General features: G+C 70.9%; 54 protein-coding genes (2 of these 54 only partly in view). 35 read left to right on the plus strand and 19 right to left on the minus strand.

What is annotated here, in order from left to right:
* From NOD94_RS02590 to NOD94_RS02600, 3 genes are all read right to left on the minus strand, one after another.
* Positions 1 to 562 carry the 5' portion of a hypothetical protein gene (locus tag NOD94_RS02590; protein WP_281204036.1) on the minus strand. It extends 65 nt beyond the left edge of the window, so 562 of the gene's 627 nt are visible here — the first part of the coding sequence; it begins with the start codon at positions 560 to 562; its stop codon lies off the left edge, out of view.
* Complete coding sequence (locus NOD94_RS02595; protein ID WP_281204037.1) at positions 555 to 1,028, minus strand: hypothetical protein; 474 nt, start codon at positions 1,026 to 1,028, stop codon at positions 555 to 557. Before NOD94_RS02595 ends, NOD94_RS02590 begins: the two co-directional genes overlap by 8 nt.
* Before the next feature lie 387 nt (positions 1,029 to 1,415).
* Positions 1,416 to 2,567 (minus strand): magnesium and cobalt transport protein CorA, encoded by a 1,152-nt coding sequence (locus NOD94_RS02600; protein ID WP_281204038.1) that lies wholly within the window; start codon positions 2,565 to 2,567, stop codon positions 1,416 to 1,418.
* A 150-nt stretch (positions 2,568 to 2,717) separates the two neighbouring features.
* Between NOD94_RS02600 and NOD94_RS02605 the strand changes: the two genes are divergently transcribed.
* Together NOD94_RS02605 and NOD94_RS02610 are read left to right on the plus strand one after the other, a co-directional pair.
* Entirely contained in the window at positions 2,718 to 3,869 is a 1,152-nt protein-coding gene (locus NOD94_RS02605) for a winged helix DNA-binding domain-containing protein (protein ID WP_281204039.1), read from the plus strand.
* Positions 3,870 to 3,914: 45 nt separating this feature from the next.
* A complete protein-coding gene (locus NOD94_RS02610) occupies positions 3,915 to 5,594 on the plus strand; it encodes an AMP-binding protein (protein WP_281204040.1) in 1,680 nt (559 codons plus the stop codon).
* 24 nt (positions 5,595 to 5,618) lie between these two features.
* Here NOD94_RS02610 and NOD94_RS02615 read toward each other — a convergent pair whose 3' ends face one another.
* On the minus strand, positions 5,619 to 6,107 hold the full coding sequence (locus tag NOD94_RS02615) for a glutathione peroxidase (protein WP_281204041.1): 489 nt from the start codon (positions 6,105 to 6,107) through the stop codon (positions 5,619 to 5,621).
* Positions 6,108 to 6,186: 79 nt separating this feature from the next.
* Positions 6,187 to 6,831 (minus strand): hypothetical protein, encoded by a 645-nt coding sequence (locus NOD94_RS02620; RefSeq protein WP_281204102.1) that lies wholly within the window; start codon positions 6,829 to 6,831, stop codon positions 6,187 to 6,189.
* Here NOD94_RS02620 and NOD94_RS02625 point away from each other — a divergent pair.
* From NOD94_RS02625 to NOD94_RS02635, 3 genes are all read left to right on the plus strand, one after another.
* Positions 6,743 to 6,940, plus strand: coding sequence for a hypothetical protein (locus NOD94_RS02625; RefSeq protein ID WP_281204107.1), 198 nt, complete (start codon positions 6,743 to 6,745; stop codon positions 6,938 to 6,940). The genes NOD94_RS02620 and NOD94_RS02625 overlap by 89 nt on opposite strands.
* A 316-nt stretch (positions 6,941 to 7,256) precedes the next feature.
* Positions 7,257 to 9,044, plus strand: a complete 1,788-nt coding sequence (gene gcl / locus NOD94_RS02630) for a glyoxylate carboligase (protein WP_281204042.1) — start codon at positions 7,257 to 7,259, stop codon at positions 9,042 to 9,044.
* Positions 9,045 to 9,268: 224 nt separating this feature from the next.
* A complete protein-coding gene (locus NOD94_RS02635; protein ID WP_281204043.1) occupies positions 9,269 to 10,750 on the plus strand; it encodes an APC family permease in 1,482 nt (493 codons plus the stop codon).
* Positions 10,751 to 11,197: 447 nt separating this feature from the next.
* Here the strand turns inward: NOD94_RS02635 and NOD94_RS02640 are convergent, their stop codons facing one another.
* From NOD94_RS02640 to NOD94_RS02650, 3 genes are all read right to left on the minus strand, one after another.
* Positions 11,198 to 12,655, minus strand: a complete 1,458-nt coding sequence (locus NOD94_RS02640; RefSeq protein WP_281204103.1) for a catalase — start codon at positions 12,653 to 12,655, stop codon at positions 11,198 to 11,200.
* Positions 12,656 to 12,888: 233 nt separating this feature from the next.
* Positions 12,889 to 13,779 carry a 2-hydroxy-3-oxopropionate reductase gene (locus NOD94_RS02645; RefSeq protein ID WP_281204044.1) on the minus strand — a complete coding sequence of 297 codons (891 nt, stop codon included), beginning with the start codon at positions 13,777 to 13,779 and terminating at the stop codon, positions 12,889 to 12,891.
* Between the two features lie 75 nt (positions 13,780 to 13,854).
* Positions 13,855 to 14,688, minus strand: a complete 834-nt coding sequence (locus NOD94_RS02650; protein WP_281204045.1) for a TIM barrel protein — start codon at positions 14,686 to 14,688, stop codon at positions 13,855 to 13,857.
* A 126-nt stretch (positions 14,689 to 14,814) separates the two neighbouring features.
* Between NOD94_RS02650 and NOD94_RS02655 the strand changes: the two genes are divergently transcribed.
* The 9 genes from NOD94_RS02655 (at position 14,815) to NOD94_RS02695 (ending at position 23,018) form a co-directional block, all read left to right on the plus strand.
* Entirely contained in the window at positions 14,815 to 15,066 is a 252-nt protein-coding gene (locus tag NOD94_RS02655; RefSeq protein ID WP_281204046.1) for a thiamine-binding protein, read from the plus strand.
* On the plus strand, positions 15,063 to 15,458 hold the full coding sequence (locus NOD94_RS02660) for a helix-turn-helix domain-containing protein (RefSeq protein ID WP_281204047.1): 396 nt from the start codon (positions 15,063 to 15,065) through the stop codon (positions 15,456 to 15,458). Before NOD94_RS02655 ends, NOD94_RS02660 begins: the two co-directional genes overlap by 4 nt.
* 154 nt (positions 15,459 to 15,612) lie before the next feature.
* Positions 15,613 to 16,119, plus strand: coding sequence for a 2-oxo-4-hydroxy-4-carboxy-5-ureidoimidazoline decarboxylase (gene uraD, locus NOD94_RS02665; protein WP_281204048.1), 507 nt, complete (start codon positions 15,613 to 15,615; stop codon positions 16,117 to 16,119).
* Positions 16,120 to 16,121: 2 nt separating this feature from the next.
* Complete coding sequence (gene uraH, locus NOD94_RS02670; RefSeq protein WP_281204049.1) at positions 16,122 to 16,511, plus strand: hydroxyisourate hydrolase; 390 nt, start codon at positions 16,122 to 16,124, stop codon at positions 16,509 to 16,511.
* Between the two features lies 1 nt (position 16,512).
* Entirely contained in the window at positions 16,513 to 17,436 is a 924-nt protein-coding gene (gene pucL, locus NOD94_RS02675; RefSeq protein WP_281204050.1) for a factor-independent urate hydroxylase, read from the plus strand.
* Positions 17,437 to 17,628: 192 nt separating this feature from the next.
* Positions 17,629 to 19,032, plus strand: coding sequence for an 8-oxoguanine deaminase (locus NOD94_RS02680; protein ID WP_281204051.1), 1,404 nt, complete (start codon positions 17,629 to 17,631; stop codon positions 19,030 to 19,032).
* Between the two features lie 353 nt (positions 19,033 to 19,385).
* Positions 19,386 to 20,777 carry a nucleobase:cation symporter-2 family protein gene (locus NOD94_RS02685; RefSeq protein ID WP_281204052.1) on the plus strand — a complete coding sequence of 464 codons (1,392 nt, stop codon included), beginning with the start codon at positions 19,386 to 19,388 and terminating at the stop codon, positions 20,775 to 20,777.
* A 391-nt stretch (positions 20,778 to 21,168) separates the two neighbouring features.
* Positions 21,169 to 22,263 carry a saccharopine dehydrogenase gene (locus NOD94_RS02690; protein WP_281204053.1) on the plus strand — a complete coding sequence of 365 codons (1,095 nt, stop codon included), beginning with the start codon at positions 21,169 to 21,171 and terminating at the stop codon, positions 22,261 to 22,263.
* A gap of 266 nt (positions 22,264 to 22,529) precedes the next feature.
* The gene (locus NOD94_RS02695) at positions 22,530 to 23,018 is read left to right on the plus strand and encodes a CAP domain-containing protein (RefSeq protein ID WP_281204054.1); all 489 of its coding nucleotides are present in this window, start codon (positions 22,530 to 22,532) and stop codon (positions 23,016 to 23,018) included.
* 111 nt (positions 23,019 to 23,129) lie between these two features.
* On the opposite strand, the gene NOD94_RS02700 is transcribed toward NOD94_RS02695, so the two are convergent.
* From NOD94_RS02700 to NOD94_RS02710, 3 genes are all read right to left on the minus strand, one after another.
* Positions 23,130 to 24,233: a GDSL-type esterase/lipase family protein gene (locus NOD94_RS02700; RefSeq protein WP_281204104.1), complete on the minus strand. Its 1,104-nt coding sequence runs from the start codon at positions 24,231 to 24,233 to the stop codon at positions 23,130 to 23,132.
* A 414-nt stretch (positions 24,234 to 24,647) separates the two neighbouring features.
* On the minus strand, positions 24,648 to 26,267 hold the full coding sequence (gene aceB / locus NOD94_RS02705) for a malate synthase A (protein WP_281204055.1): 1,620 nt from the start codon (positions 26,265 to 26,267) through the stop codon (positions 24,648 to 24,650).
* 241 nt (positions 26,268 to 26,508) lie between these two features.
* On the minus strand, positions 26,509 to 27,216 hold the full coding sequence (locus NOD94_RS02710; RefSeq protein ID WP_281204056.1) for a nucleotidyltransferase family protein: 708 nt from the start codon (positions 27,214 to 27,216) through the stop codon (positions 26,509 to 26,511).
* 249 nt (positions 27,217 to 27,465) lie between these two features.
* On the opposite strand from NOD94_RS02710, the gene NOD94_RS02715 reads away from it, so the two are divergent.
* Positions 27,466 to 28,956 (plus strand): PLP-dependent aminotransferase family protein, encoded by a 1,491-nt coding sequence (locus tag NOD94_RS02715; protein ID WP_281204057.1) that lies wholly within the window; start codon positions 27,466 to 27,468, stop codon positions 28,954 to 28,956.
* Between the two features lie 9 nt (positions 28,957 to 28,965).
* Here the strand turns inward: NOD94_RS02715 and NOD94_RS02720 are convergent, their stop codons facing one another.
* The 3 genes from NOD94_RS02720 to NOD94_RS02730 all read right to left on the minus strand — a co-directional run bounded on the left by NOD94_RS02720 (position 28,966) and on the right by NOD94_RS02730 (position 31,415).
* The gene (locus NOD94_RS02720; RefSeq protein ID WP_281204058.1) at positions 28,966 to 29,472 is read right to left on the minus strand and encodes a hypothetical protein; all 507 of its coding nucleotides are present in this window, start codon (positions 29,470 to 29,472) and stop codon (positions 28,966 to 28,968) included.
* 117 nt (positions 29,473 to 29,589) lie between these two features.
* Positions 29,590 to 30,222 (minus strand): response regulator transcription factor, encoded by a 633-nt coding sequence (locus NOD94_RS02725; RefSeq protein WP_281204059.1) that lies wholly within the window; start codon positions 30,220 to 30,222, stop codon positions 29,590 to 29,592.
* Positions 30,222 to 31,415: a sensor histidine kinase gene (locus NOD94_RS02730; protein ID WP_281204060.1), complete on the minus strand. Its 1,194-nt coding sequence runs from the start codon at positions 31,413 to 31,415 to the stop codon at positions 30,222 to 30,224. The genes NOD94_RS02725 and NOD94_RS02730 overlap by 1 nt, the downstream gene beginning before the upstream one ends.
* A 133-nt stretch (positions 31,416 to 31,548) precedes the next feature.
* On the opposite strand from NOD94_RS02730, the gene NOD94_RS02735 reads away from it, so the two are divergent.
* Both NOD94_RS02735 and NOD94_RS02740 read left to right on the plus strand, forming a co-directional pair.
* The gene (locus tag NOD94_RS02735) at positions 31,549 to 32,637 is read left to right on the plus strand and encodes an ABC transporter permease (RefSeq protein ID WP_281204061.1); all 1,089 of its coding nucleotides are present in this window, start codon (positions 31,549 to 31,551) and stop codon (positions 32,635 to 32,637) included.
* Complete coding sequence (locus NOD94_RS02740; protein ID WP_281204062.1) at positions 32,634 to 33,326, plus strand: ABC transporter ATP-binding protein; 693 nt, start codon at positions 32,634 to 32,636, stop codon at positions 33,324 to 33,326. Before NOD94_RS02735 ends, NOD94_RS02740 begins: the two co-directional genes overlap by 4 nt.
* 90 nt (positions 33,327 to 33,416) lie before the next feature.
* Here the strand turns inward: NOD94_RS02740 and NOD94_RS02745 are convergent, their stop codons facing one another.
* Positions 33,417 to 34,220 carry an IclR family transcriptional regulator gene (locus tag NOD94_RS02745; RefSeq protein WP_281204063.1) on the minus strand — a complete coding sequence of 268 codons (804 nt, stop codon included), beginning with the start codon at positions 34,218 to 34,220 and terminating at the stop codon, positions 33,417 to 33,419.
* A 327-nt stretch (positions 34,221 to 34,547) separates the two neighbouring features.
* On the opposite strand from NOD94_RS02745, the gene allB reads away from it, so the two are divergent.
* Together allB and alc are read left to right on the plus strand one after the other, a co-directional pair.
* Positions 34,548 to 35,891, plus strand: a complete 1,344-nt coding sequence (gene allB / locus NOD94_RS02750) for an allantoinase AllB (protein WP_281204064.1) — start codon at positions 34,548 to 34,550, stop codon at positions 35,889 to 35,891.
* Between the two features lie 2 nt (positions 35,892 to 35,893).
* Positions 35,894 to 37,012: an allantoicase gene (gene alc / locus NOD94_RS02755; RefSeq protein ID WP_281204065.1), complete on the plus strand. Its 1,119-nt coding sequence runs from the start codon at positions 35,894 to 35,896 to the stop codon at positions 37,010 to 37,012.
* 138 nt (positions 37,013 to 37,150) lie between these two features.
* Here alc and NOD94_RS02760 read toward each other — a convergent pair whose 3' ends face one another.
* Complete coding sequence (locus NOD94_RS02760) at positions 37,151 to 37,888, minus strand: SDR family oxidoreductase (RefSeq protein ID WP_281204066.1); 738 nt, start codon at positions 37,886 to 37,888, stop codon at positions 37,151 to 37,153.
* A 195-nt stretch (positions 37,889 to 38,083) separates the two neighbouring features.
* On the opposite strand from NOD94_RS02760, the gene NOD94_RS02765 reads away from it, so the two are divergent.
* The 3 genes from NOD94_RS02765 to NOD94_RS02775 all read left to right on the plus strand — a co-directional run bounded on the left by NOD94_RS02765 (position 38,084) and on the right by NOD94_RS02775 (position 41,086).
* Positions 38,084 to 38,701 (plus strand): dihydrofolate reductase family protein, encoded by a 618-nt coding sequence (locus tag NOD94_RS02765; RefSeq protein ID WP_281204067.1) that lies wholly within the window; start codon positions 38,084 to 38,086, stop codon positions 38,699 to 38,701.
* A 229-nt stretch (positions 38,702 to 38,930) separates the two neighbouring features.
* The gene (locus tag NOD94_RS02770; protein ID WP_281204068.1) at positions 38,931 to 39,845 is read left to right on the plus strand and encodes a DMT family transporter; all 915 of its coding nucleotides are present in this window, start codon (positions 38,931 to 38,933) and stop codon (positions 39,843 to 39,845) included.
* Between the two features lie 56 nt (positions 39,846 to 39,901).
* On the plus strand, positions 39,902 to 41,086 hold the full coding sequence (locus NOD94_RS02775) for a cytochrome P450 (protein ID WP_281204069.1): 1,185 nt from the start codon (positions 39,902 to 39,904) through the stop codon (positions 41,084 to 41,086).
* A gap of 34 nt (positions 41,087 to 41,120) precedes the next feature.
* On the opposite strand, the gene NOD94_RS02780 is transcribed toward NOD94_RS02775, so the two are convergent.
* Positions 41,121 to 42,125, minus strand: a complete 1,005-nt coding sequence (locus NOD94_RS02780; protein ID WP_281204070.1) for a Gfo/Idh/MocA family oxidoreductase — start codon at positions 42,123 to 42,125, stop codon at positions 41,121 to 41,123.
* Between the two features lie 172 nt (positions 42,126 to 42,297).
* Here NOD94_RS02780 and NOD94_RS02785 point away from each other — a divergent pair, with 172 nt between their 5' ends.
* The 12 genes from NOD94_RS02785 to NOD94_RS02840 all read left to right on the plus strand — a co-directional run bounded on the left by NOD94_RS02785 (position 42,298) and on the right by NOD94_RS02840 (position 52,384).
* Positions 42,298 to 43,281, plus strand: a complete 984-nt coding sequence (locus NOD94_RS02785; protein WP_281204071.1) for a sugar ABC transporter substrate-binding protein — start codon at positions 42,298 to 42,300, stop codon at positions 43,279 to 43,281.
* Positions 43,278 to 44,315, plus strand: coding sequence for an ABC transporter permease (locus tag NOD94_RS02790; protein ID WP_281204072.1), 1,038 nt, complete (start codon positions 43,278 to 43,280; stop codon positions 44,313 to 44,315). Before NOD94_RS02785 ends, NOD94_RS02790 begins: the two co-directional genes overlap by 4 nt.
* Positions 44,282 to 45,172, plus strand: a complete 891-nt coding sequence (locus NOD94_RS02795; protein ID WP_281204073.1) for an ATP-binding cassette domain-containing protein — start codon at positions 44,282 to 44,284, stop codon at positions 45,170 to 45,172. Before NOD94_RS02790 ends, NOD94_RS02795 begins: the two co-directional genes overlap by 34 nt.
* Positions 45,173 to 45,188: 16 nt before the next feature.
* Complete coding sequence (locus tag NOD94_RS02800; protein ID WP_281204074.1) at positions 45,189 to 46,376, plus strand: ROK family glucokinase; 1,188 nt, start codon at positions 45,189 to 45,191, stop codon at positions 46,374 to 46,376.
* Entirely contained in the window at positions 46,373 to 46,963 is a 591-nt protein-coding gene (locus NOD94_RS02805) for a hypothetical protein (protein ID WP_281204075.1), read from the plus strand. Before NOD94_RS02800 ends, NOD94_RS02805 begins: the two co-directional genes overlap by 4 nt.
* An 84-nt stretch (positions 46,964 to 47,047) precedes the next feature.
* Positions 47,048 to 47,680 (plus strand): MBL fold metallo-hydrolase, encoded by a 633-nt coding sequence (locus NOD94_RS02810; RefSeq protein ID WP_281204076.1) that lies wholly within the window; start codon positions 47,048 to 47,050, stop codon positions 47,678 to 47,680.
* A gap of 30 nt (positions 47,681 to 47,710) precedes the next feature.
* Positions 47,711 to 48,490 (plus strand): exodeoxyribonuclease III, encoded by a 780-nt coding sequence (locus tag NOD94_RS02815; RefSeq protein ID WP_281204077.1) that lies wholly within the window; start codon positions 47,711 to 47,713, stop codon positions 48,488 to 48,490.
* Between the two features lie 82 nt (positions 48,491 to 48,572).
* A complete protein-coding gene (locus NOD94_RS02820) occupies positions 48,573 to 49,013 on the plus strand; it encodes a DUF6278 family protein (RefSeq protein WP_281204078.1) in 441 nt (146 codons plus the stop codon).
* 170 nt (positions 49,014 to 49,183) lie between these two features.
* Positions 49,184 to 49,927, plus strand: a complete 744-nt coding sequence (locus NOD94_RS02825; RefSeq protein WP_281204079.1) for an amino acid ABC transporter ATP-binding protein — start codon at positions 49,184 to 49,186, stop codon at positions 49,925 to 49,927.
* 11 nt (positions 49,928 to 49,938) lie between these two features.
* Entirely contained in the window at positions 49,939 to 50,847 is a 909-nt protein-coding gene (locus NOD94_RS02830) for a glutamate ABC transporter substrate-binding protein (protein WP_281204080.1), read from the plus strand.
* 17 nt (positions 50,848 to 50,864) lie between these two features.
* Positions 50,865 to 51,509: an amino acid ABC transporter permease gene (locus NOD94_RS02835; RefSeq protein ID WP_281204081.1), complete on the plus strand. Its 645-nt coding sequence runs from the start codon at positions 50,865 to 50,867 to the stop codon at positions 51,507 to 51,509.
* Positions 51,506 to 52,384, plus strand: a complete 879-nt coding sequence (locus tag NOD94_RS02840) for an amino acid ABC transporter permease (RefSeq protein ID WP_281204082.1) — start codon at positions 51,506 to 51,508, stop codon at positions 52,382 to 52,384. Before NOD94_RS02835 ends, NOD94_RS02840 begins: the two co-directional genes overlap by 4 nt.
* A 40-nt stretch (positions 52,385 to 52,424) precedes the next feature.
* On the opposite strand, the gene NOD94_RS02845 is transcribed toward NOD94_RS02840, so the two are convergent.
* Complete coding sequence (locus NOD94_RS02845; protein ID WP_281204083.1) at positions 52,425 to 54,014, minus strand: CocE/NonD family hydrolase; 1,590 nt, start codon at positions 54,012 to 54,014, stop codon at positions 52,425 to 52,427.
* 146 nt (positions 54,015 to 54,160) lie between these two features.
* Positions 54,161 to 55,381 carry an Ig-like domain-containing protein gene (locus NOD94_RS02850; protein ID WP_281204084.1) on the minus strand — a complete coding sequence of 407 codons (1,221 nt, stop codon included), beginning with the start codon at positions 55,379 to 55,381 and terminating at the stop codon, positions 54,161 to 54,163.
* A gap of 387 nt (positions 55,382 to 55,768) precedes the next feature.
* Between NOD94_RS02850 and murJ the strand changes: the two genes are divergently transcribed.
* Positions 55,769 to 56,116 carry the beginning of a murein biosynthesis integral membrane protein MurJ gene (gene murJ, locus NOD94_RS02855; RefSeq protein ID WP_281204105.1) on the plus strand. The gene runs 1,251 nt beyond the window's last position, so 348 of the gene's 1,599 nt are visible here — the first part of the coding sequence; its start codon is at positions 55,769 to 55,771; its stop codon lies off the right edge, out of view.

The following is a 56,116-nucleotide window of genomic DNA, read 5'->3' on the forward strand; positions in this document are numbered from 1 at the left end:
ATGCCCTCTCCTGCACACTGGCGCCGAAGCCCGCCCACCCGTAGAAGACGGCCACAAGTGCAGCCGTCGTTGCCACCCCGGAGGAAGTGGCTGCCAAGGCTCGAGCCATGCCTGCGGGTAGGCGTGCTGTCATACCGCCCCTGGTCTGGACGGTGATGTCGGCGCACCTTCCTGCCCACACTTCGAGGCCCTGCGCGGTCCTTGCGAGGAACGCTGCGGCGCAGGCGAAGAAGGCGTATGTGAACAGGATCCCAACCACGATCCGTTCTGCTATGCCGGGAGTTGGTCCTGTGCCGGAGAACGGCAAGCCGCGGATGCAATAGACGATTGCGGTTCCGGAGATGGCCGCCAGGAAGACGGCCCCGACGAGCGACTCGCTGATGTCTTCGTAGTCGTCCTGGGGTGCGTCAGTGTGGGTGGTCGATGTAGGGCGGCTCCGCCGTTGAGCGGGTACGAAGAGGTTCACGATGCTGCCGAGCACGTTGCCGGCTACGAACGTGCCCGAACCGTGGTTCGTCTGGTTTACGACCTTCTGCTCGGTCTCAGGCGGCTGGTCAGTCACGCTCGCGACCACCATGGTTGATCGTCAGACTGCCGTGGTTGTCACCGCCGATGAACAAGCCGTTGCCGGTGTTGTGCTGGTTGTAGGTGGTGGGTCCGGTCACGGTCAGCGTCTTGAACGCGGGGATCGCCTCCGGATGCGAGTCGAGGTGCGCTCGAATCAGCGGGGTCAGGCGGGCTACGAGTTCCTCCGAGGTGGCCCCTCGATCGTTGAGAACCGTGGTCAGAGCATCCCGCTCAGCAGGGGTGCCTCGATGTACAAGCTCGCGGATCTTCAGCGCAACCCAAGCCGCGCCGCCTGTGACCGCTCCGCTGACCAGCGCGACGGCCGATCCGGTCGCAACCTCTCCAACAACATCGGGCAGGCTCAAGGTCGTTGACTCCCATGAAGAGACGAAGGGAAGCCCAACGTACTGCCACGGGCGCGATCGGGAGGCATCTTTCGCGGTCGTGTCCGTCACCTGCATGGGTGCCCATTCCTGTAGTTGGGCGAAGCGGCGTGCCTCGCGGAATGAGCTGTCCGCCCATGACCTCAACGCACTTGTGGAGTGGGCAGCGAACCCGATCAGCGATGGGATGGGCGATCGCCGACGGGCCTGGTGCTGGCGGGCAAGGTTCACATGTTGGGAGGGGTGCACTCTGGGGCAGTTCCGTCCTTTCTTGCTGAGTGACGCCCGGTGGGCGGCGCGTCGCATTCTGGGTGTCGGTGCTGGGCGCCGCCCCTCGGTGGGCGGAGGAGCTGCGCCCGGTCGGCCCTCTGCCGCGCATTCTCCCCAGATTCTCCCCACGGGGCCTCTGGGGGCGTCATCCAAGATTCGCTTGCGCTAAGTCGATCAAGCCTGTGCGGCGAGTCGCTACAACCAATCCCGCTTCTTGAAGATGACGTACAGGCTCGTACACACCACTGCCATCAGCAGGATCGCAAACGGGTACCCAGCCGCCCAGTGCAGTTCCGGCATGGTCTCGAAGTTCATGCCGTAGATGGTTCCCACCAACGTGGGTGCGAAGAGGATGGCGGCCCACGAGGAGATCTTCTTGATCTCCTCGTTCTGTTCGAAGCCCGCTTCGGCCAAGGCGCGCATTTCGGCGTTCTGTTGTTGGGAGACCAGGGTGGCGTTGACCGTCAGGATTTCGGTGAGGGCCTGGCGGAAGCCGTCCACGCGTTCGCTTGTGTGGGTGACGTGGTCGGCGACGTCCCGGAGGTAGCGCTGGAGTTCCTCGTCGGTGCCGTACTTGGCGAAGCCCGCCATCAGGCCGTGGAGCATGCCGACCAGGGGGCGGGTGGCGCGCTGGAACTCGACCATTTCGCGGGAGAGTTCGTAGATGCGGCGGGAGACCGCGGGGTCGCCGCGGAAGACCTCGGTCTCGATCTCGTCGATGTCCGTCTGGACGCCCGCGACGACCGGCGCGTAGCCGTCGACCACCGCGTCGAGGATCGCGTACAGGGCGGCTTCCGGGCCGAGGGAGAGGAGCGCGGGGTTCTCCTCCATGCGGCGGCGGACGGAGGAGAGGTCGGGGGCGCCGCCGTGGCGGACGGTGATCAGGAAGTCCGGGCCGACGAAGACGTGCAGTTCGCCGAACTCGACCTCCTCCGGGGCGTCCAGGTAGCGGGCCGCGCGCAGGACGACGAACAGGGTGTCGCCGTAGCGCTCCAGCTTGGGGCGCTGGTGGGCTTCCAGGGCGTCCTCGACGGCGAGCTCGTGGAGGTTGAACTCGCCGGCGAGGGAGTGCAGTTCGGACTCGGTGGGGCGGTGGAGGCCGATCCAGGCCATGCCGTCGGGCTGCTCGCGCAGTTGTCGGAAGGTGTCGGCGAGGGTGGCGGGGGAGGCGACGCGCAGGCCGTCGCGGTAGACGGCGGAGTCGATCACGCTGCGGTGGTTCGGCGGGACCGCCGCGGCGGGCTCCTGCCCGCCGTCGGCCGGGGGAGTGGTGCCGGGGCCGGACGGGCGCAGTCGGCCCGGGCGCTTCGCGGGCGGGGTGGGGCGGCGGTCTGGTCGCTCCGACATCGCAGGTCTGCTCCCGGTCGAACGTACGTTTACGGGCCAAGGGCAGGATATCGGGAGATTAGGGAGATATGGCCCCGCCCCCCTTGCCTGCCCCGGCGACCGTGCCGATTGCGGACACAGATCGTCCGCAATCGCCGTTAGCGTGTGGTCATGGCCTCCAGGACGAAGACCTCCGAGACGAAGACCTCCGACCAGAGCCCCCTGATCGGGACCCGTGCGCTGAACCGCGCGACCCTTGCCCGGCAGCTGCTGCTGAGCCGGGCCGAGATGTCCGCGCGGGACGCCGTCGCGCACCTCCTCGGGCTGCAGGCGCAGAACGTCAAGCCCCCCTACTTCCAGCTCCACGCGCGCCTCGCCGGGTTCCGGCCCGCCGAGCTGGCCGGGCTCATGGAGTCCCGCGAGGTGGTCCGGATGGTGACGATGCGCTCCACCATCCATACCCACACCGCGCACGACGCCCTCACCCTGCGGCCCCTCGTCCAGGCCGCCCGGGACCGTGAGGTCGCCTACTTCCGCAAGGGGCTCACGGGCGTGGACCTGGACCGGCTCGCCGAGCGGGCCCGTGCCTTCGTCGACGCGGAGCCGCGGACGATGGCGGAGATCCGCGAGGAGCTCCTCGTCCACTGGCCCACGGCGGACCCGCAGTCCCTGTCGGTCGCGGCGCGCTGCCTGCTCCCGCTGGTCCAGGTCACCCCCCGCGGCGTGTGGGGTCGCAGCGGGCAGGTCCGGCTGGCCACCGTCGAACGGTGGCTCGGGGAGGAAGCCGCTCCGGCGCAGCCCGTGGACGACGTGGTGCTGCGCTACCTCGGAGCCTTCGGCCCCGCCTCCGTCAAGGACATGCAGACCTGGGCGGGGCTCACCCGGCTGCGGGAGGCCTTCGAACGACTGCGGCCGCGCCTGATCACCTTCCGGGACGAGAACGGCACCGAGCTGTTCGACCTGCCCGACGCACCCCGCCCCGACGCCGACACGCCCGCCCCACCGCGCTTCCTGCCCGAGTTCGACAACCTGCTGCTCTCCCACGCCGACCGCACCCGCGTCGTCGCCCCCGAGATCAAAGGCCGTACCTGGACGGGCAACCAGGCCCACCGCACCCTCCTCGTCGACGGCTTCCTCGCCGGGCTCTGGCGGCTGGACGACGGCGGAACGGAGGGCTCCGGCACGGGGCCCGTCCTCACCGTGGAGCTGTTCGGTACGCGGTCCCGCGCGCGGAAGGAGGAGATCGAGGCCGAGGGCCAGGTCCTGCTCACCGGGATGGCGGGCGGCCCCGGATCCGTGCGCTTCGGGTCAATCCAGGGCTGACGCCGCCCTGGTGGACGGGACGTCCGGCGCGGCACGATGCCTGTCATGACGGAGAACAGCGCCACCGACAGCTTCCTCGCCGCACGGGACTTCCTGCTCGCGCACCGCGGGGACTACGACGCCGCCCACACCGGATTCACCTGGCCCCGCCCGGAGCGGTTCAACTGGGCACTCGACTGGTTCGACCGCATCGCGGCCGGCAACGGCGCCGACGCGCTGCGCATCGTGGAGGAGGACGGCACCGGCCGGAGCGTCTCCTTCGAGGACCTGAGCGCCCGCTCGGCGGCGACCGCGAACTGGCTCCGGGCCCAGGGCGTGGAGGCCGGCGACCGGATCCTGGTCATGCTCGGCAACCAGGTCGAGCTGTGGGAGGTGATGCTCGCCGCGATGAAGCTCCGCGCCGTCGTCATCCCCGCGACCCCCCTGCTCGGCCCGGCCGACCTGCGCGACCGGGTGGAGCGCGGCGCGGTCCGCCACGTCATCGCCCGCACCGAGGACACCCCCAAGTTCGACGAGGTGCCGGGCACCTACACCCGGATCGCCGCGGGAGAGGACGTCCCCACCGGCTGGCGGCGGCTGGAGGACATGCGCCGGGCCGACCGGGAGTTCCGTCCGGACGGCGAGACCCTCGCCACCGACCCGCTGATGCTGTACTTCACCTCGGGCACCACCGACCGCCCCAAACTGGTCGAGCACACGCACGCCTCGTACCCCGTCGGGCACCTGTCGACCATGTACTGGCTCGGGCTGCGCCCCGGCGACGTGCACCTCAACATCGCCTCGCCCGGTTGGGCCAAACACGCCTGGTCCAACCTCTTCGCGCCCTGGAACGCCGGCGCCACCGTCTTCGTCCACAACTACGCCCGCTTCGACGCGGAGCGGCTGATGGCCGAGATGGACCGGGCAGGCGTCACCACCTTCTGCGCCCCGCCCACCGTCTGGCGGATGCTGATCCAGTCCGACCTCACCCGGCTGCGCAAGCCCCCGCGCGAGGCCGTCGCGGCGGGCGAACCGCTCAACCCCGAGGTCATCGAGCGGGTCCGGGAGGCCTGGGGCGTGACCATCCGCGACGGCTTCGGTCAGACGGAGACCACCCTCCAGGTGGGCAACTTCCCCGGCGCCCCCGTCAAGCCCGGCTCCATGGGCCGGCCGGCGCCCGGCTACACGATCGTGCTCCTGGACGCCGTCACCGGTGAGCCGTCGCCCGACGAGGGCGAGGTCTGCGTGGACCTGCGCACCCGACCGGCCGGGGTGATGACCGGCTACCGCGACGACCCGCAGCGGACCGCCGAGGCCATGGCGGACGGGCTCTACCGCACCGGGGACATCGCCGCGCGGGACGCGGACGGCTACCTGACCTACGTGGGGCGCGCCGACGACGTGTTCAAGGCCTCCGACTACAAGATCAGCCCGTTCGAGCTGGAGAGCGCCCTGCTGGAACACGAGGCGGTCGTCGAGGCGGCCGTCGTCCCCGCCCCGGACGCGCTGCGGCTCTCCGTCCCGAAGGCGTACATCACCCTCGCCGCGGGCTGGGAGCCGGACAAGGAGACCGCCCGGGTGCTCTTCGAGCACTCCCGGGCGGTCCTCTCCCCGTACAAGCGGATCCGCCGCATCGAGTTCGCCGAGCTCCCCAAGACCGTGTCCGGCAAGATCCGCCGGGTGGAGCTGCGGGAGCTCACCGCGGCCGGCTCCGCGGGGGAGTACGACGAAGCCGACCTGCGCTGAGCGGACGTACGGGGGCCTGCGGCCTCAGGCCGGCAGCTGCGCCTCGATCGCGGCGATGACCTCGGGGGCCTCGGGCTCGGTGCGCGGGCGGAAGCGCGCCACGACCTCGCCGGCGGGGGAGATCAGGAACTTCTCGAAGTTCCACTGGATGTCCCCCGCCTCACCGTCGGCGTCCGGGGTCTCCACCAGCTCCTGGTAGAGCGGGTGCCGGTTCTCGCCGTTGACCTCGGTCTTCTCCAGCATCGGGAAGGTCACGCCGAAGCCGGCCGCGCAGAAGGTCTGGATGTCCTCCGCGTTGCCGGGCTCCTGGCCGCCGAACTGGTTGCAGGGCACGCCGATGACGGTGAAGCCCTTCTCCTCGTACTTGAACTGGAGGCGGGCCAACCCCGAGTACTGGGGGGTGAGCCCGCACTGCGAGGCGGTGTTCACCAGCAGGATGGCCTTGCCCTTGTGGGCCGCGAGGCTCGTCGGCTCGTCGGCAAGGGTGGTCAGCGGGATGTCGTACAGGCTCATCGGGCCCTCCTCGGCGGGGCAGCAACAACAGGAACAGCAACAACAGGAACATCAACAGCGGCAATAACGATCTCCGAGCCTAGGCCCCCGTCCCGACGAGTTCGTCCGCCGGGTCGTTGACCGGTTGTGGCATGCCGGTCAGGTCCATGACGAACAGCGGTATGCCCAGGTCGTCCGCCCGGCTGCGGGCGTCCTCCGTATACCCCGCGAGGGAGAAGTAGACGCTGGTCGCGGAGGCCGTCAGACCGTTCAGCCACACGCACTCCACCGCCCGGAGCCCGGCCGGCGTCGTCGTCGGGTCCACCTGCGCGACCACTCCGGGTGCCCGCAGATCCACCGCGGCCGAGGGGATGGGCAGCCCGTCCGGCCGGCGGACGTCCTGGAACCCGAGCCACCGCAGGTACAGCGCGGCCGTCGCCACCGCGTCCCGGGCCGTACGGATGGTCACCGGCCGGAACGCCGGTCGCGGTACCGGGGTCCTCCCCGCCGCACCCGCACCCGCAGCCGCGCCGGCACCCGTGCGCGCGCCGGGCCGCCCCGGTGTCGCAGGCGCGGCGGAAGGCGGCGTCGTGGCCCCGCCCGGGTCGGCGCCGTCCGCGGGTCCTGCCCGCTGCTCCTCGGGTGGATGGACCGGAATGAGCACCACCGTCCCGCACGATCCGCATCCCACCTCCGGGTGCGGCCACTCGCTGTCCCGCCCGCAGGACCCGCACCGCACCGTCACCCAGCTCTGCGACCAGGTGCGGTGCGTGAGCGTGAGTGGTGGCGAGGTCAGGTCCAGTGCTGGTGTGACCGGGCTCCCGCAGGCGCAGGGGAAGACCGGGGAGGTGTAGCCGTTCTCGCGCATGCACGCCGGGCAGCGCACCGGTACCGCTTCCGCCATGTGAAAAGGACCCCCTCGTCGCTGTGCGTGGGTCCATGCTCCACCACCCGCGACCGAGGGGGCGCGCGAGCCCGCGGATTGCCCCGGAATCGAGCCGGCGGCCCGGTCATTTGTGCAACTCACCGAAACAGATGCGGCTTTTGGTGCGTTCCGGGGTGTCCTCCCGCCTTGACGTGCGGGAAGCCGCCGCTTAGCTTGTTCCGTATAGCAGAACAAAACTTCCGGATTACGGAAAAGCCTGACCGTCGGACCCGCAGGAGAACTCGATGCCCCGTATGACAGCCGCCGCCGCTGCAGTGGAGATCCTCAAGCTTGAGGGCGTTTCGCAAGCCTTCGGCGTGCCCGGCGCAGCGATCAACCCGTTCTACCGCGAGCTCAAGAACGTGGGCGGCATCAGCCACACGCTGGCCCGCCACGTCGAGGGCGCCTCCCACATGGCCGAGGGATACACGCGTGCCAAGGCGGGCAACATCGGTGTCTGCATCGGTACGTCCGGCCCCGCCGGCACCGACATGATCACCGGCCTGTACTCGGCGATCGCGGACTCCATCCCGATCCTGTGCATCACCGGTCAGGCTCCGGTCTCGAAGCTCCACAAGGAGGACTTCCAGGCCGTCGACATCGCCTCGATCGCCAAGCCCGTCACCAAGAAGGCCACGACCGTCCTGGAGGCCGCGCAGGTCCCGGGCGTGTTCCAGGAGGCCTTCCACCTGATGCGCTCCGGCCGTCCGGGCCCGGTCCTGATCGACCTCCCGATCGACGTCCAGCTGACCGAGATCGAGTTCGACCCGGAGACCTACGCGCCGCTGCCGGTCTACAAGCCGCAGGCCACCCGCGCCCAGGCCGCCAAGGCCCTGCAGTTCCTGCTGGAGTCGGAGCGCCCGCTGATCGTCGCCGGTGGCGGCATCATCAACGCCGACGCCTCCGACCTGCTGGTCGAGTTCGCCGAGCTGGTCAACGTCCCGGTCATCTCCACCCTCATGGGCTGGGGCACCATCCCGGACGACCACGAGCTGGCCGCCGGCATGGTCGGTGTCCAGACCGCGCACCGCTACGGCAACGCGACGTTCCTGGAGTCGGACTTCGTCTTCGGCATCGGCAACCGCTGGGCCAACCGTCACACCGGTTACAACCTGGACGCCTACACCAAGGGCCGCAAGTTCGTCCACGTCGACATCGAGCCCACGCAGCTCGGCAAGATCTTCGCCCCGGACTTCGGCATCGCCTCCGACGCCAAGGTCGCGCTGGAGCTCTTCATCGAGATCGCCAAGGAGCTCAAGGCCGAGGGCAAGCTGCCGGACTTCTCCGCCTGGACCGCCTCGGCGCAGGACCGCAAGGCGACCCTGCAGCGCCGTACGCACTTCGACAACATCCCCCTGAAGCCGCAGCGCGTCTACGAGGAGATGAACAAGGCGTTCGGCCCGGAGACCCGCTACGTCACCACCATCGGGCTCTCGCAGATCGCCGCCGCGCAGTTCCTGCACGTCTACCGCCCGCGCAACTGGATCAACTGCGGCCAGGCCGGCCCGCTCGGCTGGACCATCCCGGCCGCGATCGGTGCCGCCACCGCGGAGCCGGAGACCCCGATCGTCGCGCTCTCGGGCGACTACGACTTCCAGTTCATGATCGAGGAGCTGGCGGTCGCCGCCCAGCACAAGGTCCCCTACGTCCACGTCCTCGTGAACAACGCCTACCTGGGTCTGATCCGTCAGGCGCAGGGTGGCCTGGGCATCAACTTCGAGGTCAACCTCGAATTCGAGAACATCAACACCCCCGAGCTGGGCGTCTACGGCGTCGACCACGTCAAGGTCGCCGAGGGCCTGGGCGTCAAGGCCATCCGTGTCACCGACCCGGACAAGCTGGGCGAGGCCTTCGAGGAGGCCAAGAAGCTGGCCCAGGAGTTCCAGGTCCCGGTCGTCGTCGAGGCGATCCTGGAGCGCATCACCAACATCGCGATGAGCAAGACGGTCGACATGAGCGACGTCACCGAGTTCGAAGAGCTCGCGACCGAGCCGGGTCACGCCCCGACCGCGATCAAGGCCCTCAAGGTCTGATCACCCCGCACGACCCCGCACCACCCGGCGGCCCCCGCCCCTCCACCAGGAGGGGCGGGGGCCGTCCCCGTCCCCGGGCCGCCCACGGGTGGTCGATGACGTCCGTTCGGGGGCTCGGCCGTGCGCGTCGGGCACCACGTGCGGGGCGCGGGCGGCCGCACGGACACACTGGCCGGGCTGCCCCGGCCTCCCCGGCCCCAGGGGCACGGAGAGAGGTGGCCGAGGTGGCACAGGCTCCTACGGGGCGACAGGACGGCGGTGACCCCGCCGGGCCCGGCGGCTACCGGCAGGAGCTGAAACGCACCCTCGGCTCGTTCCAGGTGTTCGCGATCTCGTTCGCGTTCATCTCGGTGGCGGTCGGGATCTTCGCCACCTACGACCAGGTACTGCTGACCTCCGGGCCGGTCGGGATCTGGCTGTGGTTGATCGCGGCCGTGGGGCAGACCCTGGTGGCTCTGGTGGTCGCGCAGTTCGCGGCCCGCATCCCGCTCAGCGGCTCCTCGTACCAGTGGGCCTCGCGGCTGGCGAGCCCGCGCACGGGGTGGTGGTTCGGCTGGTTGACCTTCTGCTACTTGGCGATCGCCGTGGTGGCGATGGACAGCGCGCTCGCTTCCCAGGCGTTCATGCCGCTCGTCGGCATCGCGGCGGACGAGGGCACCGCGCGCCTGATCACGCTGGTGGCCCTGTTCGCCCAGGCCCTGGTCGCCATCGCCTCGACGCGCCTGGTCAGCTGGATCAACTCGGTCGCGGTGGGGCTCGAAGTGGTCCTCGTGGTGCTGGTGGCCGTCGCCCTCGTCGTCGCCGTGCTGGTCACGGGCGGCGGCTCGGCCGGCAACCTCACCTCACGGGGCGTCGCCGTGCACGCGGGCGACTACTTCGGGGTCGGCGGCGGGCTGATGCTCGCGATGATCATGGGTCTCGCCACGCTCGTCGGGTTCGACTCCGCGGCCAACCTGGCGGAGGAGGCGAAGGACCCCTACCGCAGCGTTCCGCGCGCCATCGTGGGATCGGTCCTGGCGGCCGGGACCCTCGGCATGCTGTTCCTGATCGCGCTCACCTTCGCGATCGAGGACCTGCCCCGGATCAGCGCCGACCCCTCGCCCGTCGCGGCGATCCTGCGCGAGCGCTTCGGTCCGGCGGCGGAGAGCGGGCTGCTGGTCGCGATCTCGTTCGCGTTCTTCGGCGCCGGGGTCGTGGTGATGGTCGCCTGCTCGCGGCTCGTCTACGCGATGTCGCGGGACGGCCGCTTCCCCGCGTACCGCACGATGCGCCGGGTCAACCCGCGCACGCGGACGCCGATCCCGGCGACCCTCCTGATCCTCGCGCTGGGCGTCGCCCTGATGGTCGGGCTGCCGGGCGCCGCGCTGCTGGAACTGATCACCGCGTCGACCATCCTCCCGGCCCTGATCTACGGCGCGACGATCGTCCTCTACCTGGCCGTACGCCGCCGGCTGGACAGCAAGGAGGGCGCGTTCAACCTCGGACGCCTGGAACTACCGGTCGCGGTCTGCGCGCTGGTGTGGACCCTCGTGGCACTGTTCGTCCTGGTGGCGCCGGCGGAGGCGCTCGTCTCCGTGGTGATCGTGGCCGGCCTGCTCGTCCTGGGCGGACTGTTCTTCGCCGGGATGCTGCTCTTCGACCGGGAGTCGCTGCGGAGGGCGCCCGGCCACGACGAACACGAACACGCACCCGACGACCGGGCCTGACGAGACCGGGCCTGACGAGAACCATGGCACCGGGCAGGCACCGCACCGCACCGCGCACGACAAAGCGCCGAGTCACGGGACCGTCCGTGACTCGGCGCTCTGGTTTGGTACCGCCCGACGGAGCGAGGCTGGCGCGACAGGACGTTCGCACCGCCGGGCGGAGTGCCGGGGGGAGGTTGTCCTCTCTTATAGGAGGGGGCTCTGTGCGTAGCCCCTCTTACAAGGAGGATGTGGCTGGGACCGTGGCGGGCGGGCGACGAGAACTCCGGCGTCGTCTCCCTCAGGTCAAGAGACGGGCCTCGGAACCCATTACCACCGCACTGGCTCGCACGCTCGCCACGGTCCTCGTCCTGCCCTCACCGCGTACCACCCCTCATCCGGGTCCACGGGTCGGGCTCAGCACCCGGGGCCTGACCTCCCGTCAGGCCCCCGGTACAGCTTTCAGGCTCAGGCGTCGCGCAGGGCGCGGACGGCCTCCTCGACGCGCTTGCCGTAGTCGGCGTCGGCGGCGTGGAAGTGAGCCAGGTTCTTCTCGATGACGTCCTCCAGGGTGACCTGGGAGAGACCGCCGGCGATGTTCGCCACCAGACGCTCCTTCTCGGCCTCCGACATCAGCCGGAACAGCTCGCCGGCCTGGAAGAAGTTGTCATCCTTGGTGTGGGCCGGGGCCTCGTGGGTGCCCGTCCAGCCGGAGACGGCCTTCGGGGCGCCCAGGGCGAGACCGGTCTCGGCCGGGCCCTGGTACGAGTTGGGCTCGTAGTTCTTGTCGTGGCGCGAGCCGTTGCGCAGCGCCATGACGCCGTCGCGGCCGTAGTTGTCGGCCTTCGTCGCCTTCGGGGCGTTGACCGGCAGCACGGTGTGGTTCACACCGAGGCGGTAGCGCTGGGCGTCGGCGTACGCGAAGAGACGGCCCTGGAGCATCTTGTCCGGCGAGGCGGTGATGCCCGGGACGAAGTTGTTCGGGGAGAACGCGGACTGCTCGACCTCGGCGAAGACGTTGTCCGGGTTGCGGTCGAGGACCAGACGGCCCACGCGCTGCAGCGGGTAGTCGCTGTGCGGCCACACCTTGGTGAGGTCGAACGGGTTGAAGCGGTAGTCCGCGGCCTCGGCGGCGGGCATGATCTGGACGTAGAGGGTCCAGCTCGGGTTCACACCGCGCTCGATCGCCTGGAGCAGGTCGGTCTGGTGCGAGTTCGCGTCCTTGCCGACGAGCTCGGCGGCCTGGTCGCCCGACAGGCAGCGGATGCCCTGGTTCGTCTTGAAGTGGTACTTGACGAAGAAGGCCTCGCCCTGCTCGTTCGTCCACTGGTAGGTGTGCGAGCCGTAGCCGTTCATGTGGCGGTAGGACGCCGGGATGCCGCGGTCACCCATCAGCCAGGTGATCTGGTGCGTCGCCTCGGGGGCGTGCGCCCAGAAGTCCCAGACGTTGTCCGGCTCCTGCTTGCCCGTGAAGGGGTCGCGCTTCTGGGAGTGGATGAAGTCGGGGAACTTGATCGGGTCCTTGATGAAGAACACCGGGGTGTTGTTGCCGACGAGGTCGTAGTTGCCCTCTTCGGTGTAGAACTTCAGCGCGAAGCCGCGCGGGTCGCGGACGGCGTCCGCGCCACCGAGCGAGTCCGCCACGGTGGAGAACCGCAGGAAGGTCTCGGTCTTCTTGCCGACCGTGTTCAGGAACGCGGCGCTGGTGTACGCGGTGACGTCGTCCGTCACCTCGAAGTGGCCGTACGCGGCGGAACCGCGGGCGTGCACCACGCGCTCCGGGATGCGCTCACGGTTGAAGCGGGCAAGCTTTTCGAGGAGCTGCTGGTCCTGGACCAGGAGCGGGCCACCGACGCCGGCGGTGGCGGAGTTCTGATTGTCGGCGACCGGGGCGCCGGACTCGGTCGTCAGCGTGCGCTTCGACATGGTGACCTTCCGTACGGATAACTGCTGACGGAATCGGTCTTCCGTCATGCGGAACAGCCTAATTTCGGCTCGAACGCGACGTCAACAGTTTGTTGAACAAAGATTGAGGAGAGGAAATCCGGACGGTGCCGGCGCTTGGGCGCGACAGGACAGGTGTCAGCACCGGCACCATCCGGACACTCGGGGCCCCCGTGAGGGGGGAGGCGCGGCCCGGCGAGCGGGCCGCGGCGGGATCAGACCTGGTCGCCGGAGAGGCGCTCGACCGCGCGCAGCAGCGCGGAGTGGTCCAGGCCGCCGTCACCCTGGGCGCGCAGCGAGGCGACCAGCTGGGCGACGACCGCGCCGACCGGGAGGGCCGCACCGACGTTGCGGGCGGCGTCGGTGACGATGCCCATGTCCTTGTGGTGCAGGTCGATCCGGAAACCGGGCTTGAAGTCGCGGTTCAGGAAGTTGTCCTTCTTGCGGGTCAGGACCGTGGAGCCGGCCAGACCGCCGTTGAGGACGTCCAGGGCGGCCTGGAGGTTCACGCCCGACTTCTCGAGGAAGACGACGGCCTCGGCGCACGCCTGGATGTTCACCGCGACGATGAGCTGGTTGGCGGCCTTCACCGTCTGGCCGGAGCCGTGCGGACCGCACAGGACGATGGTCTTGCCGAGGGTCTCCAGGACCGGCAGGGCCTCGTCGAAGTCGGCCTGCTCGCCACCCACCATGATCGACAGGACGGCCTCGATGGCACCGGCCTCGCCACCGGACACCGGGGCGTCGATGACGCGGATGCCCTTCTCGGCGGCGTTCTTCGCGAGGTCGATCGAGGTCTGCGGGGTGATCGACGACATGTCGACGATCAGCGCGCCGGACTTCGCGTTCTCCAGGATGCCGTTCTCACCGTAGGAGATGGCCTCGACCTGCGGGGAGGCGGGCACCATCGTGATGATGACGTCGGCGTCCTTGACGGCCTCGGCGATCGAGCCGGCCGCGCTGCCACCGGCGGCGGCGAGGCGGTCCAGCTTGTCCTGCTCCAGGGTGAAGCCGGTGACCGAGTAACCGGCCTTCAGGAGGTTCTCGGCCATGGGGGAGCCCATGATTCCGAGACCGATCCAGGCGATCTTGGGGAGGTTGCTCATGATGAGGGTCCTTCTCTTAATGCTTTGTACGAAAAGTGCGGGGGGTGCCTGGCTGATCGCCTGGACTTTGTCCGCCTATCGGGCGGCGCGGGCCTCGGCGGGCAGCCACTCGAAGGACGCGGCGGCGTCGGCCGCCTTGTACTCGAGGCCGACCCAGCCCTCGTATCCGGCCTTCTTCAGCTGGTCCAGGAGCGCCTCGAGAGGCAGCTCGCCGGTGCCGGGGGCACCGCGTCCGGGCTTGTCCGCGATCTGGACGTGACCGGTCTTGGCGGCGTACTTTTCGATGACCTCGGAGAGGTCCTCATCGTTCATCGCCAGGTGGTACAGGTCGAGCAGGAACTTGGCGTTCCCGAGGCCGGTGGCCTCGTTGACCTTGTCCACGACCTCGATGCCGGCCGGCGCGCTCACCAAGGGGTAGAGCGGCGACTCGGGCTTGTTGAGGGTCTCGATCAGGAGGATCGCGCCGACGCGGTCGGCGGCCCGAGCGGCCACGACCAGGTTCTTCAGCGCGAGCTCGTCCTGGACGGCCGGGTCCACGCCTTCGACGCGGTTGCCGTACAGGGCGTTCAGCGCCTTGCAACCCACCGAGGCGGCGAAGTCCGCCGCGACGTTGATGTTGGCGTTGAAGCGGTCCGACTCGTCACCGGGTACCGAAACCGCACCGCGGTCCGGGCCCGGCAGCCGGCCGGCGTAGAAGTTCAGGCCCACCAGCTGGGTGCCCGCGTCCTCAAGAGCCTTCTTGAGGGCGTCGAGCTCAGACTGTGCGGGGGTGGGGGTCTCGATCCAGGGCCACCACAGCTCGACCGCCGTGAAGCCCGCCGCGGCGGCAGCCGCGGGACGCTCCAGGAGCGGGAGTTCCGTGAAGAGGATCGACAGGTTTACATCGAAGCGCTGGTCCGTGTATCCCATGAGGGGTGTGCGCTCCTTCCGTATTGCGGAAGTTATTTTCTGCTTGATGGAAGACTGCATGGGATTCCGCGCCGATGTCAAGTGCGGACTGCCGAAAAATCGTGACTGCGCAGTAGGTTGACCTGCGTGCGATTGAGAGTGGAGTTCACGACCGAGCCCTTCGATCTCGAAGAGGCCCCCGCCCATGCCGTGGCCGCTCGCGAGGTCATCCAGAAGGCCCAGCTGGACGCGGTGGACGTCGGCCCGTTCGGCAACACCGCCGAGGGCGAGGCCGATCAGGTGCTGACCGCGGTGGCCGCGCTGCTGCGCGACTCCCTGGAGGCCGGCGCGACGCGCGTCTCGCTCCAGGTGAACGTGATCAGGGAGGAGACCTCGTGACCGAGCCCCGTGACCACCCCTTCGTCGCCGCGGTCAAGCCCCTGATCGACGCGATGGGCGGCGAGCTGATGGATCCGGCGCGGGCGCAGCCGGACGACGTGGTGCTGAGCTGGGAGGGTCAGGAGCTGCTGGCGGTGCGACTTCCCCAGCTGTCCGACTCGCTGGACCACATCCTGGCCGCCCTGGAGCGCCGGCACGGCGTACCGTTGGCGCAACTGGACCGCAAGTCCAAGCAGGACGTGGTGCGGATACTGGAGGCGCGGGGCGCCTTCTCCGTCCGACACGGCGTGGAGACGGTCGCGGGAGCGCTGGGCGTAAGCCGCTTCACCGTCTACAACTACTTGAACAGGGATTCGGCCACCTCAAAAGGACCGAAGAACAGCCAAGAGTGAATGCCCGGTCACCACACGTGACGAGCCGCCGCCCAATTCACCCGGGCGGCGGCTTTTGTGTACGGGAAGTTTCAACAAAGTGTTGACGCCGTGTTGTCGAGGGCGTTAGCTATGCGCAGCCCGTCTAAGCAACAACAGGCCACGGAGGCCTACCGTGACTTCGAGTCCGACCCCGGGTCTCACCCGGTTCAACGCCTTGGATGACAGCGAGGCCACGGCCGAACTGCACGAGGTGTGCGCCAGCTCGGCATGGGGCGCCAAGCTCCTCGCCCAGCGCCCCTTCGCCACCGCGGACTCCCTGTTCGCCGCGAACGAATCCGCCATGGCGGAGCTCACCGCGGAGGACCTGGGCGAGGCGATGGGAGGCCACGCGCCGATCGGCCGGCCGAAGCCGGGGGACCCGACCTCCGCCCGCGAGCAGCGTGGCATGGCCGGTGCCTCGGAGGAGCTCAAGAACGAGCTCCTCGAACTGAACCTGGCCTACCAGGAGAAGTTCGGCCACGTCTTCCTCATCTGCGCCACCGGTGCGACCGGTGAGTTCATGCGGGACGCGGTCAAGGTCCGGATCGACAACTCGCCGGAGCGGGAGCGGGAAACCGCCCGCGGTGAGCTCGTCAAGATCAACAAGATCCGCCTGACCCGACTCGTAGAAGGAGAGTGACCATGAGCACGGCAACCACCGCCTCGGTGTCCACTCACATCCTGGACACCAGCATCGGCAAGCCCGCCGAGGGCGTCGCCATCTCCCTGTCGGCCCGTACGGGTCTCGACGGCGAGTGGGCGGCCCTGGGCGGATCCGCCACCGATGCGGACGGGCGCTGCAAGGACCTGCCGGCGCTGCCGGAGGGCACCACCCACGTGCGTCTCGACTTCGAGACCGAGACGTACTTCTCCAAGAAGCAAGCCGAGGCGCAGCAGGACGCCCCCCGCGTAAGGGACAGCGGTGCGTTCTTCCCCGAGGTCACCATCACCTTCGCGGTGAACCCGGGCGAGCATTACCACGTACCGCTGCTGCTCAACCCGTTCGGCTACTCCGTTTACCGAGGGAGCTAGCATGGCCACGATTCTGGGCCAGAACCAGTACGGCAAAGCAGAGAACCGCGTCGTCAAGATCACGCGGGACGGCGACACCCACCACATCAAGGACCTGAACGTCTCGGTCGCCCTCTCCGGCGACATGGACGACGTCCACTACTCCGGATCGAACGCCAACGTCCTGCCGACGGACACCACCAAGAACACGGTGTACGCGTTCGCCAAGGAGCACGGCATCGAGTCCGCCGAGCAGTTCGGCATCCACCTGGCGCGCTGGTTCGTCAACAGCCAGGAGCCGATCCAGAAGGCGCGCATCCGGATCGAGGAGTACTCCTGGTCCCGGATCGCCACCTCGGACGCCAACTCCAAGTTCATCGGCTCCGACGAGGTGAACCACTCCTTCGTCCGCAACGGCGGCGAGACCCGGGTCACCCAGATCACGTACGACGGCAAGAACTGGGAGGTCATCTCCGGCCTCAAGGACCTCGTCGTCATGAACTCCACGAACTCCGAGTTCTGGGGTTACGTGAAGGACAAGTACACGACGCTGAAGGAGGCCTACGACCGGATCCTGGCCACCCAGGTGTCGGCTCGCTGGCGCTTCGCCTGGTCGGACGACGAGCAGCGGATGCCCAACTGGGAGAAGTCCTACGCCGAGACCCGCAAGCACATGCTGCAGGCCTTCGCGGAGACCTACTCCCTGTCGCTCCAGCAGACCCTGTACCAGATGGGTTCGCGCATCATCAACCACCGTTCGGAGATCGACGAGGTTCGCTTCTCGCTCCCGAACAAGCACCACTTCCTCGTCGACCTGGAGCCCTTCGGCCTCAAGAACGACAACGAGGTCTACTTCGCCGCCGACCGCCCGTACGGGCTGATCGAGGCGACGGTCCTGCGCGACGGCGTTGACGCCCGTATCCCCGTGGACATGACCAACCTCTAGGGCGCGGCACGCGTGCCCCGGGGCTCCGCAGTGGCCCCGGGGTGCGCGACACCCCCACAACTTCCTGAATCGGCACCCGGACGCAACACACGGGGCGGCAGTACTGTCAGCTGCCAAGGCCCCCGGCTCCGGCACTCAAATCCCCTGGGTTTTGCCGTGCCCGCACCGCCACTGAAAGCACGAGGAAGTCCCATGGCAGCATCGGCAGCCCCTGACAGCGCCGTCGAGCGCATCGTCATCGAGAACTGTGCGATCGCGACGGTCGACGCGAACGACACCGAGTACGCCTCGGGTCACGTCGTCGTCGCCGGCAACAAGATCGAGTTCGTCGGCGCGGGCAAGGCCCCCGCGAACCTCGACAACGTAGTCCGCCGCATCGACGGCACCGGGCACCTCGTGACTCCCGGTCTGGTCAACACGCACCACCACTTCTACCAGTGGATCACGCGTGGTCTGGCCACCGACCACAACCTCTTCAACTGGCTCGTCGCGCTGTACCCGACGTGGGCGCGCATCGACGAGCAGATGACGTACACGGCCGCGCAGGGCTCCCTCGCCGCGATGGCCAAGGGTGGTGTGACCACCGCGATGGACCACCACTACGTCTTCCCCGCGAACTCCGGCGACCTGTCCGGCTCGATCATCCGCGCCGCGTCCGAGATGGGTGTCCGCTTCACCCTCGCCCGCGGTTCGATGGACCGCAGCGAGAAGGACGGCGGCCTGCCGCCGGACCACGCCGTCGAGACCCTCGAAGGCGCGCTGGCCGACACCGAGGCGACCGTCAAGCGCTACCACGACGCCTCCTTCGACGCGATGACCCAGGTCGCCGTCGCCCCCTGCTCCCCCTTCTCCGTCTCCACCGAGCTGCTGAAGCAGGGCGCCGAGCTGGCCCGCCGGCTGGGTGTGCGCCTGCACACGCACGGCTCCGAGACCGTCGAGGAAGAGCAGTTCTGCAAGGAACTGTTCGGCATGGGCCCGACCGACTACTTCGAGTCGACCGGCTGGCTCGGCGAGGACGTGTGGATGGCGCACAGCGTCCACATGAACGACTCCGACATCGCCGCGTTCGCCCGCACCAAGACCGGTGTCGCGCACTGCCCGTCCTCCAACGCCCGTCTGGCCGCCGGCATCGCCCGCGTCCCGGACATGCTGGCCGCCGGTGTCCCGGTCGGCCTCGGCGTGGACGGCACCGCCTCCAACGAGTCCGGTGAGCTCCACACCGAGCTGCGCAACGCGCTGCTGATCAACCGGCTGAACCCGGTCCACCGCGAGCGGGCCCTCAACGCCCGTCAGGCCCTGCGCCTCGGCACCTACGGTGGCGCCCAGGTCCTCGGCCGCGCGGACAACATCGGTTCGCTGGAGGTCGGCAAGTGCGCCGACCTGGTCCTGTGGAACCTGAACACCCTCCTGCACTCCTCGATCGCCGACCCGGTCACCGCGCTGGTCTTCGGTGCGGCGGCCCCGGTGACGGCCTCGTTCGTCAACGGCAAGCAGATCGTCGAGAACAACCGACTGCTCTTCGCCGACGAGGACGCCATCGCGGTGTCCACGCGGCAAGAGGCCCAGCGCCTCGCGCGGATCTCCGCGCAGGCCTGATCCCCCGGAGTCCGGTCGGGGGGGACGGCCCTCGACCGGCGGCCGCGGACCCGAGCGGGGTCCGCGGCAGCCGTTCCCGGGAAGCGCCCGAGGAGAGATCCGAGGGCGCCCCCGGGGGCGGTGACTCGTGACAACCACCCCACCGCGGCACAGGTCTCGTGCCACTGCCACGGCACCACCGGCCCCAGCGCGGGCCATCCGTGGAACCGATTTGGGCGAATCGTTTCCGCACCCCTTGGGACAAGCATTCGAAGCGCCACCCACAACTGAAGACAGGCTCGACCAGCACGCTTTCGCACCACCTCCATGACACCCACGTCCCTGCCGACGTGTCTAACCGACCGGAGGAAGCCGTGGCCGCAACGCCCAGGTTTCGCAAAGATGCAGTCGTAGTACCGGAGGGGAAGCACCCGGTCGACGAGACCCTGCCTCCGCTGAAGATGTTCACCAGCGGCCTCCAGCACGTGGCCGCCATGTACGCGGGTGTCGTCGCCCCGCCCATGATCGTCGGCCCCGCCGTCGGACTCTCCGCCACCGAGACCGCCTTCCTGATGGGGGCCTCCCTCTTCACCGCAGGTCTGGCCACCCTCCTCCAGACCCTCGGGTTCTGGAAGATCGGCGCCAAACTCCCCTTCGTCAACGGCGTCTCGTTCGCCGGCGTGACCCCCATGATCGCCATCGGCAAGGGGGAGGGGGACAACGCCATCCCCATCATCTTCGGCGCGATCATCGTCGCCGGACTGGTGGGCTTCCTCGCCGCCCCCTACTTCGGGAAGCTCGTACGCTTCTTCCCGCCCGTGGTCACCGGCACCGTCATCACCCTGATCGGCGTCTCGCTGCTCCCGGTGGCCTTCAACTGGTCGCAGGGCGGCAACAGCGCCGCCCCCGACTACGGTTCGATGCAGAACATCGGCATGGCCGCCCTCACCCTGGCGATCGTCCTGCTGATGAGGAAGTTCCTGCGGGGCTTCCTCCAGCAGATCTCCATCCTGCTCGGCCTGATAGCGGGCACGCTCATCGCGATACCGCTGAACATGACCAGCTTCGACGCCATCCGCAACGCGGACATCGTCGGTTTCCCGACCCCCTTCCACTTCGGCGCCCCGCAGTTCCAGGTCGCCGCCATCATCTCGATGTGCATCGTCATGCTCGTCTGCATGACCGAGTCCACCGCAGACATCCTCGCCCTCGGCAAGATCGTGGGCCGGCCGGCGGACGCGAAGACCATCGAGGGCGGGCTGCGCGCGGACACCCTCGGCAGCGCGATCAGCCCGCTGTTCAACGGCTTCATGTGCAGCGCCTTCGCGCAGAACATCGGCCTCGTCGCGATGACCAAGGTGCGCAGCCGGTTCGTCGTCGCCGCGGGCGGCGGCATCCTGATCCTGCTGGGCCTGTGTCCGATGGCCGCCTCCGTCATCGGAGTCGTCCCGCTGCCCGTCCTCGGCGGCGCAGGCGTCGTCCTCTTCGGCTCCGTCGCGGCCAGCGGCATCCAGACCCTGGCGGGCGCGGCCATGGAGAAGGGCGAGAACGCCCTCATCGTCGCCGCCTCCATCGGCATCGGCCTGATCCCGATCGCCGCGCCGCAGTTCTACCACGCCTTCCCGAAGGACCTCCTCGTCGTCCTCGACTCCGGCATCAGTACCGGATGCGTGGTCGCGATCCTCCTCAACCTGGCCTTCAACCACCTCGGCACCAAGAAGGGCGCGGCCTCCGAACCGGCCCCGGAACCGGCCTTCGTGCACTGACCCCCGGTCACCACCGCCCGGCGTGCGGCGGTGCGTACGTCACCCACTGCGGGTGTGACGTCCGCACCGCCGCACGCCTTTCGCGCGCCCCTACGTCCTGCCGCCCCCGCTCTCGGCGCGCCCTTACGTCCTGCCGCCGCACGCGGCCCCGCCTGCGCACCTCCGGCGTCCCCACGGCGCACGCCCCCGGCGCCCGGACGCACCGGCGGCGGTCCTGGGACCAGTGCGCCCAGGAGGTGCGCACGGTGCGCCCGGGCCCGGAGTTCCGGCCCCGATCCCGCGTGCGCCGTATACGGCGCGGAAAGACATCGCATGAGCACGCGGTACCCCGCACCGGGCCCGCGCGCCGCCCGCTCGTCCCCACCCCTCTGAGCAGACAGGTGGCACAGCGATGGCAGATCTTCCGCAGCTATGGATGCGCAACGAGACCCGTCCCACCGAACGGCGCGCGCCGCTGACCCCCGAGGACGCCGGACGGCTCGTCCGGCAGGGCGTACGGATCACCGTGGAGGATTCCGCGCAACGGGTCTTCCCGCTCGACGACTACCTCGCCGCCGGCTGCCGAGCGGCCCCGGCCGGGGCCTGGGCCGAGGCCGCGCCCGGGGCCGCGTACGTCCTCGGCCTGAAGGAACTCCCGTCCGCGCCCGAGCGCCTGCACCACCGGCACGTGTACTTCGGGCACGCCTACAAGGGCCAGCCCCAGGCCCCCGACCTGCTGAGGCGGTTCGCGGCCGGCGGCGGAACCCTGCTCGACCTGGAGTACCTCGCCGACGCACAGGGCCGCAGGCTGGCCGCCTTCGGCTACTGGGCGGGCTACGCGGGGGCCGCCCTGGCCGCGCTGCACGCCCGCGGCCGGCTCGCCGCCCCCCTCGTGCCGCTGCCCCGCGAGGAACTCGACGCCCGCCTCCGCGCCCCCTCGTCCGACGGGTTACGCGCCCTGGTGATCGGCGCCGGCGGCCGCAGCGGGCGCGGCGCGTGCGACGCCCTCACCACGGCCGGGATACCGGTCACCCGCTGGGGACGCACCGCGACCGCCCGCCTCGACCGGGCCGCGCTGCTGGAGCACGACATCCTGATCAACGCGGTCCTCACCACCCGGCCCGTGCCGCCGCTGCTGACCCCGGCCGATCTGGAGACCGGCGCCCGCAGGCTCTCGGTCATCGCCGACATCACCTGTGACACCGGATCCGAGCTGCACCTGTTGCCCGTCTACGACCGGCTCACGGACTGGACGGTCCCGGCCCGGCGGCTGCGGGGCGGGGACCGCCCGCTCGACGTGATCGCCATCGACAACCTGCCGTCCCTGCTCCCGGCCGAGGCCGCCCGCGCCTTCTCGGCGGACCTGCTGCCCAAACTCGCCGACCTGCACACCACCACGGCGGACCCGGACTGGCTCCGCTGCCGCGCCGCCTTCACCGCGGCCCTCGCCGGCCTGCCGGCCCAACCGGCCGCGACGCAGGGGAGGTTCGAGGAAGTACCCACGTAGGACCGGTCGTGGTGGGCCCGGGGGCGGACCGGTCGTGGTGGGCCCGGGGGCGGAGTGTACGACGGTCCGGCCCCGGGCGCACCGCCCACCGGTCAGGACGGGGTGGCGCACACCCGGATCGGTACCACCAAACATCCTCTGAGCTGCGGTTTTGTCGTGGGCGGATGCGGGCGGGCCGGCCCCGGCGCAGAATCATGGGTGATGGGGGTCGAGCGGCGACGCGACCGCGTCCGCCGCTCCTTTTGTCGGAAGAAGGAAGGTACCCCATGGCTTCCGGATCCATACGGCGCAGGTGCACCATCGCGTGCGCGTCCTCGCTCCTCCTGTTCGCAGGAGCCGTCGGCACCGCCTCGGCGGCCGTAGCGGCGCCGCCCACGAACACCCGGGCCGCCGCCCCGTCCGTGTCGGACCCGAACAAGATCCTCGAGTTGGTGAACCAGGCGCGTACGGCTGCCGGTTGTCCGGCCCTGACGGTCGACCCGGCGGTCACCGCGGCGGCCCAGGAGTACGCGAACGACACGACCACCAGCCATACGGGCTCGGACGGTTCCAGCGTCCAGGACCGGCTGAAGAAGGCCGGAGCGACGTACACCGCCTCCGCGGAGAACATCGCCTGGGGCACCGCGGACGAGCAGAAGCACGTTGACGGCTGGCTCAACAGCGCCGTCCACTCGGGCAACATCAAGAACTGCAACTACACGAAGACCGGCGTCGGAGTGTCGGGCGACAGGATCGTCCAGGTCTTCACCAACTGACGGAGCGACACCTCGCGCACCGGGCGCGGAGAGCTTCCCCGGAAAGCGTGCGGGACGGGTTGCCGCGGCATGGCCGTGGCAACCCGCCCCGTCGTTCGCGTCCGGTCCCGACTAGGGCGCGGACGTCAGGTACATCCCCGTGTGGTCACCGCCGGCCGTGTTCTTGCAGCTGACGCCGGAGCCCGCGGGCTGGGCGACGGCCAGGGCCAGGCAGCGGCCGGCGGCCAGCTGTCCGAAGTGGTTCGGGTGCATGGACTCCTGGATCAGGCCCTGCGACTCGTTGTTGTCGATCCAGCGGGCCCACTCGCTCGTCCTCGCCGAGGCCGGCACCGAGGAGCTGACCTGCTTGCTGGCCTTCGCGCACACCTCGCGCCCCTGCATCATGTCCCGCAGGTCGAGGAACTGCGCGCCCTTCGCGGCGGCCACGGCCTTGAGGCGGCCCGCGATCTGCGGCACGAGGGAGTCCCGCGCCCAGTCCGAGTCCCGGTTCCAGAAGGGGCAGCCGCCGGTGTTCAGGCGGCTCCAGTCGCTCTGGGTGTAACGGTTCTCCGCGCCGCGCGGGATCGGCGACGGGTATGACTGGAGCACGACGCGGTAGGAGGAGTCCGCGTACCCGGCCGCGCTCATCACGGCCCGGATCTCGTCGACGGACTTGCCGACGTTCGCCATGACCGCGTCGATCTTCCGGTCGACGCCCGCCTGTTGGTCGTCGTAGCAGTACGAGTTCCAGATGACGAAGTCGAGCGCGCAGTCCTTGATGATGTCGGAGAAGCCCAGGTCGTTCCCGCCGACGGAGAGGGCGATGACCTTCACGTCGCGGCTCGCGGCCACCGCCGCGAGCTGATCGGCCTGCGGGGCCTCGCCCTTGAAGGGGACGCCGCCGTTCGAGGCCCGGAACACGTTCGCCGAAACGGCGCCGGAGCAGGCCAGGTTCACGGCCGTCTCGGCGATGGGGCCGGCGCTGAACACCTCGGCCGAGTCCGAGCGGTGACAGCCGCCCGCGGTGGCTCCGTAGACCTTGGCGGGATCGTAGGAACCGCCGCTGACCCACGCCCGGTCGGTGCCGTTCCTGCTGCCGCTGTTCGTCAGGCTGTTGCCCTTCCAGCGTCCGGCCTCGCCGGAGATGTAACTGTCGCCCATGGACACCACGGCGGTGGGTCCGTTACCCGGGCCGGGCTGCGGACCGGCCGTGGAGGTGCCGGCGCCGACGGTCATCAGTGCCCCGGCGGCGGCCGAGAGGGCCACCGCCGTTCTGGCGGACCGTCGCACCCGGCCGCCGACCATGCTCCTGCTGGCGTTGCGGAATCCGATCACTGCGGAACTCCTGCGGTAGGCCACGCCGGAGACGGCAAGAACTCCGGTGTGTGGCTGGGGAAGTGGGGGTACCGCCGGCCGGTGGCTTCGGAAAGGTGACATGCCGGCGGTTGTTACCGCTAGGTAGCCGCAGATTACGATGGAGTAACGACCGACCGGTCGTTCGGGGCAGACGGATTCCACTTGTTCGGCCGAACCGGGCGCCGGGGGAGCCGGGTTCGGGTCGCTCCGAAAACGGCTCCGCCCCCGTCGCCTCGGGGGCGACGGGGGCGGAGCCGGTGATTCGACTGCTGTGCGTGACAGTCGAAGCGGTGGTCAGCCGATGAGCTGGTCGTACGCGGGAAGGGTGAGGAAGTCCGCGTAGTCGGCGTCCAGGGAGACCTGCAGGAGCAGGTCGTGGGCCTGCTGCCACTTGCCGGCCGCGAAGGCCTCCTCGCCGACCTCGGCGCGGATGGCGGCCAGTTCCTCGGCGGCGATCTCACGGGTCAGCTCGGCCGTGGCGGTCTTGCCGTTCTCGAAGACGACTCCGGCGTTGATCCACTGCCAGATCTGCGAGCGGGAGATCTCGGCGGTGGCCGCGTCCTCCATGAGCCCGAAGATGCCGACGGCGCCGAGGCCGCGCAGCCACGCCTCGATGTAGCGGGTACCGACCTGGACCGCGTTGCGCAGCCCCTCGTAGGTCGGCTTCGCGTCCAGGGAGTCGATCGCGATCAGTTCGCCGGCGGCGACCGAGACGTCCTCGCGGAGGCGGTCCTTCTGGTTCGGCTTGTCGCCGAGGACGGCGTCGAAGGAGGCCATCGCGATCGGGACCAGGTCGGGGTGGGCGACCCAGGAGCCGTCGAAGCCGTCGCCGGCCTCGCGGTCCTTGTCCGCCTTGACCTTCTCGAAGGCCACCTTGTTCACCTCGGCGTCCTTGCGGGACGGGATGAAGGCCGCCATGCCGCCGATCGCGTGCGCGCCGCGCTTGTGGCAGGTGCGGACCAGCAGTTCGGTGTACGCCCGCATGAAGGGGGCGGTCATCGTCACCGCGTTGCGGTCCGGCAGGACGAACTTCTCGCCGCCGTCGCGGAAGTTCTTCACGATGGAGAACAGGTAGTCCCAGCGGCCCGCGTTCAGGCCGGCCGCGTGGTCCTTGAGCTCGAAGAGGATCTCTTCCATCTCGTAGGCCGCGGTGATGGTCTCGATGAGGACGGTCGCGCGGACCGTGCCCTGCGGGATGCCGACGTAGTCCTGCGAGAAGACGAAGATCTCGTTCCAGAGGCGCGCCTCCAGGTGGGACTCGGTCTTCGGCAGGTAGAAGTACGGGCCCTTGCCGAGGTCGATCAGACGCTGGGCGTTGTGGAAGAAGTACAGGCCGAAGTCGACGAGGGAACCGGAGGCCGGGCCGCCCTCGAAGCGGAGGTGGCGCTCCTCCAGGTGCCAGCCGCGCGGCCGCATGACGACGGTGGCGAGCTGGTCGGCGGGCTTCAGCGCGTACGCCTTGCCGGTGCGCGGGTCGGTGAAGTCGATGCGACGCTCGTAGGCGTCGATGAGGTTCAGCTGGCCGAGGACGACGTTCTCCCAGGTGGGAGCCGAGGCGTCCTCGAAGTCGGCGAGCCAGACCTTGGCGCCCGAGTTCAGGGCGTTGATGGTCATCTTGCGGTCCGTCGGACCGGTGATCTCCACGCGGCGGTCGTTCAGCGCGGCCGGAGCCGGCGCGACCTTCCAGTCTCCCTCGCGGACCTGTGCGGTGTCCGGGAGGAAGTCGAGGGTGGAGGTCCGGGCGATCTCGGCGCGCCGCTCGCCGCGTCGGGCGAGGAGCTCGGCGCGGCGGGGGGCGAACCGCCGGTGGAGCTCGGCCACGAAGGCGAGGGCCGCTTCGGTGAGGACTTCGTCCTGCCGGGGCAGGGGCTCGGCGTCGACGATGGCCAGCGGGGACGGCGCTGGTGCGGACATATCTGTCACTCCTTCAGCGGCGGTGCCTGGCGGCCGCGGGGGAATGCTCGCGCGAGACGGCACGCAGTGCCGTCGGGTGTGGAGAGTTCCGAAGTACGGTCGCGGGCGCCGTCTGGGGGTTCAGGGCGCTTCTGACCAGTGGATAGTAATTTCCTCATGGTGGAAGTTCAATGGTTTGTTGATATCGAGATTCTCCGAGTCGACAGATTCCGCCTTCTGGTGGCCCTCGGTGCCATCACCGTCACGCCCCGCGCAGGCCGCCCTCCGGTTCGGTGGGGTCGAGACGTGCCAGGTCGGGCGGGGTGTCGATGTCGTAGTCCTCCGCGACGTCCCCGCATTCCACCAGAACGACCTCCTCCGCGTGTTCCCCCAGATGGACGCGCGCACCCCGATCGCCCGTCGCGGTCCTCACGATGTCCGCCCAACGGTCCGCCCCGAACAGCACCGGATGCCCGCGCTCACCGTCGTACGCCGCCGCCACCAGGCTCCCCGGGGAGCGGTACGCCTCCCGGACCCGGGCCACGGCCGCCGCCCCGATGCCGGGCTGGTCCACCAGGGAGACCAGGGCCGCACCGGATTCCGTACCGGCCAGGGAGCCCAGACCGACCCGCAGGGAGGAGCCCATGCCCTCCTCCCAGTCCGGGTTGTCCACCACGACGCAGCCCGACAGGTCGGCGCGCTCGCGGACCTCCGCCGCCGAGGCCCCGAGCACCACGTGGATCGGACCGCAGCCGGCCGCGCGCAGCACGCGCACCGCGTTCTCGACGAGCGGGCGGCCCCGGTGGGGCAGGAGGGCCTTGGGGCGTCCGCCGAGCCGCCGCCCGCCACCGGCGGCCAGCAGCAGGCCCGCGACCGCCGGCCCCGCTTCGGTCGGGGCGGCTACTGCGGCAGTGGGCGACTCGGTGGGGCGCTCGGCGATGGGTTCGGAGATGTGTTCGGCTGGTGACATGGCACCGATTCTCGCCCCTTCCCCGCGCGGAGCGAGCGCCCCGTCAAGGCGCGTCGTACGGCCGCGAGCGCGGCGCCGATCCGCAGCGGTTCGGAGATCCGGTTCTCGGTCGCGGCCACCAGGGCCCGCTCGTCACGGTCGGTGAGCATGGAGGTGTGCATAGCGGATTCTCCTTGCCAATCAGGGTCCAATAAGGCGAGTCTGGACCCCGATTGGCCTGGCAGGCAGAGCCAATCAGGGGAGGTTGGCATGGCAAACGGGCGAGTGGTCCAGACGGCGGACAGAACGATCGGCAGCCGACAGCTCGCCGCCCTGCTGCCCGCGGAGGTCCTGGCCCGCCCCGGCTACCGGGCCCTCGCGGACGCGATCCGCACCCTGATCCTCGACGGCCGGATCGCCCTGCACGTCCGCCTCCCCGCCGAACGCGAACTGGCCGAGGCCATCGGCGCCAGTCGGGCCACCGTCACCGGTGCCTACGACCTGCTCCGCGAGAGCGGCTACGTACGCAGCCGGCGCGGCTCGGGCACCTGGACCGAACTGCCCGACGGCCACCGCCCCGTCGGCGCCCACGCCCTCGTCGGCGGCGGCATCGGCGGGCGAGCCGACGACGAACCGGGCATCGACCTCGCCATCGCCGCCATGGGAGCCCCCGACGGCAGCCTCGCGGAGGCCCTGGCCTGGGCCGCGCCCCGACTTCCCGAGCTCGCCCGCACCCCCGGCTACCACCCCTTCGGCCTGCCCGACCTGCGCACCGCCGTCGCCGAACGGTTCACCCGGCGCGGGCTGCCCACCCGCCCCGAGCAGATCCTGGTCACCGCCGGGGCCCAGCAGGCCTTCGCCCTGGTCGTCAGCCTGCTCTGCCGGCCCGGGGACCGGGTCGTCACCGAGAACCCCACCTACGCCAACGCCCTCGACGCCCTGCGCCACGCCCGGCTGCGCACCGGCTCCATCGCCGTCTCCGACGCCGGCTGGGACCTGGAGATCGCCGAGTCCACGCTGCGCCAGACCGTCCCCCGGCTCGCGTACGCCATCCCGGACTTCCACAACCCCACGGGCGCGCTGATGCCGCCGGAGCAGCGGTTGCGCCTGCTCGCCGCGACCCGGGCCACCGGCACCTGGCTGGTGGTCGACGAGACCATCGCCGACATCGCCCTGGACGTACCGTCGCCCGCGCCGCTGGCCTCGCTGGCCCCGCGCGGCGGCGCCGACCACGTGATCACCATCGGCTCGCTCAGCAAGACGCACTGGGGCGGCCTGCGCGTCGGCTGGATCCGGGCCACCGCCAAGATGATCACCGAGCTGACGGCCGTACGGGTCTCGGCGGACATGACCGGCTCCGTGCTCGACCAGGTCGTGGCGCTCCCGCTGATGGACGCCCTCGACCGGACCCTGCCGGAGCGCCTGGACCAGCTGCGCGACCGGCGCGAGGCCCTCGTCGCCTCGCTCCAGCGGCACACCCCCGAGTGGTCCTGGCAGTTGCCCCCGGGCGGCCTCTCGCTCTGGGTGGACCTCGGCGAACCGGTCAGCTCGGCGCTCGCGGAACGGGCGGCGGCCGTCGGCGTGCACATCGGGCGCGGGGCCCGCTTCGGGGTGGACCCGGGCACCTTCGAACACCGGCTGCGGATCCCGTACACCCTGCCCCCGGACCGGCTGGACGAGGGCGTACGGCTCCTCGCGAAGGCCTTCCACGAGGGCGTGCCGCTGACTCCGGCGGTGGAGCGGCCGTACTGGGTGGCGTAGGCCCGGCGGTCACCGGCGGGCGCGGAAGTACGCGTTCGCCGCGGGTCGGAACATCAGGACCACTGCGGTCAGTACGGCCGCCAGGTGAACGACGCGGCTCGCGCCGAAGACCAGGTCCAGGAAGTCGGCCCGGCCGAGCGCGTCGCCGGGGGAGCCGCCGTCGAGCAGGTACCCGAGCGGCTCGACGACCAACGAGGCGGTGCCTAGCACGCCGAGTCCGACGGCCAGCGCGATCCGGGCCCAGCCGGCGCCCGACCGCATCCGGAAGGCGACCAGGACGGCGACGGTGAACACGGCGAAGCGGAAGACCAGGCCCGCTCCGGCGTCACCCGGTGTCCGGGCGACCATGAGCGCGGTCTCGAACGCCCCGGCCCCGACGGCCGTGAGCCACAGGGCCCAGGCGGTACGGACGGCGGCGGGCGGCCCGGCGGGCCCCGGGGCGGAACCGGCCGGGGCCGGGACGCGGGATTCGGGAACGGCGGTGCCGGAAACGACGGGGCGGGATTCGGCGGACACGGGCGCTCGCTCTCGGGCCGGGGACTCGACACCCCGATGCTCCCGCCGCCGGCCGCCCGCGCACCCGCCTGCCTGCCGGTGTCCCGACAGGGGGGCGGGCCCCACCCCGGCCTCCGGCTACGGGGCGCGGCGGATCAGCCGGCGGGAGCCGGCCGCCGCCACGGCGGCCGTCCGGGAGTCGACGCCGAGCTTCGCGTAGACGTGCACCAGGTGGGACTTGACCGTGGCCTGGCTGAGGAAGAGCCGCTTGGAGATCTGCTGGTTCGACAGGCCGTCGGCGACCAGTTGGAGCACCTCCAGCTCCCGCTTCGTCAGCGCTTCCGCGGGCGTCCGCATCCGGTCCATCAGCCGCAGCGCCACCGCCGGGGCCAGCGCCGACTGGCCCGCAGCGGCGGTGCGCACCGCCGCCGCCAGCTCCTCCGGCGGCGCGTCCTTCAACAGGTAGCCGGCGGCGCCCGCCTCCACCGCCGCCAGGATGTCCGCGTCGGTGTCGTAGGTGGTCAGCACCAGCACGCGGGGGGCGCCGGCCCGCCCGGTGATCGCCGCCGTGGCCGCCGAGCCGTGCATCCCGGCCCCGAACTGGAGGTCCATCAGGACCACGTCCACCGGCTCGGAGGCCGCCAGTTCCACCGCCCGCTCCGCCGTCGCCGCCTCCGCGACCACCTCGAAGTCCGGTTCGGTGTCCAGGACCGCGCGCAGCCCGGCCCGCACCACGGGGTGGTCGTCGGCGAGCAGCAGCCGGATCGTCATCAGGTCGCCTCCAGGGGCAGGGGCAGGGTGACGGCCACGGCGGTGCCCTGGCCGGGGTCGGACTCTACGGTGAACAGTCCGCCGAGGGTCTCGGCCCGCGCGCGCATCGCGGGCAGGCCGAAGCCGCCGCCGTCCGCGGGCGTCGACGGGGCGGCGGCGGGGTCGAAGCCGCGGCCGTCGTCGACGATGTCCAGGGTCACCGAGGTGTCCATGAAGGTCAGGGTGATCTCGGCGCGCCCGGCCCGCGCGTGCCGTACGACGTTGGCCAGCGCCGACTGGGCGATCCGCAGCAGCGCCACCTCGTACGGGGTGGGCAGGACGCGCGGGTCGCCGCTCACGGAGAACCGCACGCGCGGACCGGGAACTCCCGAGCAGAGCCGCTCCAGGGCCCCCGCGAGCGAGCCGTGCTCCAGGTCCGGCGGGGTCAGGGCCCGTACGAAGCGCCGCGCTTCGGCGAGGTTCTCCTGCGCGGCCTCCCGGGCCCGGGCGATGTGCTCGGAGGCCGGCGCGTCGGGTGGCAGGGCGCGTTCCGCCGCGCGCAGCAGCAGCTGGATCGACGACAGGCCCTGGGCCAGGGTGTCGTGGATCTCGCGGGCCAGGCGTTCGCGTTCGGCGAGGATCCCCGCGCTCCGCTCGGCGGCGGCCAGCTCGGCCCGGGTGGCCATGAGTTCCTCGATCAGCTCGCGGCGCCGTTCGCTCTCGCGGTAGAGGGCCTGGTAGCCGAGGACCGTGGCGACGGCGACCGCCCCGCCCAGCAGCGGTCCCAGGAAGGCCCCGGGGGTCACCGCGCCGCTGTGGGCGAGGAACCCGCCGATCGCCGCGCAGGCGGTGACGGCGACGGCCGCGACGCCCCAGCGCAGCCGCAGCAGGTGCAGTTCCAGGAAGTACAGCGGGAAGGCGATCCACAGCCCGTCGGGGGAGACGACCAGCAGCGCGGCCCAGGCCGCCCCGACGCCGGCCAGCCACACGGCCGCGGCGCGCGGGGAGCTGTGCACGGCGGGGGCCAGTACGCCCGCGACGTACACGGCGGCCAGCAGCGCGCCGGCCGCGATCACTGCCCCGGCGTGCGGCGCCGACCCGGCGACGGCCCGGCCGGCGGCCAGCGCGAGCAGCCCGAAGAGCAGCGCGTGCAGGCACAGCCGCAGGACGCGGGAGACGGGGGTGAGGGGGCGCGGGCGCGGGGCGTCGGACATGGCCCGACCAGCGTAAGTCGGCGGCCGGGGGCACCGGTCAACCAAAAGTTCGATGTCGGGGCGCCTCTTTCGATACGAGGATCACTACCGTGGCGCGATGTCCTGTGCCCACACGGAAGACCAAGGTGGGGACATGTTCGTCGCATGGAGAGATCTACGGTTCGCCAAGGGCCGGTTCGCCCTCATGGGCTCCGTCGTCCTGCTGATCACACTGTTGGTCGGCCTGTTGTCGGGGCTCACGTCCGGACTGGCCCGGGAGAACATCTCGGCGATCACGGGGCTGCCCGCGACCCGGCTGGCCTTCGCCGCGCCGGCCGGGGACCAGAAGGTGTCCTTCACCAGCTCCCTGGTGCCCGAGGGGGCTTGGCGGGCCTGGCGCGAACGTCCGGGGGTGAAGTCGGTGGAGCCGATCGGGATCCGCACCACCAACGCCGTCTCCGGTGAGCGCACCGCGGCCGTGTCCCTCTTCGGCGTCGAGTCGGCGGGCGCCCTCGCTCCCGCCGGGGCCGGGCTCACGCAGGGGCAGGTGGTCCTCAGCGAGAAGGCCGCGGCCGAACTCGGCGGGCTCGTGGCGGGCGGCAAACTGAAGGCCGGCCCGTTGGAGCTGACGGTGGCCGCCGTCGCCGGCACGGCCTCCTACAGCCACACCCCCGTGGTGTGGATGGACATCAACGACTGGCAGCGCATCGGCAATCCGGGCACCTCGCTGGAGTCCCTCGCCACCGTCCTGGCCCTGCGGGGCGACGGACCGGTGGACTGGGCCGCCGGTGACCGGGCCGCCTCGACCAGCGCCCTGACCGTCGAGGACGCCCTCGGCGCCATAGGGTCCTATCAGGCGGAGAACGGCTCGCTCCAGCTGATGCGCGGCTTCCTCTTCGCCATCTCGGCCCTGGTCATAGGGGCCTTCTTCACGGTGTGGACGATCCAGCGCAGCGGCGACATCGCCGTCCTGAAGGCGCTCGGCGCCTCCACCCCGTACCTGCTGAAGGACGCCCTCGGGCAGGCCGTGGTGATGCTCGCGATCGGCACCGGGGCGGGGACCGCCCTGGCCGTCGCCGCCGGAACGCTGATCAGCGGCGGTGACGTGCCCTTCGTCCTCGACGCGGCCACGGTGCTGGTCCCGGCCGCGATCATGATCGCGCTGGGCGTGCTGGGCGCCGCCCTGTCCATCCGGCGGATCACCGCCGTCGACCCGCTGACCGCCCTCGGGAGCGCCCGATGACCCTGCTCGTCCACGACGTCACGCTCACCTACCCCGACGGGGACGGCCGCCTCACCGCCCTGGACGCGGTGTCCCTGGAGGTGCCCGCGGGCACCATGACCGCGGTCATCGGCCCCTCCGGCTCCGGCAAGTCCAGCCTGCTGGCCGTCGCCGCCACCCTGGTCACCCCGGATTCCGGTCGGGTCGTCGTCGCGGGCCGCGACACCGCGAGGCTCGGCGCCGCCGAGAAGTCGGCCCTGCGGCGGGAGGAGATCGGCATCGTCTTCCAGCAGCCGAACCTGCTGGCGTCGCTGACCGCGCTGGAGCAGCTCCAGGTGATGAGCCACATCTCCGGCCGACCGGCGCGGCTGCTGCGCCGGCGCGCGGTGGAGCTGCTGGAGGCGGTGGGCCTGGCCGACAAGACGGGCAAGCGCCCGCACGAGCTGTCGGGCGGCCAGCGCCAGCGCGTGAACATAGCCCGCGCCCTGATGAACGAGCCTTCGGTGCTGCTCGTCGACGAGCCCACCAGCGCCCTCGACCACGAGCGGGGCGCGGCCGTGCTCGACCTGCTGGTCGGCCTCACGCGCGAGCGCTCCACGGCCACGGTGCTGGTCACCCACGACCACGCCCACCTGGAGCGCGCGGACCGGACGGTGACGATGGCCGACGGCCGCCTCACCGCGGCGGCGCCGTCCCTCCCGACGGCCTGAGCCCGCCCGGGCGCCGCCCCCGCCCACCACGTACGAAGGCCCCCGCGGCCCCTCCGGAGAGGGGCCGCGGGGGCCTTCGTACGCGGGTGATCAGGCCGGGTTCTGGCTCTGCAGGGCCACCGACAGTTCGGCGGCGACGCCCTGGAGGATCGGGACGAAGGACTCGGCGACGGCCTCGGTGACCCGGCCCGCGGGTCCCGAGATGGAGATCGCGGCGGCGGTCGGCGAGTTCGGCACCGACACGGCCAGGCAGCGGACTCCTATTTCCTGCTCGTTGTCGTCGACCGCGTAGCCGGCCCTGCGGACCTTCTCCAGCGCCTCCAGGAAGCCGTCGGGCGTGGTGATGGTCTTCTCGGTCGCGGCCGGCATCCCGGTGCGGGAGAGCAGGGCGCGGACCTCGTCGGCCGGGGTGTGGGCGAGCAGGGCCTTGCCCACGCCCGTGGAGTGCGGCAGCACCCGGCGGCCGACCTCGGTGAACATGCGCATGGAGTGCTTGGACGGCACCTGGGCGACGTAGACGATCTCGTCGCCGTCGAGGAGGGCCATGTTGGCCGTCTCGCCGGTCTCCTCGACGAGGCGGGCCAGGTAGGGGCGCGCCCAGGTTCCCAGCAGGCGCGAGGCGGACTCGCCGAGGCGGATCAGCCGGGGGCCGAGGGAGTACCGTCGGTTGGGCTGCTGCCGGACGTAGCCGCACGCCACGAGGGTGCGCATCAGCCGGTGGATGGTGGGCAGCGGCAGACCGCTGGCGGCGGAGAGTTCGCTGAGCCCTACTTCACCGCCGGCGTCGGCCATGCGTTCGAGCAGATCGAAGGCGCGCTCAAGGGACTGGACGCCCCCGCCGGCGGCGGTGGGCTTGGCGGAAGCGTCGGTGGTGCTGGCGCTGGACGTCGGCACGGCGCGGTCCTTTCGGTGCTGGCAGGCAAGGGAGCAGCCTACCGGTCGGTCGGCGCCGGCCCTAGAGCCGGGCCCTTGCCGTCCCCGCCGGTCAGAGGGGGTTTGTCCTGGTGGTGGACGTCCTCGGGAAGTTACCCGTCCGGTTCCTGGTGGTGGTAGCTACATTCTGGATAGTGAAATCTTAATTCCATCCTGTGGAAACATCCAATTGCGGCCCGGATGGGTCAGCGGTCCCTCCGGTCGCTCTTGACGGGCTCCGGATCGGGGTGAAGACTCCGTCAACAGAACGTTGAATTTCGCTCTGTGGAAGTAGATGGGGAGGTTCCGGTGGCCGACGTGGCTGTGGAACTGGTACTGCGCTCGACGCGCGTCATCACCCCCGAGGGGACGCGCGCCGCCTCGGTGGCCGTCGCCGACGGGAAGATCACGGCCGTGCTGGCACACGACGCCGAGGTACCGGCCGGAGCCCGGCTGGAGGACTTCGGCGACGACGTCCTGCTCCCCGGCCTGGTCGACACCCACGTCCACGTGAACGACCCGGGCCGCACCGAGTGGGAGGGCTTCTGGACGGCCACCCGCGCCGCCGCGGCCGGTGGCATCACCACCATCCTCGACATGCCGCTCAACTCCCTGCCGCCGACCACCACGGTCGACCACCTGCGCGTCAAGCAGGAGGTCGCCCGGACCAAGGCGCACGTGGACGTCGGCTTCTGGGGCGGCGCGCTGCCGGACAACGTCAAGGACCTGCGCCCGCTGCACGACGCCGGCGTCTACGGCTTCAAGTGCTTCCTGTCCCCCTCGGGCGTGGACGAGTTCCCCCAGCTCGACCAGGAGCGACTGGCCGCCTCCCTCGCGGAGATCACCGGCTTCGGCGGCCTGATGATCGTGCACGCCGAGGACCCGCACCACCTGGAGTCCGCGCCGCAGAACCCGGGCCCCAAGTACGCCGACTTCCTCGCCTCCCGCCCCAAGGACGCCGAGAACACCGCGATCCAGAACCTGATCGACCAGGCGCGCCGGCTGAACGCCCGCGTCCACGTCCTGCACCTGTCCTCCTCCGACGCGCTGCCGCTGATCGCCGCCGCCAAGGCCGAGGGCGTGCAGATCACCGTCGAGTCCTGCCCGCACTTCCTCACCCTCACTGCCGAGGAAGTCCCGGACGGCGCGACCGAGTTCAAGTGCTGCCCGCCCATCCGCGAGTCCGCCAACCAGGACATCCTGTGGGACGCGCTGGCCGACGGCACCATCGACTGCATCGTCTCCGACCACTCGCCCTCCACCGCGGACCTGAAGACCGGCGACTTCGCCACCGCGTGGGGCGGCATCTCCTCCCTCCAGCTGGGCCTCCCGGCGATCTGGACCGAGGCGCGCAAGCGCGGCCGCGGCCTGGAGGACGTCGTCCGCTGGATGTCCGCCGCCCCGGCCGCCCTCGCCGGGCTGGCGCAGAAGGGCGCGATCGAGGTCGGCCGCGACGCCGACTTCGCCGTCCTGGCACCCGAAGAGACCTTCACCGTGGACCCCGCGGAACTGCACCACCGCAACCAGGTCACGGCGTACGCGGGCAAGACCCTGCACGGCGTCGTGAAGTCCACCTGGCTGCGCGGTACGCAGATCGCCGACCACGGCACCCCGACCGAGCCCAAGGGCCTCCTCCTCGAAAGGCAGAACTGACAGTGGCGATTGAATCCTTCACCGGCAACGCGAACCCGTACGGGGGCGGCGACCCGTACGCGGACTACCGCACCGCGGACTTCCCGTTCACCCAGTACGCGAACCTCGCCGCCCGTGAGCTGGGCGCCGGTGTCACCTTCGCCAACGACGAGTTCTTCGCCATGCGCGAGAACCTGCTCATCGCCGAGGCCGCCCACTTCGACCCCGAGCACTTCGGCCACAAGGGCAAGGTCATGGACGGCTGGGAGACCCGCCGTCGCCGCGGCGTCTCCGCCACCCAGCCGTGGCCGACCCCCGAGGACCACGACTACGCCCTGGTGCGCCTCGGCGCCCCCGGCGTGATCCGCGGCATCGTCGTCGACACCGCCCACTTCCGCGGCAACATGCCGCAGGCCGTCTCCATCGAGGGCACCAACTGGGAAGGCGCCCTCGCGCCGACCCCGGAGGAGCTCCTCGGCGAGGACGTCAAGTGGACCGTGCTCGTCCCGCGCACCGCGGTCGGCGGCCACGCGGCCAACGGCTTCGAGGTCGGCGCGGAGCAGCGCTTCACGCACCTGCGCGTCAATCAGCACCCCGATGGCGGCATCGCCCGCCTGCGCGTCTACGGCGAGGTCGTCCCGGACCCGCAGTGGCTGGCCACGCTCGGCACCTTCGACGTGGTCGCCCTGGAGAACGGCGGCTCGGTGCAGGACGCGTCCAACCGCTTCTACTCCCCGCCGACCAACACCATCAACCCGGGCCGCTCCCGCAAGATGGACGACGGCTGGGAGACCGCCCGCCGCCGTGACAACGGCAACGACTGGATCCGCTACCAGCTCGTCGCCGAGTCCGAGATCCGCGCCGTCGAGATCGACACCGCCTACCTCAAGGGCAACTCGGCCGGCTGGGCCTCGCTGTCCGTCAAGACGGGCGAGGAGGGCGAGTGGACGGAGTTCCTGCCGCGCACCCGCCTGCAGCCCGACACCAACCACCGCTTCGTACTGGACGCCCCGGCGGTCGGCACGCACGTGCGGATCGACATCTTCCCGGACGGCGGCTTCTCCCGCCTGCGCCTGTTCGGCTCGCTGACGGAGGCGGGCGCGAGCGCGCACGCCACCCGTCACCAGGAGCTGGGCGGCTGACGCAGCCCCTCCCGACGACTGCCCCGGGGGCCGACACCCCCGGGGCGCGGGCCCTGCCCGAAGGGGCGCACCGCGATGCGGTGCGCCCCTTCGGCGTGTCCGTCGACGCGCGGTCCCCCGTGCCCGTCGACCGGTGCGCTACGCGGCGTACCCGCCGTCCACGGAGAACTCGCCGCCCGTGACGTACGCGGCATCCGGCCCGGCCAGGAAGGACACCATCGAGGCGACCTCGTCCGGCGCGCCGAACCGGCCGAGGGCCGTCGTCGCCGCCTGGGGCCCGGCGTGCGGTCCGTCGGCCGGGTTCATGTCGGTGTCCACCGGGCCGGGGTGCACGAGGTTCGCGGTGATGCCGCGTTCGCCGAGTTCCCGGGCCAGCGCCTTGGTCAGGCCCGTCAACGAGGCCTTGCTCATCGCATAGAGGGTGCCGCCCGGCCCCGGCACCCGCTGGGTCATGCAGCTGCCGATGGTGATGATCCGTCCGCCGCGCGCCATCCGCCCGACCGCGGCCCGGGAGGTCAGGAAGACGCCCCGTACGTTGATGTCGAGGACCCGGTCCACGTCCGCCGGGGCGAGGGACTCCACCGGGCCGAGGACGCCGACGCCCGCGTTGTTGACGACCACGTCGAGGCGACCGAACGCGCGCACCGTCTCCTCGACGGCCGTCCCGGGGCCGTCGGGGCTGCCCGCGTCGGACCGTACGGACAGGGCCCGGCGGCCCAGCGCCTCGATCTTGCCGACGACCCCGGCGGCCGCCTCCGCGTCCCGGGTGTAGGTGATCGCGACGTCCATGCCGTCCCGCGCCAGGCGCAGGGCGGTGGCCGCCCCGATGCCGCGGCTGCCGCCGGTCACCAGGGCCACCGAGTTGACACTGTTCATCGTGGTTCCTCCCGTTGGGGGCTGTTCGGCCCCGTAAATCGTTGCGTGTTCAATGAAATGGGAGGCGCAGGTCGGGCGCCGGCGGGAATCGGACGCGGCGTTCACGCGCGCCGCACCGATGAGTTCGGGGCGGGCGGGGAGTCTGAAGCGGTGTACGGGGTACCCGGAACGGACCGATCCAAGGAGCGCGGAGCCATGGGCAAGCTGACCCTCACCACCTTCCTCACCCTCGACGGCGTGATGCAGGCCCCCGGAGGGCCGCAGGAGGACACCACCGGCGGGTTCGAGTACGGCGGCTGGCTGGCCCCCTACGCCGACGAGGGCATGGGGGAGTTCATGACCGAGGTGTTCGACCGCGCCGGGGCGTTCCTCCTCGGGCGCCGGACGTACGAGATCTTCGCCGGGTACTGGCCGAAGCAGACCGACCCCACCGACCCGATCGCGGGCCCGCTGAACGCCCTGCCGAAGTTCGTGGCCTCCACGACCCTCAAGGAGCCCGCCTGGGCGGGCACCACCGTCGTGGACGGCGAGCACCTCCAGGCGGAGGTGGTCCGGGCCAAGGACGCGATGGACGGCGAGCTCCAGGTGCACGGCAGCGGACAACTGGCGCAGTGGCTGCTCGCCCGGGACCTCGTCGAGGAACTGAACCTGCTGACCTTCCCGGTCTTCCTCGGCGGGGGCCGTCGACTGTTCTCCACGGGCGGCCTGCCGACCGCCTTCGAGCTGACGGCGGCCCGCACCACCACGAGCGGTACGGCCATCCACACCTACCGCCCCACGGGCCGCGCGGCGTTCGGCACGGTCGGCGAGTAGCGGGACCCGGGGCGGCGGCCGGGGGGCGCGCCCGTCGGAGAGGGCGCCCGGCCGGGGGGCGCGCTCCCCGACGGAGGTGACGTGCGCGCCGTGCCCATCGGGGTAGGTGCCGTGCCGGCCCGCGGCGCCCGAAACCCGGTCGACCCGGAAGATCGACTCGGCTACCGTGGGCCCGCACCCGTGCGAGCCGCCGAAGTCTCCACCCCTTCCCGCCGATGGAGACGCCCCGGTGACCACCCTCGCCGCCCCCTCGTCCGCCCTCGCCCCCCGCCGGGCCTGGCTCGCCGACCTCCCCGTGCTGCTCGTCGCCGTCGTCTGGGGCGGCAGCTACCTCGCGGCCAAGGGCATCACCACCACCCACACCGTCATCGCGGTGCTCGTGCTGCGCTTCGCGCTCGTGCTGCCCGTCCTCGTCATCGCCGGCTGGTCGCGGCTGCGCGCCCTGAGCGCCCCCCAACTGCGCGGCGCGGGGGCGCTGGGCCTCGTACTCGGCGGGATCTTCCTGCTGGAGACGTACGGGGTGGTGCACACCTCCGCCACCAACGCCGGGTTGATCATCAGCCTGACGATGATCCTCACGCCCCTCGCCGAGTCGGCCGTCCGCCGGACCGCGCCCTCGCCCGCCTTCCTCGGCGCCGCCGCCGTGTCCGTCGCGGGGGTCGTGCTGCTCACCCAGGGCGCCGGGTTCACCGCCCCCGGCCTCGGCGACCTGCTCATCCTCGGCGCCGCCCTCGCCCGCACCCTCCACGTGCTGCTGATGGCCCGGATCAAGGCCGTCCAGGACGCCGACTCGCTGTCCCTGACCACCGTCCAGCTCGGCAGCGCCGTCCTGGTGTTCGCCGTGCTCGCGGCGCTGCCCGGTACGGGCGCCTCCCCGTGGGCGGCCGCGGCCGACTTCGGCGTCGCGCAGTGGGCCGGACTCGCCTTCCTCTCCGTCTTCTGCACCCTCTTCGCCTTCTTCGTGCAGATGTGGGCCGTACGCCGCACCTCGCCGTCCCGGGTCAGCCTGCTGCTCGGCACCGAACCCCTCTGGGCGGCCGCGGCGGGCATCGCCATCGGCGGGGAGCACATCGGCGCCGTCGGGCTGACCGGGGTCGTCCTCGTACTGGCCGGTACCGCGTGGGGCCGTCGCGCCGCAGGCTGAACGATTGTCCGAAAGTAGCTCCTACCCGCTTGATCGTCGGGCCTACTGTGGCCGTCATGCCCGTTCTCGACATCAGTTCGATCGCCGAAGACTTCAACGAAGACCCGTACCCGCACTACGCGCGGATGCGGGAAGAGGGACCCGTACACCGGGTCAAGGCGACGGACGGCACGGAAATCTGTCTCATCGTCGGGGACGAGGCGGCGCGGCAGGCCCTCGTCCACCCCGCCATCTCGAAGAACTGGCTGACCTCCGGCCGCAGCTTCGCCGACCGCGAGACCACCGACGCGAGCGACAACATGCACCGCGCCGACCCGCCCCACCACACACGGCTGCGCCGGCTGGTCTCGCGCCCCTTCACCTCGCGCCGCGTCGAGGACCTGCGCCCCCGCGTCCAGCAGATCACGGACGACCTGCTCGACGCGATGGAGTCGGACCCCGCCCGCGGCGCGGACCTGGTCACCTCGTTCGCGCACCCCCTGCCGATGACGGTCATCTGCGAGCTCCTCGGGGTGCCCGACGCCGAACGCGAGCCCTTCGGTGCCTGGTCCGTCGAGATCGTCTCGCCCACCGGCCAGGAGGCCGAGGACACCGCCCTGCGGGAGATGACCGCCTACCTCACCGAACTCACCGACGCCAAGCGCGCCGACCCCGGCGAGGACCTGCTCAGCGCCTGGACCCTGAGCCGCGACGACGACGGCGACCGCCTCACCCCGCGGGAACTCGTCGCCATGGCCTTCCTGCTGATGATCGGCGGCTTCGAGACCACCAGCCACCTCATCACCAACGGCGTACGGGCGCTGCTCGCGCACCCCGAGCAGCTCGCCGCGCTGCGCGCCGACTTCGACGGGCTGATCGACGGGGCGGTCGAGGAGATCCTGCGCTACGACGGCCCGGTGGAGACCTCCACCTTCCGCTTCGCCCGCGAGGACCTGGAGATCGGCGGCACCTTCATCGAGGAGGGCTCGGCGGTCCTGATCTCCCTGGCCGGCGCCGACCGCGACCCGTCCCGCTTCGCGGAGCCCGACGTCTTCGACATCCGCCGCCGGGGCCCGGGCCACATGGCCTTCGGCCACGGCATCCACTTCTGCCTGGGCGCCCCGCTCGCCCGCATGGAGGGCCGCATCGCCCTGCGCGCCCTGCTGGAGCGCTTCCCGGACCTCGCCGAGGTGCCCGGACAGCGAGAATGGATCAGCGGCGCCCTGGTCCGGGGCGTCAAGCAGTACCCGGTGCGCTGGTAGGAGCCGGGCCGTGAACGCCCGTCGCCGGGCCCACTCACAGATCGGGGAGCTCCGCCGGTCGCACCGGCCGGCGCTCCCGCCGGGACAGCTCGCACGCCTCCGCGACCCGGAAGGCGGCGAGCGCCTCCCGACCGTCGCACGGGTTGGGGCCCTCGCCGCGGACCAGCCGGACGAAGGCCGCCAGCTCGGCCTCGTACGCCGGGCCGAAGCGCTCCAGGAACCCGCCCCAGGGCTTGCTCGCCGCGGGCGGGCCCTGCGGTTCGGTGGAGGCGATCGGCGTACGGTCGTCCAGCCCGGCGGAAACCTGGTCCCGTTCCCCGGCCAGCTCCATCCGGACGTCGTACCCGGCGCCGTTGCACCGGGTCCCGGAGCTGGTGACGAGCGTCCCGTCGTCCAGGCTCAGGAGGGCCGCGGCGGTGTCGACGTCGCCGCTCTCGCGGAACCGCGGCGGCCCCGCGTCCGAAGCGGCCGAGTACACCTCGACGACCTCGTGCCCGGTCACCCAGCGGACCATGTCGAAGTCGTGCACCAGGCAGTCCCGGTACAGGCCCCCCGAGGTCGCCAGGTACCCGGCCGTCGGCGGAGCCGGGTCGGACGTCATCGTCCGTACGGTGTGCAGCCGGCCCAGCGCGCCCGAGCGCACCAGGTCCCGCGCGGCGCGCAGGCCCGCGTCGAAACGCCGCATGAAGCCCAGCTGGAGCACCCCGCCGGCGGCCGTCACCTCCCGCAGCACGGCGAGGCTGCGGGCCAGGTCCGGGGCCATCGGCTTCTCGCAGAACACCGGCAGCCCGGCGCGCACCGCCCGCAGCACCAGCTCGGCGTGCCCCTCCGTCGAACAGGCCACGACCAGGGCGTCCACCCCCCAGGTGAAGACCTGGTCGACGCTCGGCGCGGCCGTGGCCCCCAGCCGGTCCGCGAGGCGTGCGGCCCGACCGGGGTCGGCGTCGGCGAGCAGCAGCGAGCCGGCGTCCGGGTGGCGGGCCAGTGTGGCCGCGTGGAACGAACCGATGCGGCCGGTTCCGATGAGCCCGATGCGCATGCACTCAACCTGACCCCGTACGGGGGACCTGTCAATCTGCCCGAGCATGCCCCGATGGCCCTTCATGGTCCACTGTGGCGGATACTGGGCGGCTGGAACCGGAATGACCGATTGATGGCGGACGAGGGAAGGGCGCGGCGACGTGGCTAGGGTTCGGACAGGGGTACGCGTCGTGGGCGCCGTGCTCGCGGTGGTACTGGGAGCCTCCCTCGCGGGCTGCAGCAGTACCGGCGGAAAGCGGGCCGAGGAACGGGCCAAGGCCGCCGAGGCGGGCCGACCGGCCGTGTCCACACCGCGCTGGACCTTCGCGATGGTCACCCACGCGGGCGACGGGGACACCTTCTGGGACATCGTGCAGAAGGGCGCCAAGGAGGCCTCGGCGAAGGACAACATCAACTTCGTCTACTCCCACGACGACCAGGCGCAGCAGCAGGCCCAGTTCGTGCAGAACGCCATCGACCAGAAGGTCGACGGGATCATCGTCAGCCTCGCCAAGCCCGACGCCCTCAAGGACGTCATCGGCAAGGCGGTCAAGGCCGGCATCCCGGTGATCACGGTCAACTCCGGATCCGCCCAGTCCGCCGCCTACGGGGCCCTCACCCACATCGGACAGGACGAGGAGATCGCGGGCGAGGCGGTCGGCGCCGAGCTCACCAAGCGCGGAAGGAAGAAGGCCGTCTGCATCCTGCACGAGCAGGGCAACGTCGGCCACGAGCAGCGCTGCGCCGGAGCGAAGAAGACCTTCTCCGGCGGGACCATGGAGAACCTCTACGTCGAGGGCACCAACATGCCGTCCGTGCAGGCGGCCATCCAGGCGAAGCTCCAGGCCGACCCGTCCGTCGACGCGCTCGTCACGCTCGGCGCCCCGTTCGCCCCGACCGCCGTCAAGGCGAAGGACGCGGCGGGCAGCAAGGCCGAGGTGGACACCTTCGACCTCAACGAATCCGTCGCCCGGGACCTGAAGTCCGGCGCACTCGGCTTCGCCGTGGACCAGCAGCCCTACCTCCAGGGCTACCAGGCCGTGGACCTGCTGTGGCTCTACCGCTACAACGCGGACGTCCTCGGCGGCGGCCGCCCGGTGCTCACCGGGCCGCAGATCGTCACGGGGGCCGAGGCCGCCGAGCTGGAGAAGTACATCAAGCGGGGTACCCGGTGAGCGCCGCAGCCCCCACCGCCGACGAGCGCCTCGCACCGGCCTCCCCGCTGCGCCGCCTCCTCGCCCGCCCCGAGCTGGGCGCGGTCGTCGGAGCGGTCGCCGTCTTCGTCTTCTTCTCCTTCGCGGCCGACAGTTTCCTGCGGGCCTCCAGCCTGAGCACGATCCTCTACTCGGCCTCCACCATCGGGATCATGGCGGTGCCGGTCGCGATGCTCATGATCGGCGGGGAGTTCGACCTCTCCGCGGGCGTCATGGTCACCACGTCGGCCCTGTTCAGCTCGATGTTCAGTTACCAGATGACGGCGAACGTGTGGGTCGGCGTGCTGGTGTCGCTGCTGGTCACCCTGGCGATCGGTTTCTTCAACGGGTTCATGCTGACCCGCACGAAGCTGCCGAGCTTCATCATCACGCTCGGCACCTTCCTGATGCTGACCGGACTGAACCTCGGCTTCACCAAGCTGATCAGCGGCTCCGTCTCCACCAAGAGCATCGCCGACATGGAGGGCTTCTCCTCCGCCCGGGCGCTCTTCGCGTCCCAGTGGAACATCGGCTCCGTCACGCTCAAGGTCACCATCCTGTGGTGGCTGGTCCTCGTCGCCGTCGCCACCTGGATCCTGCTGCGCACCCGCGCCGGCAACTGGATCTTCGCCGTGGGCGGCGGGGCCGACGCGGCCCGCGCGACCGGCGTGCCCGTGGTCAAGACCCGCATCGGCCTCTACATGGGCGTCGCGCTGTGCGCCTGGATCTCCGGGCAGCACATCCTGTTCTCCTTCGACGTCGTGCAGTCGGGCGAGGGCGTCGGCAACGAGTTCCTGTACATCATCGCGGCCGTCATCGGCGGCTGTCTGATGACCGGCGGCTACGGCTCCGCCATCGGCTCGGCCGTCGGCGCCTTCATCTTCGGCATGACCAGCAACGGCATCGTCTACGCCCAGTGGAACCCGGACTGGTTCAAGTTCTTCCTCGGCGGGATGCTGCTGCTGGCCACCCTGCTGAACGCATGGGTGCGCAAGCGGGCGGAGGCGAGCAAGTGAGCACGGAACCCGCGCCCGGCGCGCAGACCGGTACGGCCCTGGTGCGGCTGACCGACGTCAGCAAGTACTACGGCAACATCCGCGCCCTCCAGGGCGTCTCCCTGGAGGTCTCGGCCGGCGAGATCACATGCGTGCTCGGCGACAACGGCGCCGGCAAGTCCACCCTCATCAAGATCATCGCGGGGCTGCACCGGCACGACGCCGGCACCTTCGAGATCGAGGGCGAGGAAACCGCCCTCGCCAACCCCCGCGCGGCCCTCGACCGCGGCATCGCCACCGTCTACCAGGACCTCGCGGTCGTCCCGCTCATGCCCGTCTGGCGGAACTTCTTCCTCGGCTCCGAGCCGACGAAGGGCCGCGGCCCGCTGCGCCGCCTCGACGTGGACCTCATGCGCCGCACCACCCGCGCCGAGCTGCTGCGCATGGGCATCGACCTGCGCGACGTGGACCAGCCCATCGGCACCCTGTCCGGCGGCGAGCGCCAGTGCGTGGCCATCGCCCGGGCCGTGTACTTCGGCGCGAAGGTCCTCGTCCTGGACGAGCCGACCGCCGCCCTCGGAGTGAAGCAGTCCGGCGTCGTCCTCAAGTACGTCGCCGCCGCCCGCGACGCGGGCCTCGGCGTGGTCCTCATCACCCACAACCCGCACCACGCGTACCTGGTGGGGGACCGTTTCGTGCTCCTCAAGCGCGGCACGATGGCCGGCAGCCACACCCGGGAATCGATCACCCTGGACGAGCTCACCCGCCAGATGGCGGGCGGCTCCGAGCTGGACGAGCTGAGCCACGAGCTGGAGCGGGTGGCAGAATCAGGACCGGACGCCGCACCCGGCGCCGCACCGGGCACCACCGCACACTGAGGGACGACACGACTCGATGAGCACGTACCGGGACTTCACGCTCGCCCACCGGGGGGCGGCGCGGGGCACCGTCCTGCGGACCGTCGGGACCCGTGAGCGCAGGTCGCTGCTGACCGCCCCGCGCGTCCCGACCGTCGGCATCGACATCGGCGGCACCAAGGTGATGGCCGGTGTCGTGGACGCCGACGGGGTCATCCTGGAGAAGATCCGCGCCGAGACCCCCGACAAGTCCAAGAGCGCCAAGGTCGTCGAGGACACCATCGTCGAGCTGGTGCTGGACCTGTCCGACCGGCACGACGTCCACGCGGTGGGCATCGGCGCGGCCGGGTGGGTCGACGCCGATCGCTCCCGCGTCCTGTTCGCCCCCCACCTGGCCTGGCGCGACGAGCCGCTGCGCGACGCCCTCCAGTCGCGGCTCGCGGTCCCGGTCATGGTGGACAACGATGCCAACACCGCCGCCTGGGCCGAATGGCGCTTCGGCGCCGGCCGCGGCGAGGACCACCTCGTCATGATCACGCTGGGGACCGGCATCGGCGGCGCGATCCTCGAAGGCGGCCAGGTCAAACGGGGCCGCTACGGGGTCGCCGGCGAGTTCGGCCACATGCAGGTCGTGCCCGGAGGGCACCGCTGCCCCTGCGGCAACCGCGGCTGCTGGGAGCAGTACAGCTCCGGCAACGCGCTGGTCCGCGAGGCCCGCGAGCTGGCCGCCGCCGACTCCCCGGTCGCCTACAACATCATCGCCCGCGTCGGCGGCAACGTCGCCGAGATCACCGGCCCGCTCATCACCGAGCTGGCCCGCGAGGGCGACGCCATGTGCGTCGAGCTCCTCCAGGACATCGGCCAGTGGCTCGGCGTCGGCATCGCCAACCTCGCCGCCGCCCTCGACCCCTCCTGCTTCGTCATCGGCGGCGGCGTCAGCGCCGCCGACGACCTGCTCATCGGCCCCGCCCGGGACGCCTTCCGCCGCCACCTCACCGGTCGCGGCTACCGCCCCGAGGCCCGCATCGCCAAGGCCCAGCTCGGCCCCGAGGCCGGCATGGTCGGCGCCGCCGACCTCGCCCGGCTCGTCGCCCGCCGATTCCGGCGTGCCACCCGCCGCCGCGTCGAGCGCCACGAACGCTACGAGCGCTACGCGCAGCTCGGCCGGCGCGCCGCCACCGGCTCCACCGACGCCCCGGACGCCAAGGACACAGGACAGCCGTGACCCCGCCCTCCCTGCCCCGCCAGGCCCCGTCCCCCGGGGCCGGCGGCACGCCCCCGCCCACCGCCGAGAACCGCAGACACGTCGTCCGACGTCGCTGGATCACCGCGATCATCATCCTGCTGCTCGTCGGGGTCCCGGCGGGCTACCTCGCCGTCTCCGCCCAGCAGAGCCGGCAGAGCGGCCGCGACAAGGCCGCCAAGGTCGGCGCGGTCAAGGTGCGCGAGGCCTGGCCGTCCAAGGTTCAGCGCAGCATCTACGAGGTGCCCATCCCGCTGCTGGCCTCACGGGTCGGCTACCTGGAGACCAACAACTGGCGCACCAGCCGGCTCTACGTCCAGTTCGGGGTCACGCCCGCCCAGTTCGACACCTTCCTGGCGGACATCGGCACCGGCCGGGAGGCGCTCACTCCCGGAGTGTCGATCTCCCAGCACGACGCCGGCGTCGCCGGCTGGAGCTGGAGCCCCAAGCACCGGTGGTACGGGGTCACCCTGGACGCGCGGGACCCGCGCCCCACCCGGGACGTCACGGTCGACCTCACCAACCCGGCCAACCCCAGGGTCTACGTGGTCTCCACCACCGTTCCGTAGGGCCGGCGCGGGCCCAGGCCCTGCGCCGTGAGGCCGCCCTCCGGGCGACGACGGGAGTTTGACGACAGGCCCTAGCCTGGGATCATGAAGCTCACCAAGCGGCTGCACTCCTGCGTCCAGTTGGAGAAGGACGGGCGCACGCTCGTCATCGACCCGGGCGCCTTCAGCGAACCCGACGCGGGCCTCGGGGCGGACGCCCTCCTGGTCACGCACGAGCACCCCGACCACTTCGAGGAGGGCCGGCTGCGGGCCGCGCTCGACGCCAACCCCGCCGCCCGGCTGTGGACGCTGCGCGCCGTCGCGCAGCGGCTCGCCCCCGCCTACCCGGGCCGCGTGCACACCGTGGGCCACGGCGACGCCTTCGACGCCGCCGGGTTCGAGGTCCGGGCGCACGGCGAACTGCACGCGGTGATCCACCCCGACATCCCGCGCGTCACCAACGTCGGCTTCCTCGTGGACGGCTCGCTCTTCCACCCCGGGGACGCCCTGACGGTGCCCGGGGTGCCCGTCGAGACGCTGATGATCCCGGTGCACGCCCCCTGGAACAAGGTGGCCGAGGTGATCGACTACGTCCGCGAGGTCAAGCCGGCCCGGACCATCGACATCCACGACGCCTACCTCTCCGACATCGCCCGGCCCATCTACGACACGGCCCTGAACGCCCTGTCCGGCGCCCCCCACGGCCGACTCACCGCCGGGGACCACACCGACCTGTGACTGTCGGTGCGGGGCGGTAGGTTGGGACGCATGCGCATCGCCACGTACAACGTCAACTCGATCACCGCCCGGCTGCCGCGGCTGCTCGCCTGGCTGGAGAGCTCCGGCACGGACGTGCTCTGCATCCAGGAGACCAAGTGCTCGGCGGAGCAGTTCCCGGCCGCCGAGCTGCGCGAGCTGGGCTACGAGTCCGTCGTCAACGCCACCGGCCGGTGGAACGGCGTCGCCCTGCTCTCCAAGGTCGGCATGGAGGACGTGGTGATGGGCCTGCCCGACGGGCCGGACTACGAGGGCGTGCAGGAGCCCCGCGCCATCTCCGCCACCTGCGGCGGCGTCCGCGTCTGGTCGGTCTACGTGCCCAACGGCCGCGAGGTCGAGCACGACCACTACGGCTACAAGCTGAACTGGTTCGGCGCCCTCACCACCGCCATCGCGCAAGACGCGGCGGGACCGCGCCCGTTCGCCGTGCTCGGCGACTTCAACGTGGCGCCGACCGACGAGGACGTCTACGACCCGGCGGTCTTCGCCGGCCTCACGCACGTCACCCCGGCGGAGCGCGCCGCCCTGGAGGCACTGCGGGCGGCGGGCCTGTCCGACGTCTTCCCGCGGGCGCTCAAGTACGACCGGCCGTACACCTTCTGGGACTACCGGATGCTCGCCTTCCCCAAGAACCGGGGCATGCGCATCGACCTCGTCTACGGGAACGAGCCCTTCGTCAAGGCCGTCAAGGACGCGTACGTCGACCGCGAGGAGCGCAAGGGCAAGGGCGCCTCCGACCACGCTCCGGTCGTCGTCGACCTGGAGGTCTGAGCACCCGGCCGGGATCCCGCGATCCCGGCCGGACAGGCGCGCCCTGTGGCCGGCGGCCGTTCCTGGTGCCACGCTGGACCGCATGCACATCCCTTTCCTGGCCAACTGGCTGAACCGGCACGAAACGGAACAGGGTGCGGGACTCGCCGTCGCCCTCGCGGACGATCCCGAGGGCATCGCCGAACTGTTCTCGGAGTGCGAGATGCTGCGGGCCCAGGCGAGATCGGCCGGTCTCGAACTCGACCAGACCCCCGGCTCGTTGGAGGCGCTCGACCAACTGATGCCGCGCTGGCGGCGGGATCCCGAAGCCGTCCCCTGGTTGGGCAACGACGCCGGTTTCTACCTCGGGACGGTGATCGTCCGGACGGTCCCGGGAGCAGCCTGGCAGGTCTGGCCGAACGGCTGCCCGCTGATCCGGCTGGAGTCGGGCCGGGAACTGGACGTGATCGCGTCGGGGGTCTCCTGGGCGATGACCGGGTCGCCCGAACTCGGCCAGGCCTACGCCGAGGCCTCCGAGGCCTGACCCCCGCCGCCCGTGACCCGTCGCCCCGCCCGTCACCCGTCGCCCCCGTCCGTGGCGCGACGCACCCGGTCTGCTTTATGTGCCTTTTAGGCGTGTCGGGGGGAAGTCGCCTTCGGCGGCTGGATAGTTTGCGCTGACCTCGACACACCGACAAGTGGGCAGGGCAGCGTATGGCCGTCGATCCGTTGATCGAGCTGCGGGACGTCAACAAGCACTTCGGGACGTTGCACGTCCTCCAGGACATCAACCTCACCGTCGGCCGCGGGGAGGTGGTGGTGATCATCGGCCCTTCCGGCTCCGGTAAATCCACCCTCTGCCGGACGATCAACCGGCTGGAGACCATCGAGTCGGGCACGATCACCCTCGACGGCCGGCCGCTCCCCGACGAGGGCAAGGAACTGGCCGGGCTGCGGGCCGAGGTCGGCATGGTCTTCCAGTCCTTCAACCTCTTCGCCCACAAGACCGTCCTCGCCAACGTCTCGCTCGCGCAGATCAAGGTCAGGAAGCGCAAGAAGGACGAGGCGGACAAGCGCTCCCGGGAACTGCTGGACCGGGTCGGCCTCGCCGACCAGGCCGACAAGTACCCCGCCCAACTGTCCGGAGGCCAGCAGCAGCGCGTGGCCATCGCCCGAGCCCTGGCCATGAGTCCGAAGGCGCTGCTCTTCGACGAGCCCACCTCGGCCCTCGACCCGGAGATGATCAACGAGGTGCTGGAGGTCATGCAGCAGCTCGCCTCCGAGGGCATGACGATGGTCGTCGTCACCCACGAGATGGGCTTCGCCCGCTCCGCGGCCAACCGGGTCGTCTTCATGGCCGACGGCCGGATCGTCGAGGACCGCACCCCGGAGGCGTTCTTCACCGCCCCCGAGAGCGACCGGGCCAGGGACTTCCTCTCCAAGATCCTCAAGCACTGAGGGGCCGCCCGATGAAACACACCCGCGCACTGGGCGCCCTCCTCCTCGTCCTGCTCCTCGCCGTGGCCGGCTGCGGCAAACCCGGCAGCCCCCCGGTCAAGGGCCCGCAGCCCGAGGACCTGCCCGTCTACAAGGTCGCCACCGGCTTCCAGCTGCCGAAGTCACCGACCTGGGAGCGGGCCAGGAAACGCGGCCACCTGGTGGTCGGCGTCAAGGAGGACCAGCCGTACATGGGGGAGAAGGACCCCGCGAGCGGCCGGTACTCCGGCTTCGACGTCGAGATCGCCAAGATGATGTCGGCGGCCCTCGGCTTCGACCCCAAGACGATCGAGTACAAGACGATCGCCTCCGCCAACCGCGAGACCGCCCTGCAGAACGGCCAGATCGACTACTACGTCGGCACCTACACGATCAACGACAACCGCAAGAAGCAGGTCGGCTTCGCCGGGCCCTACTTCATGGCCGGCCAGTCCCTCCTGGTCCGCAAGGACGAGAAGGACATCAAGGGCCCCGGGGACCTGGCGGGCAAGAAGGTCTGCTCGGCCGCCGGATCCACCCCCTACCAGCGGCTCCAGAAGGAATACCCGAAGGCCGTCCTCGTCGCCTACGACACCTACTCCGTCTGCGTGGACAACCTGCTGACCTACCAGGTCGACGCCGTCTCCACCGACGACTCCATCCTGCTGGGCTACGCGGCCAAGGTCCCCGACGAGCTCAAGGTGGTCGGCGAGCCCTTCTCCGAGGAGCCCTACGGCATCGGCGTACCGCGCTCGGACAACGCCCTGCGCCTCGCCCTCGACGACGCCCTGGAGGAGAACGAGAAGAACGGCAACTGGAAGAAGGCCTACGAAGCCACCCTCGGCCTGTCCGGCGAGCCCGCCCCGACACCGCCCGCCATCGACCGCTACCCGGCGGGCTGAGGGGAGACCGCACCACCATGGACGTACTCACCGACAACTTCGCCCTCTACGGAGAGGGATTCCTCGGCACCGTGGAGCTGACCGTCTACGCCAGCCTCCTGGCGCTGGTCCTGGGCTTCCTGATGGCCTCCTTCCGGGTGGCGCCCGTCGGATCCTTCCGCGTCTTCGGCACGGTCTGGGTGACCGTGCTGCGCAACACCCCCCTCACCCTGCTCTTCTTCGCCGTGCTGCTGGGCCTGCCCCGCTTCGGGATCGTCCTGCCCTTCCAGCTCTTCGCCGTCCTCGCCCTCGGCTGCTACACCTCCGCCTTCATCTGCGAGGTACTGCGCTCGGGCATCAACACCGTGCCCAAGGGCCAGGGCGAGGCCGCCCGCAGCCTCGGCATGTCCTTCGAACAGAACCTGGGCTCGGTGATCCTCCCGCAGGCCTTCCGCTCGGTCATCCCGCCGATCGGCTCCACGCTGATCGCCCTCGCCAAGAACTCGGCGATCGCGGGCGCCTTCAGCGTCAACGAGCTGCTGGGCACCTACAAGACCCTCAACGAACTCGGCTACAGCATCATCTGGACCTTCGTCTGGATCGCCGTGGGGTACCTGATCATCACCCTGTCCATCAGCCTGCTCTTCCACGTGCTGGAGAAGCGCTACGGAGTCGCCCGATGACCGCGCACGGGCTGAAAGGGGACCTGGGGTCCTCCGCCCTCTACGACCTGCCCGGCCCACGGGCCCAACGCCGACACCTGTTCTACGGGATCGGCTCCACGGTGCTCATCCTCGGGCTGCTGGCCTGGATCCTCTACCTGCTGTTCGACACCGAGCAGTTCACCGCCGCCAAGTGGAACCCCTTCACCTACGAGGGGATCCAGGAGCTGCTGCTCAGGGGCCTGTGGAACACCCTCAAGGCCTTCGTCTACGCCTCGGTGCTCTCCCTCGTCCTCGGCGCGATCCTCGCCTGCGGCCGGCTCTCGGTCCACCGGCCCGTGCGCTGGCTGGCGACGCTGTGCGTGGAGTTCTTCCGGGCCATGCCGGTACTGGTGATGATCTTCTTCATCTTCGTGGCGCTGAAGGTCCAGCCGCTGCCCGCCCTGGTCGCGGGGCTGACCCTGTACAACGGGTCGGTCCTGGCCGAGGTCTTCCGTACGGGCATCAACGCCGTGGAGAAGGGGCAGCGGGAGGCGGCGTACGCGCTGGGCATGCGCAAGACGCAGGTGATGACGTACGTCCTCGCCCCGCAGGCCGTGCGGGCGATGCTGCCCACGATCATCAGCCAACTCGTCGTCGCCCTGAAGGACACCTCGCTGGGCTACCTGATCACCTACGAGGAGTTCCTGCACGCGGGAAAGCTGATCGCCTCCAACCTGGACTACGACCTGCCGTTCATCCCCGTCGTGATGATCATCTCGCCGATCTACATCGGCATGTGCATGTTGCTGTCCTGGTTCGCCACCTGGGTGGCCCGGCGGGAGCGGGGCAACCCCAAGACCGAGGCGGTGGCGGTCCCGGACGCCGGTCCGGGAGGGCTGCTGCCGGGAAGGTAGCGGCGCGCGGGCGCACCCACCGCCCGGCAGCAGCCGTGGATCACTGCTCGCGCAGAGGCACGGAGACCCAGCTCGGATCGGTGCGCGGCGAGGAGAAGGTCAGCTGCGCGCCGGTCGGGTTGTGCTCGATGTAGAGCGGGTCGACGGTGTCCACGACGAGGGCGAGCCGGTGGCCCTCGGGCACGTCGTAGGCGGTGGAGAAGAGCTCCAGGTCCACCCCGAAGGCCTGACCGGGGGTCTTGCCGTGGAAGGTGTACGGGGCGTTGCTGACCAGCTTGCCGAGGCCGAGCGGGCCGACGTCGTAGAGGTAGGCGACGAAGGTGCCGTCGCCCTTGGTGGGCGTCACGGTGGTGTGGAGCCGGACGGTGCCGCGGATGCGGCGCTCCTCGTCGTAGCGCGGCGACTGCCAGACGGCGGCGAAGGAACGGGGCAGGAGGGGGATCGAGGCGACCGGGGGCGTCTTCAGGAACTGGTCGAGGAGGTTGGAGAGCATGACGATGCCGCCGTTGGCGCCGGAGTCCACGTTGGCGAAGACGTGCTCGCTGTCGGAGAGGTCGATCCGCTCGGTGCCGCCGGAGCCGACGGACTTCCAGTCGGCGTAGCCCTCGTAGCCGCCGGTGCTGCGGGACTTGATCTGCACCGGGGCCTCGGTGTCCACCCCGTTGCGCTCGCCCTTGAGGTAGCGGTCGAACCAGCGGTGGGCGTTGGTCCAGGTGTCGTTGGGCAGCCCGAGCAGGCCGGTGGCCTCGGCGGTGGCGTGGTCCCCGGGGCGGAACTCCAGGCGCTTGGGGCCGGTCAGCTTCTCGTAGAAGGCCGCGTACTGGTTGGGCGGGAAGATGGTGTCGCCCCAGGCGTTGCCGAGCATGATGGCGGCGCCGTTCGCGTTGATCCGGTCGACCTTCTCGGCGGGGGACCGCTTGCGGCCCCAGTCGATCATCGCCTGCTCCTTGTCCAGCTTGGACCCGAGGAAGTCGCCGAGGATCTGGCGCAGTTCCGGGCCCGGGCGGCCGGTGATGGCGCCGGCCGCGCCGAGCAGGCCGGCGGCCTGGAGGTGCTGGGTGCGTCCGGAGTAGATGGACTCGATGAGGTCGGCCCAGCCGCTGAGCGCGACCACGGCCTTGATCCGCGGATCGTGCGCCGAGGCCAGCAGGCTGATGCCGGCGCCGTACGAGACCCCGCCCAGGCCGATGCGGGCGGGATCGGCGGGAGTGGTGGCGAGGGCCCAGTCGATGACGGCGGAGACGTCGGCGACGTCCGCGGGGCCGGCCGTCTCGATCTCGCCGCCGGAGAGCCAGAAGCCGCGCGAGGTGTAACCGACCACGACGTAACCGGAGTCGGCGAGCTTGCGGGCCTGGGCGATGTATTCGATCTGCGGCATGCCCCAGCTGGTGGGGAGCACGATCAGCGGGTACGTGCGGCCGGGCGTGGCACCCGCCGGGGTGAAGACGTTGCCCTTGAGGGTGATGCCTCCGGAGCCGGGGATGTCGTGGAAGCGCAGCTCCGGCTGAGCGGCGGAGGCCGGGGTGGGCGCGGTCGCGGACGCCGCCTGGGCCTGGTGGGGGGCCAGGCCCAGGGCGGCGGCGGCGAGCATGGCCGCCACGGCTGCTGCGGTGGTGGTGCGGACTGGCATCGGTCGCTCCTCACGTGCGCCGGTGTCAAAGTGACCCGACGGTAACGGGAGGGGCTTACTCGGGGTAACCCGTGAGTAAGTTACGTGGTGGTAACAATTGACCAATAGTCAACACGGTGGCGGGGGAGTGGAGGGTTCCGCCCGGATCAGCCGTTCTGCGAGCCGGCGCCCAGCGCGCTCCTGGTCTTCCACTCGTCCCAGGACAGGTTCCACTCGCCGTAGCCGTTGCCCAGCTCGGCGTTGCCCTTCGAGCCGTTGCCGACGACCTCGAAGGGGTCACCGACCTGCACCTGCCCGTAGAAGGACTTCGCGTTGGCGTCGCTCATGCCCACGCAGCCGGAACTGGTGTTGGCATTGCCGAAGTTGGCGGCGTTCCACGGAGCGGCGTGCGCGTACATGCCCGACCAGGTCAGCCGCATCGAGTAGTCGACCATCTTGTCGTAGGAGTCGCCCAGGCCCACCGTCTGGGAGTCCATCCGAATGGTGCCCTCCTTCGCCATCAGCACCATCTTCCCGGACCACGAGGCCTTCTGGCCGCCGGGAGTGCCCGCCGAGATCGGGATCGTGCTGACCACCTGACCGCCCTCGGTCACCGACAGCTTCTTCGTGTCGAGGCCGACCTCGATCCGCCGGTCCTTGCCGATCTTGAACTCGGTGTTGTAGTCACGGGCGAACAGCCCGCCGCCCTGCCCGGAGTCCACGCCGTTCAGGTTCATCTCGACCTTCACGTCCGTGCCGGACTTCCAGTACTCCTTGGGCCGCCAGTCCACCCGGTCCTTGCCGGAGTAGTCCTTGAACCAGCCCCACGAACCCTCGGTGTTGTCCGAGGCCGTCACCTTCAGCTGCTTCTCCACCTCGGCCTTGTTCTTCACCGGGTTGTCGAAGACGAGCGAGACGGGCATCGCGACGCCCACGGTGCTGCCCTTGGGGATGTTGATCGAGACCTTGTTCACCTTGTCCGCCGCCGAGGTCTTGAACTGGGCGTTCGCGCTCCGGCTGTCGGTGTTCTGCGCCTCCACCTTGTACTCGGTGCCGGGGGAGGCGTTGCGCTCGGAGGTCCAACTCTTGCCGTCGGCCGATATCCGCCCGGGCAACTCCCCGCCCTTGCCGTCCGTCACCTTCACCAGGGCGAGCTTGCCCTCGGCGACCGTCACCGTGACGGGCTCGCCCGCCTTGACCTGGTCGCCCGTCAGGTTCACCGAGACCGCCATGGCCGGCTTCTGCTTCATCTCGGCCTTGCCGTCACCGCCGGCGTCCGAACCGCCCCCGCAGGCGGTCAGCGCGGCGGCCAGGAGTGCGGCGGTGGCCGCCGGCGTGGCGTGACGGCCCCGACGGCGCGGCAGTGCGGTACGGCGTGTGCGGCTCAACGAAAACCCCTCCGAAAGTAACGAACGTCCGTAAACAAGGAGCGAACGGGGCGCCTTCGGGTTGCGCGTTTTGCGGAAAATATCCGGACGATCTCCTCCGGTGCGGCCCGAGGCGCCTCGCGCCCTACCTTCCGCTCCCTGTCCGGGACCTTCGCCGCGGAAACGGGGTCCAAAGGCCCTACCCGGACGCACATCCCCGGGCGAACCCCCCCCCTCGGGGGTATGCCGGACGGGCGGATACGCTCCAACTTCCCCCCGCCCGACGACGCCCCGTCGGGCGTCACCGAACTGGAGGCCCCCCCGATGACCGCCACCGGAACGACTCCGGCCGCGGCGCCCGTCGGCCCCGCCGACACGGAGGGCCCCACGAAGGCCGGCGGCTCGCTCATGCGCAGCGGCGCCGTCATGGCCGCCGGCTCGATCGTCTCCCGCGCCACCGGCTTCGTCCGCTCCGCGGTCGTCGTCGCCGCCCTCGGCACCCTGTGGCTCGGCGACTCCTACGCCGTCGCCAACACCGTCCCCAACATCCTGTACATGCTGCTCGTCGGCGGCGCCCTCAACGCCGTCTTCGTCCCCGAGCTGGTGCGCGCGGCCAGGGAACACGCGGACGGCGGCGCCGCCTACACCGACCGGCTGCTGACCGCCTGCACCGTGGCCCTCGTCGCGCTCACCGCCGTCGCGGTGTTCGCCGCCCCGGCCATCATCGGCGCGTACACCCCCTACGGCGGCGACCGG

Source organism: Streptomyces sp. Isolate_45 (assembly GCF_024721315.2).
GTDB lineage: Bacteria > Actinomycetota > Actinomycetes > Streptomycetales > Streptomycetaceae > Streptomyces.

What these genes read in the sequence shown, in the direction of transcription:
- NOD94_RS02715 (WP_281204057.1), top strand. Translation starts at nt 27,466, where the DNA reads ATGGCAAACGGGCGAGTGGTCCAGACGGCGGACAGAACGATCGGCAGC.
- NOD94_RS02825 (WP_281204079.1), top strand. Translation starts at nt 49,184, where the DNA reads ATGGCCGTCGATCCGTTGATCGAGCTGCGGGACGTCAACAAGCACTTC.
- NOD94_RS02780 (WP_281204070.1), bottom strand. Translation starts at nt 42,125, where the DNA reads ATGCGCATCGGGCTCATCGGAACCGGCCGCATCGGTTCGTTCCACGCG.
- NOD94_RS02760 (WP_281204066.1), bottom strand. Translation starts at nt 37,888, where the DNA reads ATGAACAGTGTCAACTCGGTGGCCCTGGTGACCGGCGGCAGCCGCGGC.
- NOD94_RS02690 (WP_281204053.1), top strand. Translation starts at nt 21,169, where the DNA reads ATGGCAGATCTTCCGCAGCTATGGATGCGCAACGAGACCCGTCCCACC.
- NOD94_RS02735 (WP_281204061.1), top strand. Translation starts at nt 31,549, where the DNA reads ATGTTCGTCGCATGGAGAGATCTACGGTTCGCCAAGGGCCGGTTCGCC.
- NOD94_RS02615 (WP_281204041.1), bottom strand. Translation starts at nt 6,107, where the DNA reads ATGAGCCTGTACGACATCCCGCTGACCACCCTTGCCGACGAGCCGACG.
- NOD94_RS02695 (WP_281204054.1), top strand. Translation starts at nt 22,530, where the DNA reads ATGGCTTCCGGATCCATACGGCGCAGGTGCACCATCGCGTGCGCGTCC.
- NOD94_RS02640 (WP_281204103.1), bottom strand. Translation starts at nt 12,655, where the DNA reads ATGTCGAAGCGCACGCTGACGACCGAGTCCGGCGCCCCGGTCGCCGAC.
- pucL (WP_281204050.1), top strand. Translation starts at nt 16,513, where the DNA reads ATGGCCACGATTCTGGGCCAGAACCAGTACGGCAAAGCAGAGAACCGC.
- NOD94_RS02820 (WP_281204078.1), top strand. Translation starts at nt 48,573, where the DNA reads ATGCACATCCCTTTCCTGGCCAACTGGCTGAACCGGCACGAAACGGAA.
- NOD94_RS02650 (WP_281204045.1), bottom strand. Translation starts at nt 14,688, where the DNA reads ATGGGATACACGGACCAGCGCTTCGATGTAAACCTGTCGATCCTCTTC.
- NOD94_RS02835 (WP_281204081.1), top strand. Translation starts at nt 50,865, where the DNA reads ATGGACGTACTCACCGACAACTTCGCCCTCTACGGAGAGGGATTCCTC.
- uraH (WP_281204049.1), top strand. Translation starts at nt 16,122, where the DNA reads ATGAGCACGGCAACCACCGCCTCGGTGTCCACTCACATCCTGGACACC.
- aceB (WP_281204055.1), bottom strand. Translation starts at nt 26,267, where the DNA reads ATGTCCGCACCAGCGCCGTCCCCGCTGGCCATCGTCGACGCCGAGCCC.
- NOD94_RS02795 (WP_281204073.1), top strand. Translation starts at nt 44,282, where the DNA reads ATGGGTGCGCAAGCGGGCGGAGGCGAGCAAGTGAGCACGGAACCCGCG.
- NOD94_RS02815 (WP_281204077.1), top strand. Translation starts at nt 47,711, where the DNA reads ATGCGCATCGCCACGTACAACGTCAACTCGATCACCGCCCGGCTGCCG.
- NOD94_RS02730 (WP_281204060.1), bottom strand. Translation starts at nt 31,415, where the DNA reads ATGTCCGACGCCCCGCGCCCGCGCCCCCTCACCCCCGTCTCCCGCGTC.
- NOD94_RS02830 (WP_281204080.1), top strand. Translation starts at nt 49,939, where the DNA reads ATGAAACACACCCGCGCACTGGGCGCCCTCCTCCTCGTCCTGCTCCTC.
- NOD94_RS02680 (WP_281204051.1), top strand. Translation starts at nt 17,629, where the DNA reads ATGGCAGCATCGGCAGCCCCTGACAGCGCCGTCGAGCGCATCGTCATC.
- NOD94_RS02775 (WP_281204069.1), top strand. Translation starts at nt 39,902, where the DNA reads ATGCCCGTTCTCGACATCAGTTCGATCGCCGAAGACTTCAACGAAGAC.
- NOD94_RS02595 (WP_281204037.1), bottom strand. Translation starts at nt 1,028, where the DNA reads ATGCAGGTGACGGACACGACCGCGAAAGATGCCTCCCGATCGCGCCCG.
- NOD94_RS02610 (WP_281204040.1), top strand. Translation starts at nt 3,915, where the DNA reads ATGACGGAGAACAGCGCCACCGACAGCTTCCTCGCCGCACGGGACTTC.
- NOD94_RS02810 (WP_281204076.1), top strand. Translation starts at nt 47,048, where the DNA reads ATGAAGCTCACCAAGCGGCTGCACTCCTGCGTCCAGTTGGAGAAGGAC.
- NOD94_RS02645 (WP_281204044.1), bottom strand. Translation starts at nt 13,779, where the DNA reads ATGAGCAACCTCCCCAAGATCGCCTGGATCGGTCTCGGAATCATGGGC.
- NOD94_RS02605 (WP_281204039.1), top strand. Translation starts at nt 2,718, where the DNA reads ATGGCCTCCAGGACGAAGACCTCCGAGACGAAGACCTCCGACCAGAGC.
- NOD94_RS02800 (WP_281204074.1), top strand. Translation starts at nt 45,189, where the DNA reads ATGAGCACGTACCGGGACTTCACGCTCGCCCACCGGGGGGCGGCGCGG.
- NOD94_RS02700 (WP_281204104.1), bottom strand. Translation starts at nt 24,233, where the DNA reads ATGACCGTCGGCGCCGGCACCTCCACGGCCGGTCCGCAGCCCGGCCCG.
- NOD94_RS02600 (WP_281204038.1), bottom strand. Translation starts at nt 2,567, where the DNA reads ATGTCGGAGCGACCAGACCGCCGCCCCACCCCGCCCGCGAAGCGCCCG.
- NOD94_RS02740 (WP_281204062.1), top strand. Translation starts at nt 32,634, where the DNA reads ATGACCCTGCTCGTCCACGACGTCACGCTCACCTACCCCGACGGGGAC.
- NOD94_RS02710 (WP_281204056.1), bottom strand. Translation starts at nt 27,216, where the DNA reads ATGTCACCAGCCGAACACATCTCCGAACCCATCGCCGAGCGCCCCACC.
- NOD94_RS02765 (WP_281204067.1), top strand. Translation starts at nt 38,084, where the DNA reads ATGGGCAAGCTGACCCTCACCACCTTCCTCACCCTCGACGGCGTGATG.
- NOD94_RS02725 (WP_281204059.1), bottom strand. Translation starts at nt 30,222, where the DNA reads ATGACGATCCGGCTGCTGCTCGCCGACGACCACCCCGTGGTGCGGGCC.
- gcl (WP_281204042.1), top strand. Translation starts at nt 7,257, where the DNA reads ATGCCCCGTATGACAGCCGCCGCCGCTGCAGTGGAGATCCTCAAGCTT.
- NOD94_RS02625 (WP_281204107.1), top strand. Translation starts at nt 6,743, where the DNA reads ATGAGCACCACCGTCCCGCACGATCCGCATCCCACCTCCGGGTGCGGC.
- NOD94_RS02845 (WP_281204083.1), bottom strand. Translation starts at nt 54,014, where the DNA reads ATGCCAGTCCGCACCACCACCGCAGCAGCCGTGGCGGCCATGCTCGCC.
- NOD94_RS02840 (WP_281204082.1), top strand. Translation starts at nt 51,506, where the DNA reads ATGACCGCGCACGGGCTGAAAGGGGACCTGGGGTCCTCCGCCCTCTAC.